This is a genomic window from Aureimonas sp. Leaf427, from assembly GCF_001425485.1.
Lineage (GTDB): Bacteria > Pseudomonadota > Alphaproteobacteria > Rhizobiales > Rhizobiaceae > Plantimonas.
In genome coordinates, this window is sequence record NZ_LMQW01000010.1 from 1 (window position 1) to 56255 (window position 56255).

Consider the following 56255-nt stretch of genomic DNA (forward strand, 5'->3'; position numbering starts at 1 on the left):
TCGCTACTCGTTACGACCGCCGCACCATCCACTTCAAAGGCTTCGTCCACTTGGCCGGCGCCATGCTCTGGTTGGGCTGAATGTCGATCCGGCCTAGCCAGCGGGTTTCCTCCAGCGGGTCGGCCGGATTTCGGCCATTTTGGATATGCACGGCCTTGACGATGCCGAGGCTTGTCACGTCGCGCCGATAGTCGGCCGGACGATAGGTTCGGCGGATCGGCGAGAGGTCGCCCTCCAGCGGCTCGGGCCGGCCTGGCTCCAGCCAGGGATAGCTCGACCCTTCGAGGTCCTGGAAGTGCTGGTGCGCATCGACGATGCGCCAGTCCTCGTCGTCGGGACTTGGAACGCTCATCGGCGCTTGCGGGTCCATTGATCGGCGAAGACGGCGAGGATGACGACGAGACCGGAGGCGACATACTGCCAGAAGGAGGGGACGTTCATCAGCGTCAGCCCGTTCTGCAATCCGCCGAGCGTCAGAGCGCCGACGAGCGAGCCGAGCGGATTTCCGACGCCGCCGAAGAGGCTGGCGCCGCCGATCACAGCCGAGCCGATAGCCTGGAGCTCGAAGCCATTACCGCCGATCGGCTCGGCTGCACCGATGCGTGCGATCAGGATGAAGCCGGCGATGCTGGAGAGAACGCCGGACAGCGTGTAGACCGTGATCTTCACCTGCTCGATCTTGACGCCAGAGAGCTTGGCGGCTTCCTCGTTGCCGCCGATGGCGACGATCTGTTCGCCGAGCGCGGTGTATCGGATCAGGAAAAAGGCCAGTGCCGCGATGACGATCGCGAAGATCACCGGCGTCGGCACGTCGAGGACGCGGCCGGCGAAGATCGAACGAAACGCCCGAGGTAGGCCGTAGATCGGCTGGCCGTCGACGTAGATCAGCGCCATGCCGCGATAGATGCTGAGCGTGCCGAGCGTGACGATGAAGTCGGGCAGGCGCAGCTTGGCGATGAGAATGCCGTTGACGAGGCCGCAGACGAGACCGACCAGCAGCCCTGCCCCAATGCCGGCCGCGACGCCGTGGGACATCATGTCGGCGGCCACCATCGAGGACAGGCCGACCACCGAACCGACCGAGAGGTCGATGCCACGCGTCATGATGACGAGTGTCATGCCGACCGCAATCACCGCGTTGATCGAGGACTGCAGCATGATGTCGACGAGGTTTGACACCTGGTAGAAGGTGCTGTTGAGGACGGAGAACACTAGGAAGAGCGCGACGCAGCCGATCGCCACGCTCGCCTTGCGCAAAGTGTCGCCGCGGTTCGAGGCTCGTGCGATGCGGTCGCTGTCCGCCGCGGGGGTTTCGATCGACGGTGTCACGGGCTATCCTTCCCCGCGGCCAGCGCCATCAGCTGCGCCTCGGTCAGTTTGTTGTCGTTTTCGACCAGATGCTCGAGACGCCCCTCGCGAACGACGCCGATGCGGTGGCAGATGAGAAGAAGTTCCGGCAACTCGGACGAGACGACGAGAAGCGCTGCCCCATCGCCCGCCAGCCGGCGCATCAGCGCATAGATCTCGGCCTTGGCGCCGACGTCGATGCCGCGCGTCGGCTCATCGAAGAGGAAAACGCGGGCGCCCGTGGCAAGCCAGCGGGCGATCACGACCTTCTGCTGATTGCCGCCGGACAGATTGCGCATCTCGGCCGTCGTGGATCCAGGACGAATACGCATGTCTGCAATGTAGCCTCGGATAGCGTTTCGGCGCTCGCTTGCGCGCAGAACGCCGGTGGGCGCGTAGCGCCTGTGGTTTCCGAGGCCGAAATTCTGCTCGACGCTCATCATCGAAACGATGGCCTGCCCGCGCCGATCCTCGGGAATCAGCGCGATTCCGGCCGCCATGGCATCGCGTGGGCTCCTCGGCATCGCAGCGTCGGCCCCGACGCACATGGCTCCGCCCGTCGGCGGATCGACGCCGAAGACGGCGCGCAGGATCGCCGAGCGACCGGAGCCGACGAGCCCGGACAGCCCGACGATCTCGCCCGCCTTCACGGCGAGATCGACATCCCGAACCCGCGATGTCGAGAGCTTGTCGAGCGTCAGAAGCGCGGGAGCCTGGATCTGCGCAGGCTTGTCTGCGCCGAGTTCGCGGGAGAGTTCGCGCCCGGCGATCAGTTCGTTCAACTGTGCCTCGGAGTAATCGCCGATCGGTCCAGACGCTACGACATCGCCGTCCCGCAGGACGGTGACCCGGTCGGCGATCGCCCGGATTTCCGCCATGCGGTGGGAAATGTAGACGATCGCCTTTCCCGCCACCTTCAGCCGGCGGATAACGGAGAAGAGATTGTCCTGTTCGAGCGGGGTCAGGCTGGATGTCGGCTCGTCGAAGGCGATGATCCGGCCGCCGCGCGAGAGCGTCCGACTGATTTCCACGAGCTGCCGGTCGGCCATGCCGAGGCGCTCCACCAGCGTGTCCACATCGAGATGGGGTGCAAGGTCGTCGAGGATCGCGCGCGCCTGTCGGCGCAGCGCCTCGCGCGGTACGATACGAAGACCCCTGGTGCGGCCGAGGAAGATGTTCTGCGCGACGTCGAGCTGAGGAACGAGGCTCAGTTCTTGACTGACGAGGCCGATGCCCATGGCGAGCGCCGAGCGCGGACCGTCGATGCGCACGGGTCCGACAAAGTCGAGCGCGATGCGCCCGGCATCGGGCTGGACGATGCCGAACATGACCTTCATCAGCGTCGACTTGCCCGCGCCGTTCTCGCCGAGAAGAGCGTGGACCTCACCGGTTCTCAGCGTGAGATCGACACCCTTCAAGGCTCGCACGCCCGCAAAGCTTTTCGCGATGCCCGTCATAACGAGGGCCGGAGGTCGGGCGCCTCTGCCCTCCGGGCTCGAAGCAAGGCTCGTCATGGAGCCTCACTTCACCTTCGGATCGGGAAAGTCCGCGACGTTGTCCTTCGTCAACGTGGCCTGCGGCGACACGATCCAGGCCGGGATCGCCTGGCAGTCGAGCAGACGAAGCGCCATCTGGACGCCGATCTGACCTTCCTCGTAGGGGAATTCGGCGACCGTAGCCCGCATCTCGCCGGCGCCGACGGAGCGCTTGGCCTCGCGGATGCCGTCGGTTCCGACGACCGCGACCTTGTCGAGCCCGCTCGACTGAGAGACGGCCTCGACCACGCCGAGCGCCATGCCATCGTTGTTGGCGTAGACGCCGACGAGATCGGGGGTCTGGCGCAGGATGTTGGCCGTGGCATTCATCGCGGTCAGCCGGTCCCAGTTGCCCGGCTGACTGGCGACGAGCTCGAACTTCGGATTTTTGGCGAGCTCTTCCTTGAAGCCCTGGATGCGCATCCGCGCATTCGGCGAACCGGCCGCGCCTTCGATCTGGGCGACCTTGCCGCCGTCCGGATAAAGTGTCGAGAACAGCGCCGCGGCCTTAGCGCCGATGGCGACCTGATCGGTGCCAACATAGGTGCTGGCACCCTCGGTCCGCGCGTCGTCGACGATGATGGTCGGAATGTTGGCGACCCGCGCGGCCTCGATCACCGGCACGAGGTTGGAATCCGACTGCGGCGACAGCAACAGCGCGTCGGGGTTTTGCGAGAGGACGGTCTGCGCAAGGTTCAGTTGCTCGATCATCGAGGACTCGTCCTTGGCAGCCTGGACGTCCACGGTGATCCCATACTTGGCGCCCTCGTCCTTGATGCCAGCGGCGACGTCCTGCCAGAATTCGTTGATCAGCGTTTTCGTCACATAGGCAAAGCGCAGATCCTTCTTCTTCGGCGCCGGTACCGTGCCAAATTCCGCCTCGACGGCGGCGGATTCGATCCGGTCTGCCTTTGCCGTCGGATAGGCCGAGCAGCTTTCCTGCGCATGGGTCACCGAAGGGCCCATCGATAGCGCGAGCGCCGTCGTGGCAACGAGACCGTTGCGAATTCGTCCGAGCATGTCATCCTCCCATCGTGGCGCGGACCTCCATCCGACGCCGGTCGCTCTGCCCTATCGGGATTTCGGGTCCGTTGAACTGCCTCGAAGGCCGTTTCGCCAACCGCAAACGTTGGCGGATACGGCAGAACGTCTTTCGGCAGTGCCGGACCTCGTTTTATACCGACCTCGTCGCCATCGATCGCGATCAACGGGTCGGCGACGAGAGGTTAGGACAGGCTATTCGTTAGAAGCAATTTAGAAGCTTTGCTCGATCTGTTAGTTTGGCTAAATGGTTTTATCCCTCGCGCGATCGGTCTGGTCGCAACTGTCTCCTGCCCATTCACGAGCTGATGATGCAGTTACCCGTTAAAGCGATCTGGGTGTTTCATGCCGTCGCGAAAGCGGGGAGCGTTTCGCGCGCGGCCGAAGAATTGGGCGTCACGCCTTCAGCTGTCAGCCAGCAGATCCAAGCACTCGAAGTGCAACTCGGTCTTTCCCTGATGCATAAGGCGGGCCGTCGCGTCGTCCTCACGGAGGCCGGCGAGCGCTACTTCGCGACGATCGACGACGAGATCGGCCGGATCGTTGAGGCGACCTCGGCGATCAGGGGTTATCGCTCTGTGACATCCCTTACAGTTCGGGCGACGCCGACACTGTCCAACAAATGGCTCTTGCCGCGGCTCCAGACGTTCCTCGATCTCTATCCCGACATCGAGATCCGGATCGACGGGACGAACGAACCGACCGACTTCAATCGCGAGATCGTCGATCTCGAGATCCGCCACGGAGACGGGCGGTGGCCCGGCCTCTTCGTCGAGGGGATGGGGGAGGAAACCTTCGTGCCCGCCTGCGCGCCGAGCCTTGCCGCATCCGGCAGCCTTTCGCCCGAGGATCTCCCGAGCTACCGGCTTATCCATTCCGTGAAGTCGCAGGCGCAGTGGGGCCGGTGGTTTGCCGAAGCCGGCGTCCGGCCAACGCAACGCTGGCGCCGCCTCCTCTTCGATCGCAGCCATATGGCCATCGACGCTGCCTCCGGCGGCATGGGCATCGCCCTTGAAAGCACGACGATGATGGAGCGGGAATTTGCGAACGGCACCCTCCTCTGTCCCGTCGCGAAACCACCCCGGATCGGCATCGTGACACAGTGGATCGTCTGCCCGCGCGACCACCTTCGCCACAAGAAAGTTCAGGCCTTCCTCGAATGGCTTCGAACGAACCGCGAGTTTTCGAGAACGGTGCAGTCCAAGTGATTCGATCGGGTTCTCGTTACATGAACGCTCGGAAGCCGTAAATTTTATTATCATATTCTAGTACAAGCAATCAATTTTACAAGAAAAATCGTTGATGACCTTCTCAATTTGAATTGACATTCCTTCAAAAGGACAGAAGTTAGTACTTCAAGTCTCAGAAATTTTTCTTCCATCGAGGAGCTGTTCGTCTAGCTTGGAGCTATCTCTGGCGAAATTGTTTTGGATAGGGCGCTGCTACCTTATCCTGATCTCGGGCAGCTTTCAGCTCTATTATAGGGGTGAGCCCAGCGGACGGTTGCCGTACGGCGATAACCCGGCGCAGGGCTGAAAACGCCAGTTCCTGACCCGACGGCTCAACGCCACCTTCGCCTTGAAGGTGAGGCTGTGATTGCGCCTGGGTCTCTTCGTCATCGTTTCTTCTGATCGCAGCCATCCTGGCCGCCTTGAGGCAGACAATCCACTCAGCCCACTGTGCAGATTCGCGGAGCCACCTCTTTCGACCCTGACGGGGCGCAAGTTAGGAAACTGGAAAGTTTCCTCGTTGATCGGCGCGGCTGGTTCGGGTGAAGGCCATTCAGCCCAACACATCGGCGGCACACTCGCATTCCCCGGAATGAAACTGCACTTCAGCCTCGCAAATTGGAACTTTTGTCCTCGATAATGTCTATTATCATTATAGATTATATATACCAGCAACGTGCGCTGGTCAGCGAGCCGTTGCATCGGAAAGTGCGCCCAATTTTCGCGCGTGCGGATCGAGAAAGGCGGCCAGACGAACGCCCTCAATATTCTACGAATCCGCTCCGGAGTCGCTTTTCGCCAACCGGTTACACCCACTTTCCTCATCTAAGCAGGCATCCATGGCATCCCGCTCCCGGTTTCCCGTCTTCCCCGATTTTTCGAACAAAGCGATGATCGACCGCCATCTCGATCGCCTGGATACGACCGGCGTTTCGCGGCGCGACTTCCTAGCGCTCGCCTCGGCCGGCGCCGCAGCGTCCGCCTTCGCCGCGACGATGGGCCTGCCCTCGGTCGCCGTCGCAGCGCCGACCGGCAAGATCGCCTATCTCGCCTGGAGTGCCAGCACAGAGTACAACCAACTCGTCAGCAAGGGCGCGGCGGCGGCGGCCAAGGATCTGGGCTTTAACTATGCGCTGCTCGACGGCCAGATCGATGCCGGCCGCCAGTTGAACCAGTTCGAAGAACTGACAACCACGCAGGCGACCGGCGGTTTCTTCAACATTCTCGACGGCAGTGCCCTCAAGCGCGCCTCCCAATTTGCGGAAACTTCCAGGGTCTATTTCGGCGCTGTCTGGGACAGCCTTCCCTGGTTCACGCCCTTCGACGGCGGCGACTATTACACGCTCTACGCCAATCCCGAGGAAGACGCCGCCCATCGCGGCGTGACGGAGGCTCTCCTGACGGCCGTGACCGAAAAGTTCGGCGGCGGCAAGGTGGTCGCTCTCACCGGAACGCCGGGCAACTGGTGCGAGACCGCGCGCAATCGCGGGCGCGACGAGGCCTTCGCCAAGCATCCGGGGACGCAGCTCGTCGATCAGTTGCCGGGCAAATGGCTGCGCGAGGAATCGCTGCGCGCCACCGAGGATCTTCTGACACGCAACCACGACATCGTCGGCATCATCACCCAGAACGACGACGAAGCGCAGGGCGCCATCGCCGCCCTGCGCAATGCCGGCCTGCGGGCGGGCGAGGACGTTCTCGTCGCAGGCGCCGACGGCACGTCGCTGGGCGCGGAGGCGATCCGCAAGGGTCAGCAGGTCGCAACCAGCGGCAACAGCCCGGTCTTCACCGGAGCGCTCTTCGTCTCGCGCATCTACGACGTTACCCATGGCTGGGTGCCGAGTGTGCCGGAGCGCCAGCTCTACTGGCGGCCGACGATCGTCACCAAGGACAATGTCGATGCCTATGTCGCCCGTTACGTGAACGACGACGGGGTCGAGCCCTTCGATTACAGGCGCATGTCGAAGGTGCTGCATCCCGACGACTGGGACCCGCAGGCCGACGTCTATCCCATCGACATCGAGCAGCACTGGCGCGGCTACGAGAAGCCCGCCGGCTGGGCGCCGCCCGCAGCCTATGCCGAGGCGAAGGCTGCGGGCGAGTTCGAACGAGTGAAGGCCGAATACGCCGACCACTACAAAATCAAGTTCGACGGCCCCGGTCCGAACGCCCGGAGCTGAACGTTCGCGGCCGTTGGCAGAATGCGACGGCCGCGTCGCTCGACAGGCAAGGCCGCAGGCTTTGCCAAGGCTGTCGCTCAGCCTGCCGATCTCTGCCTGGCTCCAGAAAAGGTCCGATTCGATCATGACCGTCCACGCGACGACGATCGCCGCAGTCGGCGCCCCCGCGACAAGTCCGCCTCTGTTTCAGGCCGAGGGCCTGAGGAAGGCCTATAGCGACACCGTCGTGCTCGACGGCGTCGGCTTCGAGGTTCCCGCCCATTCCGTCGTCACCTTTGTCGGCGAGAACGGGGCGGGGAAATCGACGCTCTTCAACATTCTCAGCGGCATCACCGGCGCCGATGCGGGCACGATGCGGCTCGCCGGCGAGGACTATCGCCCGAAGACCTATGGCTCAGCCGTCAGAAGCGGTGTCTCGCGGGTGTTCCAGGAACAGTCGCTGATCGCCAATGTGCCGGTCTACGAGAATCTCCTTCTCGGCGAGGAGCACCGCTTCACGCGCGCCGGGCAACTTCTTGACAAGCGCTCGATGATCGCAGCGGCCGAACGGATCGTCGAGGAGGCCGGCATCGACATCGACGTGCGCCGGCGCACCGGCGACTACGACTTCTCCAAGCGCCAGTCGATCGAGATCGCCCGCGCCTGCCTTGCACCCACGCATCTCCTCGGCATGGAGCGTCCCTTCATCCTGCTCGACGAGCCGACTTCGGCCCTGGACCGCCGCGATGAGGAGGCCTTCTTCCGTCTTGTCGCCAAGATCAAGCGGCGCGGCTCGCTGCTCTTCGTCTCGCACCGGCTGAGCGAAGTGCTGGCTTTGTCCGACCTGATTTACGTCCTGAAGGACGGCCAGCTCGTGGCAAAGCTCGACCCTGCCACCGCTGACGAGCGTACGCTCCATGGACTAATGGTCGGGCGCCAGCGTGCCACCGACTATTATCATGAAAAGCGCCAGCGTGCCGTTGCGCAGGAACCTGTCCGCCTCGACGTGCGCGGCCTCGCAGAGCCCGGCGCCTTCGCCGACATCTCCCTTTCGGTCCGAGCGGGCGAGATCGTCGGCATCGGCGGCCTCCTCGATTCCGGCAAGAGCGCGCTCGGCAAGGCCATTGCCGGCGTGGAGCGCCCGGCTTCCGGCACGGTGGCCCTGGCGGGTGGCGAGCACCGCGCGCCCGCCATCGGCCGCTTCGTGAAGCGGGGCCTTGGCTACGTGCCGGCAGAGCGGCTGGCGGAGGGCATGATCGCCGCCTTCAGCGTGGCCTGGAACATCTCGCTGGCCAGCGGCGGCGACCGCCAGACGAACCGCTTCGGACTCTGGAAACGACGCCGGGAGACCGAGACCGCGGAACGCTACGGGCGCGAACTCGCCATCCGGTCCGCGACGCCCGGCCTTCGCTGCTCCCGCCTGTCGGGCGGCAACCAGCAGAAGGTCGTTCTGGCGCGCTGGCTCAGCCGCGACCCCGAAGTCCTGGTGCTGGACAATCCGACGCGCGGCGTCGATGCCGGCGCGAAGGAGGAGATCTATCGGTTGATCCGCGACCTCGCCGATCGCGGCGTCGCCGTTCTTCTGATCACCGACGAGCTTCTCGAACTGATCGGCCTCTCCAACCGTATTCTCATCCTGCAGCGCGGGCACATCGTGGCGGAGATTCCCTCCCCCTCGACGGCCAAGCCAGGCGAGCGCGAACTCGTGGCCTGGATGCTGCCGCAGAGCGGCGACCCTTCCGCAGTGTCACCCCACCTGGAAACGAACCCATGACCCTCGCCGCGCCCACGCGACCGGCATCGGCCCCGCCGCGCCTCGACCTTACCTCGATCGACAAGAGCCTGTGGTTTCCGGTCGGGGTCGTTCTCTTTCTCTTCGTCTTCTTCTCGCTTGCCACCGATTCCTTCGCCACGCTGCGCAACTTCACCGCCGTCAGCGGGCAAGCCGGAACGCTGCTCATCGCCTGCCTCGGCGGCACCTTCGTCGTTCTCATGGGCAGCATCGATCTCTCCATCGGCGCCATGGTGCTTCTGGCGGGCGCGACGAGCGTGACGCTCCTCAACGGGACCTCGCTCGGCTTTGCGGTCCTGCCGGCGGTGGCGCTGATCGGCGGGCTGCTCGGCCTCGTCAACGGCACGATCTACACGCTCGGCCGCATCCCCTCCTTCATCGTGACGCTCGGCACGCTCTCGGTCTTCAGCGGCCTTGCGCTGATGGTGCTCGACGGACGCGCCATCCAGTTCGATCTGGCGGGCTTCGAGAGCATCGCCATCGGGCAGTTGATCCCGCGCCTTCCCAACATCGCCCTCTGTGCCCTCGCTGCCTGGGCTGTGGTGGTGTTCATCGCGGTCCGCACGCGCTTCGGCCGCTATATGTACCTGATCGGCGGCGGAGAGACCGTGGCGCGCACCGCCGGCATCCCGGTCGAGCGCTACAAGATCTACGCCTTCGTCCTGTCGGGGGTTTTGGCCGGCATCGGGGCGGTTCTGTCGGTTGCCCGGCTCGGCGCGGCGGGGCCCTCGCTTGGCTCCGACCTCCTCCTCAACAGCCTTGCCGCCATCGTCGTCGGCGGAACCTCGCTGTCGGGTGGCATCGGCGGCCCGCACCGAACGCTGATCGGCGTCCTCATCATCGCGATCCTCGACAACGGGCTGAACCTGATGGGCGTCTCGCAATACTCGCAGATGATCGTGAAGGGGCTCGTCGTCATCGCCGCCGTCCTCGTCAGCCGCGACCCCTCCCGCACCGCCGTCGTCAAATAGGCAGGAGCCCATGACCAAGCGATTGATCTTCAACGGCTTCTCGATGAATGCCGTCTCCCATGTCTATCACGGTCTGTGGCGCCATCCGCAGACGCTGCAGACGAAATTCAACGATCTCGATACCTGGGTCTCCCTGGTGAAGCTTCTCGAGAAGGGCAAGTTCGACACGTTCTTCGTCGCCGACATCCTCGGCGTCGACGCCGCCTACAAGGGAAGCTGGGACACCTACGTCAAAGAGGCCGTGCAAATCCCGATCAACGATTCCGGCGTTCTCGTCGGCGCGCTGATCCAGTCGAGCGAGCATATCGGCCTGACGCTGACGAGCTCGATCCTGCAGGAGCACCCCTTCAACTTCGCCCGCAAGCTCTCGACGCTGGACCACCTCAGCAAGGGGCGCGTCGGCTGGAACATCGTCACCAGCGTCAGCCACAACGCCGCGCAGAACTTCGGCTTCGACCGTATCGTGCCGCATGACGAGCGCTACCGCTGGGCGGAGGAATATGTCGACGTCGTCTACAAGCTCTGGGAAGGCTCCTGGGACGAGGATGCGGTGATCGACGACAAGGCAGGCAACATCTACGCCGACCCGGCCAAGATCCACCGAATCCATCACCACGGCCAGCGCTACAAGGTGCTGGGTCCGCATCTCAGCCAGCCCTCGCCGCAGCGTACGCCCGTTCTCTTCCAGGCCGGGTCCTCGACGGCGGGGCGGGGCTTCGCCGCCCGGCACGCCGAAGGCACGTTCATCGCCGCCGTCAATCCGCAAGGCGCCAGACGGCAGATCGACGAGACGCGCGCCCTGGTGCGCGCCGCAGGGCGCAATGCCGACGACCTCCTCTTCGTGCAGGGCATGTCCTTCGTCGTCGGCGGCACGGAGGAAGAGGCGGCCGCCAAGGCCCGGGATCTTGCCGCCGACATCAGCGTCGACGGGCTGCTTGCCCATATCAGCCGCGATCTCGGCATCGATCTCGGCCTTCTCGATCCCGATCGGCCGGTGGACGAGCTGTCGATCGAAGGCGTCCAGGGCATCGTGCGCGCCTTCGAGGAGGGCAATCCCGGCCGGCGCGCCACCGTTGCCGATCTCGGCCGGGCCTATGCGCTGAGCAGCCAGGTGGTGGGAACGCCCGAGACGATCGCCGACCAGCTCGAGATCTGGCAGTCGGCCGGGATCGACGGCATCAACCTCATCTACCACACGACCCCCGGCTCCTTCGTCGATTTCATCGAAAACGTCACGCCGGTGCTCCAAGCCCGCGGTCTCGCGCAGACCGACTATGCGGAAGGGACCTTCCGCGAAAAGCTCTTCGCCGGCCGGGGCGCACGCCTGCTCGAGCGCCATCCGGCCGCATCCTATCGTGGCGCCTTCGTCGGCAACCTCGCCGATCGGCTTCCGGCGGCCTGACGCTGGTCTCCCTCACACCGCCCCAGATCGCCAGAAGAGCCGTTGCACGGCTGCCGAGGAGTTACCCCGCATCATGGTCAGCATCGATCCCCGCCGCTTCGGCGATCTTACTGCGCGTAGCACCATAGACGAGCATCTCGGCCGCATGGACACGACCGGCGTTTCGCGCCGCGACTTCCTCGCCTTCGCCTCGGCCAGCCTCGCGGCGACCGCGGCGGCCGGGGTTCTCGGCCGCACTTCGGTCGCCGTCGCCGCGCCGTCCGGCAAGCTTGCCTACCTTGCCTGGACGAGCCGGGTCGAGTTCATGGCGCAGGCGAGCCGTGCGACGGCGGATGCCGCCAAGAGCTTCGGCCTCGGCTACAGCTATCTCGACGGGCAGGTGGACAGCGCGCGCCAGCTCAACCAGGCAGAGGAGCAGATCAATTCAGGCTCGGGCGCCATCATCCTGCACGCGCCGGACGGCAGCGCGGTGCGCCGCATCGCCGAATATGCCGAACAGAACAAGGTCTATTTCTCCAACGTCTGGGCGACGTTGCCCTGGTACACCCCGTTCGACGCCAGTGAATACTACACGCTCTATGCGGTGCCGGAGGAGTTCACCGCCCATCGCGGCGTGACGACGGAGCTGCTCAAGGCGGTGACCGAGCGCTTCGGCGGCGGCAAGATCCTGGGCGTCACCGGCGTTCCCGGCTTCTCAACCGACAATGTGCGCAGCCGCGGGCGCGACGCCGCCTTCGCCGACTTTCCCAAGACCGAACTCGTCGGACAGCTTCCCGGCCTCTTCAACCGGGAGGATTCGCTGAAGGCGACGCAGGACCTCCTCAGCCGCTATCCCGACATCGTCGGCATCGTGGCCCAGAACGACGACGTGGCGCAGGGTGTCGTCGCGGCCCTGCGCGCGGCCGGGCTGAAGCCGGGCGAGGACGTTCTCGTCGTGGGCGCGGACGGAACCAGCGAAGGCGCTCGGGCGATCAAGAGCGGCCAGCAGCTCGCCACCAGCGCCAATTCGCCGGCGTTCCAGGCAGGACTCTTCACGGCGCGCCTCTACGACGTCCTAAACGGCTGGAAGCCCCGCGCCGCCGAGCGCATGCTGCACTGGCGCTCGATCATCACGACCTCGGCCAATGTCGACACCTATCTCCAACGCTATGTCGACAATGGCGACGTCCCCCCCTTCGACTATCGCCGGATGTCGAAGGTCGCCCATCCGGATGACTGGGACCCGCAGGGCGAAGTCTTCCCGCTCGACATCGATCTTGAATGGGAGGGGCTGCCCAAGCCGAGCGGCTGGACTTATCCGGAGGCCTATCTCAAGGCGAAGACAGGGGGCGAATGGGAGGCAGTCCGCGAGGAGTATCGGGCCCACTACAAGGTGCCCTTCTTCGGCCCTTCACCTTTCCGCAGCCTTTGAAAGACGCACCCCAATGACCATTGCAGGACCCATCATCGCCACCCGGCCGAAGACGCAGGTCGATCGCGCCTGGGGGTCGGGCCCAAGTGCGCGCTATGAGGAGATCGCGGCGCGCTTTCGCCCGCTTTTCGCCCGCATCCAGGAAGGAGTCATCGACCGGGAGGTCCACCGGCGCCTTCCGCACGAGGAGATCGGCTGGCTGAAACAGGCCGGCTTCGGCGCGCTGCGCGTGCCGCAGGCGCTAGGCGGCCTCGGCGTCACGCTGCCTGAGCTTTTCAACCTTCTGATCGAGCTGGCGGAGGCCGACTCCAATCTCGTTCAGGCGCTTCGAGCCCATTTCGGCTTTACCGAAGACGTGCTGAACACCAAGATTCCGGGACGCCGCGAACTGTGGGCGAGCCGGATCGCGGCCGGCGAGACGGTCGGCAGCGCCTGGACGGAACTCGATTCGACGCTCGTCGCTTTTTCCACCACCGTCACGCCCAATGACGGTGGATGGCGGCTGACGGGTTCGAAATTCTACACGACCGGCTCGCTCTTCGCCGATTGGGTTCAAGTCGGCTGCGTCGATGCGGCGGGAGAGCCAGTCTCGGCCATTGTCTCGCGCCATGCACCCGGCGTCGAAGTCGTCGACGACTGGGACGGAATGGGACAGCGGCTGACGGCGAGCGGTACGACGCGTTTTGCCGAGGCGCCGGTCGCGAGCGCGGACGTCTACCCGGAGGAGGACGGCTTTACGTATTCCGCGGCCTTCTACCAACTCGTTCAACTTGCGACGATCGCCGGCATCGGGCGGGCGGCGGCGAACGACGTCGCGGCCGCCGTGGCCAAGCGCCAGCGAACCTACACACATGCCGCCGCCACGCGATCGAGTCAGGACCCGCAGGTGCTGCAGGTGGTCGGGCGAATCCGCGCCGCAGCCTACGCCTCCGGCGCGATCGTGCTGAGAGCGGCCGAGGCGCTCCAGCGGGTTCACGATGCGAGGCTGGCCGACGACGCCGAGGCTGAGGAGCAGGCGAACGCGATCGCCGAGTTGGAAGCCGCACAAGCGCAGACCGTCGTGACCGATCTCATCCTCAATGCCACCACGATCCTCTTCGATGCGCTCGGCGCCTCGGCGACGCTGCGCACCGTCGGTCTCGACCGTCATTGGCGCAACGCCCGCACCCTCTCGTCACACAATCCTCGCATCTACAAGGATCGGATCGTCGGCGACTTCGCGGTGAACGGCACCCTGCCACCCTATCAGTGGCGCGTAGGAACAAACTGATTGTAGCATAGATCGGCAAAGCGGAAAGGAGGCTCTTCTGTCGAGAATGAAAGAAAACCGTATGGAATTCAGATTGGCATCGGTCTTGGTTGCTTAGGGTCAGGACTCATTGGTCAGAGCTAGAACAGAACGGTAGCTGCGAGGGTGATGGCGGAGAAGAAGACCGTCGGACACCGGTCGTAATGGGTGGCGACGCGTCGCCAGTCCTTCAGACGTCCGGACATGATCTCGATGCGGCTACGGCGCCTGTAGCGGCGCTTGTTGTATGCGACGGGGTCAATCCGCGATTTACGACCGGGAAGGCAAGCTTGGATGCCTCTCGTCTGCAAGGTATCTCTGAATCAGTCGGCGTCATAACCACGATCGCCGAGCAGTGTTTGATCCCAGGGTTTGATGGTGAGATCCTTTCCTCTAAATGGAAGGAGGCTCTATGGGACAGGTTCGTCATGGCAAGCGGATGTCTCACCTGGCTGTTCCACCATGCGAAACCTACGACTAAGTGCTTGATCTAAATACAGGTGGTGGAGCTGAGCGGGATCGAACCGCTGACCTCGTCATTGCGAACGACGCGCTCTCCCAACTGAGCTACAGCCCCGTCCACCTGTGAGGCGGCTTTTACGGGGCGGGTCGGCCTTCTGTCAAGCGCGGCGATGCAAGGCGCCTTGCGCGGCGGCAGGGGGCTCGTTACATCACGGGCTCCGAAGATCCGGGGCCCCGCCACGCCATGCTCGCCGTCGTTCAAGTCGTCCTCATCGTGCTCGACCTTCTCTGGTGGCTGGTCATCGCTTCGGCGGTGCTCTCCTGGCTCTATGCGTTCAACATCGTGAACGCCGGCAACCAGTTCGTCGATGCGATCGGCAGCTTCCTCTACCGCACGACCGAGCCGCTCTACAGGCCGATCCGCCGCGTGCTGCCCAATCTCGGCGGCCTCGATCTCTCCCCGCTCGTCCTTCTGCTCGGCATCATCTTCCTGCAGTCGCTGATCCAGCTCTATGTCGTGCCTGCGATCTATCGCGCCGGCATCTGATCGAAGATCCGAGGGCCCGGTCGATCGCGCCGTGAGCTTTCGCGCCCTTTCGGGCCTTAAGTTTCCTCTTGCCGTCCGCCGGCCTTGGCGCGAGCGGCGGTCGAGCCTTGCCGTGGGTCGGCCCGATCCTGGTCGGGCCCGGAATCGGCCGATGCGTCGGAGTGTTCCTTGAGCCGCGCCGATTTCGCCGAGACGGTGGCGGGCACCCTTCGCCTCCATGTCCGCCTGACGCCAAGGGGCGGGGCGGACCGGATCGACGGCGTCGGCGAGGTCGGCGCCAGCGGCGTCGTGCTTCTGGCGCGGGTGCGCGCGATTCCCGAGAAGGGCCGGGCCAACGCGGCGCTGATCGAGCTGATCGCGGAGGCCGGAGGCTGGCCGAAATCGGCGCTGACCCTCGATGCCGGATCGAAGAGCCGGGTCAAGGTGGTGGAGGTCTCGGGCGATGCGTCCGGGCGGGCCGAAGGACTGGCGCGGCTTCGGGCTCTAATCCATCAGGTGTAGCGCGAAGCGGACCGACGCTCGTCTGTAGAGCTGGAAGGTCAGCACCGACCGTCAGGTGCGCGCCGCCGGACCCGCACGGCGGCCGATGGCCGGCGGTCCTTGCCGAAATTACAAGATATCGGCCACTTTCGCCTCCTCGCGAGACCCGAAAATCCCTCGCCGATCCTCGACCGCCGATTTCGGCTTGGGCTCTCAGAAGTCCGAGACCTTGCCCCAGGCCGCCGCGGCCAGACGCGCGGGGTCGTAGGGGCGGGGGTCGACGATCGGTCGGTCGCCGGTGACGAGATCGGCGACGAGATGGCCGGCGCCCGTACCGATGCCGAAGCCGTGGCCGCTGAAGCCGGCGGCGAGGATGAAGCCCGGCAGCGCCTCGATCCCTCCGATCGCGGGCACGCCATCGGGCGTGGAGTCGATGAAGCCTGCCCAGCTTGCCTCGATCCTCGTGTCGCGAAGGGCCGGGAACAGGGCCTGCGCACGCCGGTGGGTTTCCCGAACGAGACGCGCGTCCGGCCGCGGATCGAGGGTCCGGCAGCGCTCCATCGGCGTCTCGGCGTCGAGACGCCAGCGCGCCGTCGTCTCGAAGCCCGAACGCCAGGCCGCGGCGCCGCCCGGCCGAAGCGAGCGCCAGCGGCGGGCGAACATCGGCACGAACTCGCGGGAGAAGAGAAGCTTCTGCGGGCTCGGATCGACGCTCGCCCGGCCGCTGATGGCCAGTGTATGCCCGCCGCGCGAGCCCCGCCGCGTCACGGAGATGTCCGCCGTGTGCAAGGCGTCGGGAAGGCCCGCGATGCCGGGCGAGACCGAGAGGATGGAGGAACGCACTGCCGATTGCGGAAAGCGGATGCCGAGCTGGCGGCAGAAGGAGGAGGCCCAGGCGCCGCCCGCCATGACGACGGTCTGCGTGCGGATCGTGCCGCGTTCGGTGACGACGCCGCTGACCCGCCCGCCCGCCGTCTCCAGCCCGCGCGCCGCGCAGTTCTGGAGCACGGTGGCGCCCTGCCTCATGATGCCGAGGGCGATGACCGGGGCCGCGCGCGAGGGGTCTGCGACGCCGTCATGGGGCGAGAAGACGCCGCCCTTCCAGTCGCGCCCCGTGGCGGCACCGCGTGTCCGCGCCTCCTCTGCGCTCAGCATATGCGTCTCGACGCCGACGCTGCGGGAGAAATCGCGCCATTTCGCCCATCCCGCGATTTCGACCTCGTTCTGGCTGAGATAGAGGAGACCGCAGCGGCGGAACCCGACATCCTCGCCGATGTCCTCGGACAGCTTATCCCAGAGATCGAGGCTGCGCGTGGCGAGCGGCAGTTCGCGTGCATCGCGGTTCTGCTGGCGGCACCAGCCCCAGTTCCGGCTGGACTGCTCGGCGCCGATCCGGCCCTTTTCCAGAAGCGTGACCGACACGCCGCGACGGGCGAGATAATAGGCCGTGGACACGCCGACGATGCCCCCGCCGATGACCACGACGTCCGAGGCCTCCGGCAGGATGGCGGAGGTTTCGATGGCGAGAAGGGGCGCAGGCATGGCGATCTCCGGCTGACGGGTCATCCTATCCGGCCGGCGAAGAGAGCACCTGCCGCAATGCGTCCGGCGGCAGCATAATCTGCCGGCCCGGGACTTCGTTCGCATCGCATCGTATCGCCGACCAGCGCGGGAGGCGCGGCATGATCCGATGCCCGAGGAGCTTTGCCCCGCACGAGCATTCGGCATAAGCTGCCGGTCGGAACGGGATCGGCCCCGTTCGTTCGATGAGGCCCGGATGAAACTCGATCGTATCGACGTGAAGATTCTCTACGAATTGCAGAAGAACGGTCGGATCACCAACGTGGAGCTCGCCGAACTCGTCAGCCTGTCGCCCAGCCCCTGTCTCATGCGCGTGAAGAAGCTGCAGGAGGCGGGGTTCATCACGGGCTATTCGGCGCAGATCAACGTCGCCAAGCTCGGGCAGACCTTCACGGTCTTCACGGAGGTGACGCTGAAGAACCATCGCCAGATCGATTTCGCCCGCTTTCTCGCCGTGGCGCAGAAGGAGGATTCCGTCATGGAATGCCACCTCGTTTCCGGCGGCTACGATTATCTCATCAAGTTCGTGACGAGCGGCATCACCGAGTATCAGGAGACGATGGAGCGGCTCATCGACATGGAGATCGGCATCGACAAGTATTTCAGCTTCGTCGTCCTCAAGACGCCGATCGCCAAGACGCATATGCCGCTGACGAGCCTCTTCCCGATGTGATGCCGGCGAGCCCCGGCCGGGGACCCGCCCGCGGGAGCCGCTCTCGCCTGCGGAAGGAGCGAGGGGCTTCGAGGGTTCAGAACTTCGACCTGCCGAGGAAGCTCGCGGCTTCGGGATCGAGCTGCAGGCGGTCGAGCCAGGTCGCGTCGAGCTTGGGCGTCGATTGATGCAGAAGCCGCGAATAGGGATGGCCCTCGCGCGCTCCGAAGGCATCCGGCCCCAGCTCCTCGATCTTCTCGCCGGCATACATGACCGCGATCCGGTCGCAGATCGAGCGCACCATCGACAGATCGTGGCTGATGAAGATGTAGGACAGGCCGAGATCGCGCTGCAGCTGCTTCAACAGGTCCATGATCGCGGCGGCGACCACGGTGTCGAGCGCCGAGGTGATCTCGTCGCAGATGATGAGGTCGGGCTCGGCGGCCAGCGCCCGCGCCAGGTTGACCCGCTGCTTCTGCCCGCCGGATAGCTCGGCCGGCAGCCGGTGCTTGAGCGCGCGGGGAAGGCGGACCATGTCGAGAAGCTCCTCGACGCGGGCCTCGCGCGTCCGGCCGCGCTTGCCGTGATAGAAGGTCAGCGGCCGGCCGAGGATGTCGCCGACGGACTTGGCCGGGTTGAGGGCGGTGTCGGCGAGCTGGAAGACGATCTGAAGCCGGCGCATGTCCTCGCGCGACCGCGAGGCGAGGCCCTTGCCGAGTTGGCGCCCGTTCATGATCACGCTGCCGGCGACGGGCGGGACGATGCCGGCGATGACGCGGGCGAGCGTGGACTTTCCGCATCCGGACTCGCCGACAATGCCGAAATTGGTGCCGCGCGCGATGGCCATGTTCACCGAATGAAGCGCCATGACCTTCGGCCGCCCGTTCGGCTGGATGGGGCCGAAGCCGGCCGAGATGTCGCAGACTTCGAGAATGTTCGTCTGCAGGCCGAGCGGCTCGGCGGGCCGCTCGACGCGCGGCGCATGCTCGAAAGCGGCGAGAAGCTCGCGCGTGTAGGGATGTTCGGGCGCGGCGATGATGCGCGTCGTCGCGCCGCTTTCCTGAACCGTGCCCTCGCGCAGGACGACGATGCGCTCGGCGATCTGGGCGACGACGGCAAGGTCGTGGCTGACATAGACGCCGGCCATGCCTTTGGCCTTCATCACGGACTTGAAGGCGCGCAGGACCTCGATCTGGGTCGTCACGTCGAGGGCCGTCGTCGGCTCGTCGAAGATGACGAGCTTGGGATCGCCGATCAGCGCCATGGCGGCGGCGAGCCGCTGCAGCTGGCCGCCGGAGACCTCGTGCGGATAGCGCGCGCCGATCGTCTCGGGATTGGGCAGGGCGAGGGCGCGGAAAAGCTCCACCGCCTTCCGCCGGGCCTCGGCATCCGGCATCAGATCGTGGATGCGCGCGACTTCGACGACCTGGTCCATGATGGTGCGCGCGGGATTGAAGGCGGCCGCCGCGCTCTGCGGAATATAGGCGACCTCGCGGCCTCGCATCCGCGCCCGGGCGCTTTCTGGAACCGCCGCCATGTCGATTCCATCGACTTGGACGGTGCCGCCCGAGATGCGGCAGCCCGGCCGGCAATAGCCCATCAGCGTCAGCGCGATCGTCGTCTTGCCCGATCCGCTCTCGCCGATCAGCGCGACGATCTCGCCGTCGGCGATGTCGAGATCGACGCCCCGGATGATGTCGACGGTCCTGCCGGAATCGGTCTTCGCTTCGACCGTGAGGCCGCGGATCTCGACGAGGTTCGCCATCATGCGCTCCGATCGCGGATCTTGCGGGGAAGGTTGTCGATCAGGAGGTTGACGCTGATCGTGAGGCTCGCGATCGCGAGCGAGGGGAAGATCACGGCCGGCGCGCCGAAGGGCAGCCCGCCGATGTTCTCGCGCACGAGGGCACCCCAGTCCGCATAGGGCGGCTGCACGCCGAGGCCGAGAAAGGAAAGGCCGGACAGGAGCAGGACGACGAAGACGAAGCGCAGGCCGAGATCGGCGAGAACCGGGCCGACGATGTTCGGCAGGATTTCCGAGCCGATGAGGTAGAGCGTGCGCTCGCCCCGCGCCTTGGCGACTGTGACGAAGTCCATCGTGTTGACGTTGACCGCGAGCGCCCGCGCGAAGCGGTAGGCGCCGGGCGTGTAGATGACGGCGAGCGTTCCGATGAGGACCGGGATGGAGGAGCCGATGCCGGACACGACGACGAGGCCGAAGAGCTTGCTCGGGATCGAGTTCAGCGCGTCGAGGAACCGGCTGAGGCAGGCGTCGAGCCAGCCGCCCGTGACGGCCGCCGCCATGCCGAGCGCGACGCCGGTGAAGCAGGCGATGGAGACGGCGGCGAGCGAGATTCCGACCGTGTAGCGGGCGCCCATCAGGATGCGCGAGAGCATGTCGCGGCCGAGATAGTCGGTGCCGAGCCGGAAGGCGGCGCTCATCGGGCCGAAATAGTCGTAATCGACGATCTCGCCGGCGGGATAGGGCACGAGGAGCGGCGCCAGGACCGCGACGAGCGCCCAGGCCAGGATGACGCCGAGCCCGAGCAGCCCGACCAGCGGAAAACGGTGTCCGGGGCTCTTGCGGGGAAGCCGCGGTGCGGTGACGACGGTCATCGGCGGAGCCTCGGGTTGGCGACGATCGCGATGAGATCGGCCGTCGTGATGAGCGTGAGATAGCCGATGCAGAAGATCATCGCGCAGGTCTGGATCAGCGGCAGGTCGCGCGTCGCCACGGCATCCACCATCAGCTTGGCGATGCCGGGATAGTTGAAGATCGTCTCGACGATGATGACCCCGCCCAGGAGGTAGGACAGAGACAGCGCCACCGCGTTGACGACGGGGCCGAGCGCGTTCGGCAAAGCGTGGCGCAGAACCATGCGCGAGCGGGACGCGCCCTTCAGAAGCGCCATTTCCACATAGGGCGCCTTCAGCGTCTCGATGACGGCGGCGCGCGTCATGCGGATCATCTGGGCCGAGATGACGAAGGCGAGCGTGATCACGGGCATGGCGAAGACGCGCAGGAGTTCGCCGAAGGAATGGACCTCGTTGGCGAAGGCGAGCGCGGGCAGCCATTTCAGGTAGACCGCGAAGACGAGGACGGCGGAGGTCGCCACCATGAATTCGGGGATGGAAATGAGGCCGACGACGAGCGTCGTCACGATCCGGTCGTAGAGCGAGCCGCGCAGCACCGCCGTCGTGATGCCGAGCGCGAGCGCGATCGGCACGGAGACGAGGCTGGTCACGGCGGCCAGCTTCAGCGTGTTGGCCAGACGCCCGCCGATCAGCTGGGCGACGGGCATGTTCGAGGAATAGGACATGCCGAGATCGCCGGACAGAAGCCCGAGCAGCCAGCGCCCGAAGCGCAGGATGGCGGGGTCGTCGAGATGCATGGCGGTGCGAAGGCCGGCGACCGCTTCGGGCGTCGCGGACTGGCCGAGCAGTATCTCCGCGACGTCTCCGGGCAGGAGTTCGGTCGCGAAGAAGATGGTGAAGGCGACCACGAGGAGCGTGATCAGCGCGGTGCCGATCCGGCCGGCCACGAGGGGCAAAATCCTGGACGTCATGCAGACCCCTTCCCTGGCGGCCTTCGCCCCGCCACCTCCGGCTATCCCGACGAACCGCCGGGACGGACCCGGCGGTTCGAGACCTCTCCTCAGGCTTCGAGCCAGACGTGCTCGGCGAAGGCGTAGCCCATCATGCCGCCGAGCGGGTTCGGCTGGAGCCCCTTCAGCTTGGCCGAGGTCGCATCGACATTCGACAGGAAGGCCGGGATGATCGTGCCCGCTTCCTCGGCGATCATGCCCTGCATGACGCCGTACATCTCCTTGCGCTTGGCCTGGTCGAGCGATCCGCGGGCCTCGACCAGCATCTTGTCGAACGTCGGCGAGGCGTACTTGCTCTCGTTCCAGGGGGCGTCGGAGGCGTAGAGCAGCGAGAACAGGATGTCCGGCGTCGGGCGCGGGTTGATGTTGCCGAAATGGACCGGCGCCTTCAGCCAGTAGTTCGACCAGTAGCCGTCGGACGGCACGCGCTGCACGTCGAGCTTCATGCCGATCTCGGCGCCCGAGGCCTGCACGATCATGGCCATGTCGATGGAGGAGGCCGCCGCCTCGGAAGTGATGATCGGGATCGACTGGCCGAGGAGACCGGCCTTCTCGAAAAGGAACTTCGCCTTTTCCGGGTCGAAGGCCTTCGCCTTGACCTCGGCGTTGTAGTAGGCGGAGGCCGGCGATATCGGCTGGTCGTTGCCGATTTCGGCAAGGCCGCGCATGACCGATTTCTGGATCTGCTCGCGGTTGACGAGATACTTCATGCCTTCGATGAAGCCGGCCTTCTCGCCGGGGCTCATGTCGAGGCGCATGTTGAGATTGGTGTAGTTGCCGGAGGTCGTCTTGGACAGCGCGACGCCCGGCTGGCTTTCCACGAGGCGGATCGATCGCGGGTTGATCGAGGCGGCGAACTGGATGTCGCCGGACAGAAGCGCGTTGACGCGGGCCGTGTCGTCGGGGATCGCGAAGAACTCGAAGGAGTCGAGATAGGGGCCGGTCTCCTTCCAGTAGTTCGCGTTCTTCACCGCGACCGAGCGCACGCCGGGCTCGAAGACCTCGCAGATGAAGGCGCCGGTGCCGTTGGCCTTCGTGAAGTCGGTCGTGCCCTCCGCGATGATCATGAAGTGGTTCATGGCCAGGATGGTCGGCAGGTCGGCGTTCGGAGCCGCCAGCGTGATCTCGACGATCGAGGCGTCCAGCGCCTTGATGCCGGTCATCTGCTTGGCGATCGAATTCACCTTGGAGCCGACGGCCGGGTCGAGATGGCGGTTCAGCGAATAGACCACGTCGGCCGCTTCCAGCGTCTTGCCGTTGTGGAAGGCGACGTTCTTGCGAAGCTTGACGGTCCAGACCTTGGCGTCGGTGCTCTCGACGCTTTCCGCCAGTTCCATTTCCAGGACGTCGCCGTCTTTGAGGAAGGTCAGGCGGTTGTAGAAGGCGCAGCAGCGGACGTAGTCGGTGGAGAGCGAGGCCTTGGCGGGATCGAGCGTGTCGGCCGTCGAGGCGGAATAGCCGGCCGCCTTCAGCGAGCCGCCGAAAACGGGGGCCGCGGCCAGCGCCGTCTCGGCGCGGCCGAGGATCAGCCCGCCGGCCGCGATGCCGATGCCGCCCAGCATCATCATCTGCAGGAGCTCGCGGCGGTTGGCGCCGCGCTTGATGGCGGTCTCGACCATGGCGTCGTCGCGACGGGTCCAGTTGGTGAAGCGGCTGTCGGTCATCTCGTTCCCCTTGCGTTGACGTCTTGATGGCGAAATCCGGAGCGACGTCCGGATCGAGGTGCCGCGGTTGGGAGCCCTCCGGTCTTTGCGTCCGAGGTCTCGTCTGAAACGGAGTGTGGCAGAGTGCCGCCGTCCGAATATTCGTTAGAAGGACGTCCAGCAGCACAAAATTGCGAAAACGAGTGGCAAGGCGATACGTGCATAACCTTTGGGCATCGCTTCGTAGGATCGCCTTCGCGCGCCGGCTTCGCCTCGGATCACGCCATCGCGGCGCGCACGTCGGGATCGTCCAGCGTCTCGTCCAGCGTCAGGCGCGTGCGCTCCACAATCGCGTCGATCTCCTCGTCCGTGCAGCAGAGCGGCGGGGCGTAGCCGATGATGCCGTTGCCGAAGGCGCGGATGACGAGGCCATGATTCCAGGCGCGGTCGAAGATGCGGCGGGACGTATCGGCAGCGGCCGGCAGGGGCGTCTTCGTCGCCTTGTCGGTGACGAGTTCCACCGCAGCCAGCAGACCGCGCCCGCGGACCTCGCCGACCAGCGGATGGTCGCGAAGGCCGTTCAGACCCGCCATCAGGCGCGCCCCGGCACGACGGCCGTTGTCGAGAAGCCCGTCCTCGTAGAGCCGCAGGACCTCCAGGCCGACGGCCGCGCTGACGGGATGGGCGGAATAGGTCGTGCCGTGGCCGACGGCGGCGTTTCCGGCGCCGTCCGCGATCGTGTCGTAGACCTGGTCGGACAGGAAGACGGCGCCCATCGGCACGTAGCCGGAGGTCAGGCCCTTGGCGACCGTCATCAGGTCCGGCACGATCTCGTCCTCGGTGCAGGCGAAGAGCGGCCCGGTTCGGCCGAAGCCGGTGATCACCTCGTCGGCGACGAAGAGGATGTCGAGCTCGGCGCAGAGATCGCGCATGGCCTTCATCCAGCCCTTGGGCGGCATGATGACGCCACCGGACCCCTGGATCGGCTCGGCATAGAAGGCCGCGACGCGCCCGGGGCCGCCGACCGCCTCGACCTTAGCCTTCAGCGCGTCCAGCGAGGCCGCGATGATCGCGGCATCGTCCATGCCGACCGGGTTGCGATAGGGATAGGGGGAGGCGATCTTGTGCTGCCAGTCGAAGGGCGCACCGAAATGGGCGTGGAAGATCGGGATGGCGGTGAGGCCGGCGCCGACCGTCGAGGAGCCGTGATAGCCCTGCTCGAGGGAGATGAACTGGTCCTTCTCCGGCTTGCCGCGAACGGTCTGGTAGTAGCGGATGAGGCGAACGGTCGAGTCCACGGCGTCGGAGCCGCTCAGCGTGAAATAGACATGGTTCAGATCGCCCGGCGCGCGTTCGGCAAGCTCGGCGGCGAGCCGGATGGCGGATTCCGAGCCGAGGCCGAAATAGGCGGTCGCATAGGGCAGCTCGCGCATCTGCTGGGCGGCGGCTTCCACGATGCTCTCGTGGCCGTAGCCGGCATTCACGCACCAGAGGCCGGCGAAGCCGTCGAGCAGCGGGCGCCCGGCCGCGTCGAACACCGTCGCGCCCTTGGCGGAGGTGATGACGCGCACGCCATGCTTCTCGTGCTGGCGGTAGGAGGCGACGGGATGGACGAGATGGGCGCGGTCGAGCGCCACCAGGGAATTGTTCAGCATCGTGGTCTCCGAGATCAGCCGAGGGCCTGGCTGGCGAGGGCGAAGGTTTGGACAGGGCGTGAGGGCTCTACGGCCACGCCGCCGCGCTGCATGGCGATGCCGCCGCCGACGGGGAGAAGGCCGTGTTCCACGAGGAACGGGCCGAGGCCCCGGCCGACCGCGACGTCGACCCGCAGGAAGGCGCCGGCTCGGTCGGCGAAGAGGAAGCCGAGCAGCGCCTTGGCCTCATCCGCCGTGCGCGCGACGACGGGACCTGCCACCTCGCCCCGGCCGAAGGGGCGCAGAACGGCAAAACCCTCGATGCGTCCGGCCTCCCGCAGGACCGCGAAGCGGCCTTCCCGGGCGAGGCGGGCAAAGAGCGCGCTCCGGTCGAGCCCCGTCGCCTGCGCGTCGAGGGCCGCGAGTTCGGCCGCGACGGTCTCGTCGGCGAAATCGATGTCGGCCGACAGGGCCGGCCGGGCGGGCGCCGAGACAGGCCCCTGGTGCTGGCGGATCTCTCCGGTGGCGGCAAAGCCGAGCTTCTCGTAGAGCGGCCGGCCGTCCTCGGTGGCGACGAGGCGGCAGGATCGCCCGCCCGCGGCCTCGATGGCGAAGGCCATCAGCCTGCGGCCGAGGCCGCGCCCGCGCATGGATTTGTCGACGATCACCATGTTCACCGTCGCGCCCGCCTCGCCGAAGGGCGTCGCCAGGGCCGTGCCGACGACGCGGCCGCCCTCCAAGGCCACGGTGCCGCGGCTCAAGGAAAGGACGAGGGCCCAGTCCTCGCGCCGGTGCGGCCAGCCTTCGGCCCTGGAGAGGTCCACCGCCGCGTCGAGATGGCCATCCTGGAACTCGATGAGTTCGATCTCGGTCGCCTGCATGCGTCCGGTCCCCTGTTCGCTTCGCTGTCGACAGGATTAGACCGGGGCCGGGAGCGGAAGTCGCCGAGCTTGGGGCGGGCGCGCAATCTTCCGCCGTCTCCCCTCCGCCTCGCCGCATCTTATACCGGCGACAGGCCGAGCCGGCGAAGCGAGCCTGCCGCAAACTCTGCGGCGCGCCGGGTCGGATACACAACAATCTGCTTCGAAGGCGCCGTTTGCGGCGATTGGCGCTGGCCGGGGCGATCTAGGATCGCTGCGTCACCAGAGCCCGCGGGAAGCGACGGGCGCCGGAATGAAGATCGAGGCCGCCATGACCCTATTTCGTCCGAAATACATCACCTTCGACTGCTACGGCACGCTGACCCATTTCCAGATGGCCGAAGGCGCGCGCGAGACCTTCGCAAAAGGGCTCGAGGAGCCCGTCCTCGGCGACGTCGTCCGCAGCTTCGCGGCCTTTCGCCTCGACGAGATCCTCGGCGCCTGGAAGCCCTATGCCGATGTGATCCACAATGCGGTCGAGCGCACCTGCAAGCGTCACGGCATCGCCTTCGAGCCCGAGGACGCCCGCGCGATCTACGAGCGCGTGCCGAGCTGGGGGCCGCATCCCGACGTGCCGGCCGGGCTCGCCAAGGTCGCCAAAGAAATCCCGCTGGTCATCCTCTCGAACGCCATGAACAGCCAGATCCACGCCAATGTGGAAAAGCTCGGCGCGCCCTTCCATGCCGTCTACACGGCCGAGCAGGCGAACGCCTACAAGCCGCGCTTCCAGGCCTTCGAGTATATGTTCGACATGCTGGGCTGCGGGCCGGAGGACGTGCTCCACTGCTCCTCCTCCTTCCGCTACGACCTCATGTCGGCGCACGACCTGCGCATCACGAACAAGGTCTGGGTCAATCGCGGACACGAGCCGGCCAATCCCCATTACGGCTATGTGGAAATCCCCGACATTTCCGGCCTTCCCGGCGTCGTCGGGCTCTGAAGGACCGTCCCATGCGCCTTGCATCCTACTGGCACGAGACGGCGACGCCCTTTTCGGGCGCGCGGGCCGGGCCGGCGGAGGGCCATTACGACGTGGCCATCGTCGGCGGCGGCTTCACCGGCCTTGCCGCCGGACGGCGGCTGGCGAAGGAGGGCTCGCGCGTCGTCGTCCTGGAGGCGAAGACGATCGGGGCGGGCGCATCCGGCCGGAACGGCGGGCACGTCAACAACGGGCTCGCCCATTCCTATCTCGCCGCCAAGGCCGACCTCGGCCCCGAGCGCGCCAAGATGCTCTATCGCGCCTTCGACGCGGCGGTGGACACGGTGGAGCGCATCGCGGCCGAGGAGGGCATCGACTGCGCCTTCCGCCGCTCGGGCAAGCTGAAGCTCGCCTCCAAGCCGCGGCATTTCGAGGCGCTCGCCCGCAATTTCGAGGCGCTTCACGCGGAGGTCGATCCCGACACCGCGCTTTTGTCGGCGAGCGAACTCGGCGACGAGATCGGCTCGTCCGACTTTTACGGCGGCATGCTGTCGAAGAAGAGCGCCATGATGCACATGGGCCGCTTCATCGCGGGGCTCGCCGATGCCGCCATCCGGCAGGGCGCCGACATCTTCGAGAGCGCGCCCGTCACGGCGCGCTCGCGTTCGAACGGGCGGCACGAGCTGACGACGCCGAAGGGCACGGTCACGGCGGATGCGGTTCTGGTGGCGACCGGCGCCTACACGCAAGGCCCGTTCGACTATTTCCGGCGCCGCATCGTGCCGGTCGGCAGCTACATCCTCGCGACCCGGCCCCTGACCCCGCCGGAAATCGCCGCGACCGTTCCGGGCGATCGGACCTTTGTCACCTCGCTCAATCTCGGCAACTACTTCCGCCTGACCCATGACGACCGTCTGATCTTCGGCGGCCGCGCCCGCTTTTCCGCGCGCTCCGACCCGAAGGCGGACGAGACCAGCGGCGAGATCCTGAAGCGCCGCCTGGCGGAGATGTTTCCGCATCTGGCCGGCGCGGCCATCGACTATTGCTGGGGCGGCCTCGTCGACATGACCAAGGACCGCTTCCCCCGCGCCGGCGAGGCGGACGGCGTCTTCTTCGCCATGGGCTATTCGGGCCACGGCACGCAGATGTCGGTCCATATGGGCGAGGTCATGGCCGAGGTGATGCTCGGCCGCGCCGACCGCAATCCGGTCTCCGGCCTCGAATGGCCGGCGATCCCCGGCCATAGCGGCAAGCCCTGGTTCCTGCCGATGGTGGGCCTCTACTACAGGATGCTGGACCGGTTTCAGTAGACCGGACGCATCGCTTCGAACGGGACGAGGGCGGGCGCCGGATGGCGCGCCGCCCTTTTTCGTGGGGGAAGGCCGGGCCGGCCCGTCAGCCGAGCCCGCCGATGTGGAAGCTCTTCGTTTCCAGATATTCCTCGATGCCGCATTCGGCGCCTTCGCGGCCGAGGCCGGACTGCTTGACGCCGCCGAAGGGCGCGACCTCCGTGGAGATCAGACCGGTGTTGAGGCCGACCATGCCGACCTCCAGCGCCTCCGCGATGCGCCAGGAGCGCTTGAGGTTCTCGGTGTAGAAATAGGCGGCGAGGCCGAAGGGCGTGCCGTTGGCGAGCGCGATCGCCTCCGCCTCCGTCTCGAAGCGGAAGAGCGGCGCGACCGGCCCGAACGTCTCCTCGCCGGCCAGATCCATCTCGGCCGTCGCCCCGCCGAGAACGACGGGCGCGACGTACTGCCCGCCCTCGGGCATGCCGGCCGGGCGCTGCGACAGGACGCGCGCGCCCTTGGCGAGGGCGTCCGCGACGTGGCGCTCGATCTTGTCCAGCGCGGCCGGGTTGATCATCGGCCCGATATCGACGCCCTCCATCGTGCCGGGGCCGACCCGCATGGCCGAGACGCGCGCCGAGAGCTTCTCGGCGAAGGCGTCGTAGATACCGGCCTGGACGAGGATGCGGTTGGCGCAGACGCAGGTCTGGCCGCCGTTGCGGAACTTCGAGACGATGGCCCCTTCCACCGCGAGGTCGAGATCGGCGTCCTCGAAGACGATGAAGGCCGCGTTCCCGCCGAGCTCCAGGCTGAGCCGCTTGATCGTGTCCGAGCACTGCCGCATCAGGAGCGCGCCGACCTTGGTCGAGCCGGTGAAGGACAGCTTGCGCACGGTCGGATTGGCCGTCAGCTCGGCCCCGATGGCCGCGGGCATGCCGGTGACGATGTTGACGACGCCGGCCGGAATCCCCGCGCGCTCCGCGAGGACGCCGAGCGCGAGCGCGGAGTAGGGCGTGAGGTCGGACGGCTTGACCACCACCGTGCAGCCGGCCGCGAGCGCGGGGGCGACCTTGCGCGTGATCATCGCGGTCGGGAAGTTCCAGGGCGTGATGACGGCGCAGACGCCGACGGGCTCCTTGAGGACGAGGATGCGCCGGTCGGCCGTGGGCGAGGGGACGGTCGAGCCGCCGATGCGCCGCGCGCCTTCCGCGAACCATTTCACGAAGGCCGCGCCGTAGCGGATCTCGCCGCGCGCCTCGGAGAGCGGCTTGCCCTGCTCGGCCGTGAGGATCAGCGCCAGGTCCTCCAGATGCTCCAGCATCAGGTCGTGCCAGCGCTCCAGGAGGGCCGCGCGCTCGGCATGGCTGCGCGCCCGCCAGGGCCGGAAGGCGGCGTCGGCGGCCTCGATGGCGCGGCGCGTATCGGCCGCGCTCGCATCCGGCACGGTGCCGACGGCGCGGCCCGTCGCGGGATCGGCGACCTCGATCGTCGCCCCGCCCGCCGCCGGGCCCCATTCGCCGCCGATCAGCTGGGCGTCCCGGAAGAGGCCCGCATCCGTCAGTCCTTCGATCATCTCGTCCTCTTTCCTCGTCAGTCGAGCGCGTCGAGCACGGCCGCCGCGATGGCATCCGTCCGGTCGCGGCCGGGCACGGTTCCGATGCCCCCCGCGGTCACGGCTTCCATCGCCGCCATGATGCGGGCGGCGGCGGCCCGCTCGCCCAGATGCTCCAGCATCATCGCGCCCGACCAGATGGTCGCCATCGGATTGGCGATGCCCAGATGCGCGATGTCCGGCGCGGAGCCGTGGACGGGCTCGAACATGGAGGGGCTCTTGCGCGTCGGGTCGATATTGGCGGAGGCCGCGAAGCCGAGGCCGCCCTGGATGGCGGCGCCGAGATCGGTCAGGATGTCGCCGAAGAGGTTGGAGGCGACGACCACGTCCAGCGTCCGCGGCGCCATGACCATGCGCGCGGCCATGGCGTCGATGTGGTAGCTCGTGACCTCGACATCGGGATAGTCGGCGGAGAGCTTGGCCGTGATCTCGTCCCAGAACACCATCGAGTGCTTCTGGGCGTTGGACTTGGTGACGGAGGCGAGCTTGCCGCGCCGCTTGCGGGCCTCCTCGAAGGCGAAGCGCAGGATGCGCTCGACGCCCGTCCGGGTGAAGATCGAGGTCTCGACCGCCACCTCGTCCGCCGTTCCCTGGTGAACTCTTCCGCCCGCGCCCGAATACTCGCCCTCGGTGTTCTCGCGGATGCAGAGGATGTCGAAGCCGCCCTCGCGCAAGGGGCCTTCGACGCCGGGCAGAAGCCGGTGCGGCCGCACGTTGGCATATTGCACGAAGGCCTTGCGGATCGGCAGCAGAAGCCCGTGGAGCGAGACGGAGTCCGGCACCTCGGCCGGCCAGCCGACGGCGCCGAGCAGGATCGCGTCGAAGCCGCGCAGCGTCTCGATGCCGTCCGCCGGCATCATCGCGCCGGTCTCCTTGTAGAAGGCGCAGGACCAGGGAAACGTCCGGTCCTCCAGCGCGAATCCGGCGCCCGCCGCCGCTCTGTCGAGAACGGCCCAGGCGGCGTCCACGACCGCGGTGCCGATGCCGTCGCCGGGAATGCGCGCGATGCGATAGGTCTTCATGGAATGGTCCTCATACGGTTTCCGGCCGGTCGCTTCGCGAGCCGGAAACAAGAACCATCGAAAATCTTCGGCCGGAAGGCCAGATGTTCGATGGACGGAATACGGTTTCCCGTCTGATCGGCCCGAAACCGGATCACAGGCCGATCAGGACGCTCTTGGTGCGCCGGTTCGCATGATAGGCCTCGCGGCCGAGATCCTTGCCGATTCCGCTCTGCTTGTAGCCGCCCGTCGGCAGGATGTGATCCCGCGAGCGCCCGAAGCGGTTGACCCAGACCGTGCCGGCCTGGAGCTTTCGCGTAATGCGCACGGCGCGCGAGAGGTCGCGGGTGAAGAGGCCGGCGGCGAGGCCGTAGGTCGGATGGTCGGCCAGCGCCAGGGCCTCCTCCTCGGTGCGGAAGGTCTGGAGCGTGAGAACCGGACCGAAGATTTCCTCGGTGAGGGCGGGCGAGGTTTCGCCGAGCCCGCCGAGCAGGGTCGGGGCGTAGAAATAGCCCGCGCGGTCGAGGCGCGCGCCGCCGGCGAGCCGCTCGGCTCCGGCCGCGACGGAGGCGTCCACGATGGCTTCGATCCGAGCGATCTGCCGTTCCGAGATGATGGGCGAGTACTGCGTTTCGGCATCCCAGGTCGGGCCCGGCCGGATCTGCGCCATGTGCCGGCCGATCTCGGCGACCAGCGCCTGCGCGATGCCCTCCTCCACGATCAGCCGCGTGCCGGCGACGCAGGCCTGGCCGGCATTGGAGAGGATGCTGCCCGCGACCGCCTGCGCGGCCTTGGCGAGGTCCGCATCGGCGAAGACGACCTGCGGGCTCTTGCCGCCGAGCTCCAGCACCATCGGCTTGACGCCGGTGCGCGCGACGTTCGCCATGATCGCCGAGCCGGCCGCCGTCGAGCCGGTGAAGCTCACCTTGCCGATGCCGGCATGGCCGGTGATGGCGTTGCCCGTGGTCGGCCCGTCGCCGAGGACGATGTTGACGAGCCCGGCGGGAAGGCCGGCCTCGACCGAAAGCTCGGCGAGGCGCAGCGTGGAGAAGGGCGTCATCTCGGAGGGCTTCAGCACCACGGCATTGCCGGCGGCGAGCGCCGGCCCGAGCTTCCAGCCCGCCATGGACAGCGGAAAGTTCCAGGGCGTGATCGCGCCGACGACGCCGTAGGGCTCGCTCATGACCATGCCGAGACTGTCGTCGCCGGTCGGCGCCAGCGCATCGCATTCCTTGTCCGCGAATTCCGCGAAGAAGCGGATCTGCTCGGCCGTCACCGCGATGTCGCCGGCCACGAGATGGCCGACAGGCCGCGTGGAGGACAGCGCCTCCAGCTGCGCGAGGGGCTCGGCATGGGCTTCGAGGAGGTCGGCCCAGCGCTGGAGCGCGCGCGTGCGCTCGCGCGGCCGAACCTCGCCCCATCCGCTGTCGCGGAGCGCCTTCGCGCCGGCCGCGACGGCCTCGTCCACCAGCGCGCCGTCCGCCACGGGGCAGTCGGCATAATGGACGCCGTCGGACGGGCGGTGCATGGGGAGCACGCCCCGCGCGGGCACGAAGCGGCCGCCGATGAAATGGCCCTTGGGCAGGTCGATCCGGTCGGGGTCGAAGGAGAGGGTCATGGAGGATCCTGCGAAAGGGTGGTGGCCGCGAGCGTTGAAGCCGCGCATTCGGCGCTCGGCGGAAGGGGACGGGGTGCCGCCCCGCCCGCCGTCTCCGAAGGGCGTTCATTAGACCGTGACGTAGATCTTCCGGACCGTCTCGATCGTGCGCCAGACGCCTGTGAAGCCGGGCTTCATCACGAAGATGTCGCCGGCCTTGAAGCGGCGGGGCTCGTGGCCGTCCTCGACGAGTTCGACGACGCCTTCCAGGATGTGGCAGTACTCGAAGCTCTCGCCCTTGATCGAGCGCGTCTCGCCCGGCGTCGCCTGCCAGACGCCGGTATGCGTGCGCTCGCCCTGCGAGACGTCCTGCGCCCAGGTTTTGAAGCGGGGGTTCCCCGAAATCAGGCGCTCGGGCATGGCCTCGGACTCGCGTGGCGTCGTCGTCGGATCGGTGTTGATGGCGAGAAGAAGCGACATGGGAGGGGTCCTTGGAAAGCTCGGCTTCAGTAGCCGCTGACGGGATCGACGAGGCCGACCGGGTCGAGCCCGGCCTCGTGGCGGCGGATGTTGTCGATGACGGCCCGCGCGGCCGTGACGGGCTGGGTGACGCTCGCGACATGCGGCGTCAGGATCACGCCGGGATGGCGCCAGAGCGGATGACCGGCCGGCAGCGGCTCGGGATCGGTGACGTCGAGCATGGCGGCCGAAAGCCGTCCCGCATCGAGGGCGGCCAGAAGCGCCGGAGTGTCGAGATGGCCGCCGCGCCCGACATGGACGAGGCCCGCGCCTTCGGGCAGCGCGGCGAAGAGCTCGGTGCCGAGGATGCCGCGTGTCTCAGGCGTCAGCGGCAGGAGGCAGACGAGAATGTCCGTCCGGGCGAGAAAGCCGGGCAGGCCGGCGGGACCTGCGAAGCAGTCGACGCCCTCGATCTCGCGCGGCGTTCGGCTCCAACCCGCCAGCGGGAAGCCGAAGGGCTTCAGCCGCTCGATGACGGCCAGCCCGAGCTGGCCGAGGCCGAGCAGCCCGACGCGCCGCTCTCCCGCTTGCCGGGCGGGCCTGGCCGCCCATTCGCCCCGGCTCTGCTGGCGGAGATAGGCCGGCAGATCGCGATGCAGGGCGAGGACGCCGAGGGTCGCGTATTCCTGCATCATGCGGACGATGCCGTCCTCGACCATGCGCACCAGCTTCACGCCCGGCGGCAGCGGCGCGTCGCGGAACTGCTCGACGCCGGCCCCGATGGAGAAGAGGATTTCGAGGTTCCGGTAGCGCGCGATGTCCTTCGGCGCCGTCCAGGTGAGGAGATAGCGCACCGCCTCCGGATCGACGGCGGCGACATCCTGCGCGAAGGGGAGATCCGGCAGCGCGCGGGCGAATTCGGCGGCGAAGATCGCGCCGCGCGCAGCGTCCGAGTTGAAGAGAAAGGTCATGCGGCGAGCCTTTCGCCGAGCGCCACGACGAGCCTCGTCGCGGCCGCGAGTTCGTCCGTCTCGATATACTCGTCGGCTCTATGCGCCCGGGCGATGTCGCCGGGGCCGCAGATGATCGAAGCGATGCCCGCCGCCTGATAGAGCCCGGCCTCCGTTCCGTAGCTGACGGCGGGGAGCGGGACCTCGCCCGTCAGCTCTTCCAGGAGACGGGCGAGCGGCGCGTCCTCGCCGAGCGACAGGGCCGGGTAGTGGCTGAGCACATCCCAGGCGACCGCGAAGCCGCGTGACGACAGCGCTTCGGCCACCTCGCGCACGGGCTGGAGCAGAGCCAGCGGATCGACGCCCGCCACCGCCCTCGCCTCGATCTCGGCGGTGCAGGTCTCGGGGATGACGTTCAGCGCCTGTCCCCCGGCGATCGTGCCGATCTGGAGCGAGGAGTAGGGCGGGGCGAAGCGCGGATCGAAGGGGCCGGCCGCAAGCGCCTCCGCTTGGCGCGCCGCCGCCGCCAGGACCTCGGCCATGGCGTGGATGGCGTTGAGGCCGAGATCGGGCCGCGAGGAATGGCCCGAGCGCCCGCCGATCCCGATCCGCGCGGCGGCCTTGCCTTTGTGGGCCCGGATGGCCTTCAGTCCGCTCGGCTCGCCGACGATGCAGCCTTCCGGCGGTGCGCAGAGGCCGGGCAGCGCGGCGATGAGATGGGGCACGCCCCGGCAGCCGGCCTCTTCGTCATAGGAGAAGGCGAGATGTATCGGCCTCTTCAGCTTCATGGCGCGAAGGCGGGGCAGGGCGGCCAGCACTGCGGCGAGAAAGCCCTTCATGTCGCTGGTGCCGCGCCCGTAGAGCCGGTCGCCGTCCCGCCGGAGCGTGAAGGGATCGGCGGACCAGTCCGCTTCGCCGGCGGGCACGACGTCCATGTGCCCGGACAGAACGACGCCCGGCACGTCGCGCGGGCCGATCGTGGCGAAGAGATTGGCGCGGTCGCCTTCCGGCCCCGGCAGGACCGCAACCTCGGCCCCCGCCGCCTCGCAGACCTCGCGCACGAAGGCCACGATCTCGGCGTTCGGGCGTCCGACGACGGAAGGGAAGCCGACGAGGCGGGCGAGGATCTCTTCCGGTGTCATGGCTGTGCCTCCTGTCCCGCGCCGGCCGGCCACCGGAGGCCGCACGTATCTCGTTGCGCACAGACTAGCGGCCTCACCGACGCGCGATTGCCGAAGGCGGGTCCCGCTCCGGTGGAAAGTTTCGAAAGACCGTCATCTTGAGCAGACTGTACGGCGTGCGATGCGGCAGACTATCGCCGGATGCGTCATAGAGGCCGTCTGACAGGTCCCTCGGGTCGGCCCTGCCGTGCTTTTCCGGCGTCACTTCGTTGCCGATCCTCGCCGATGCCCCCGGCATCGACTGCGTTCGGCGCCTCGTGAGCGCCGAAGAATCCCTCGACGGTCCTCCGCCGGGGACGTCTCAGACGGCCTCCGAGACGCGCTCTCGCGCGGGACGGAAGGGCTCCATGGAAGGGGAGATCGTGACGGCGCCGACCACCATTCATCTGGACAGTTTCGAGCTGACCGCGACCGACATCGCCGAGGTGCCGGTCGAGGTGCTCCATGCCCATTCGATCGGCGTTCGCTGGCCGCACCGGGCGGAGGACTGGCAGTTCCTGCGCAAGGTCGGGCGCGGCATCGTCATGCAGGACGAGATCGGCCGACCCGTCGGCTCGGCCATGTGGTTTCCCTACGAGCGCGACTTCGCCACGATCGGCATGGTCATCACCTCGCCGCGCCTTCAGACCTTCGGCACCGCGCGCTGGATGATGGACCATGTGATGCGCGACGCCGGTCCTCGCACCTTCGGGCTGAACGCCACCAGCGCGGCGCGCCGGCTCTACCTCTCCATGGGGTTCCAGGCGGAGGCGACCCTCTACCAGTGCAACGCCGTTTCCCGGCGCCCGCCGGACGGTCCCCTTCCGCCGGGCGCGACGCTGCGGGGCATCGAGGCGAGCGATCTCCCGGCTCTGGCCGCCCTCGATGCGCAAGCCTTCGGCGCCGGGCGCGCGGCCCTGCTCGCCAAGCTTTTCGAGGTCTCCAAGGGCGTCGCTCTCGTCCGGGACGGGCGCATCGAGGCCTTCGCGCTCTGCCGCCGCTTCGGGCGCGGTCACGTCATCGGGCCGGTCGTGGCGGCAACGGACGAGGACGCGATCGCGGTCGTGCGCCCGCATGCCGCCGATCAGGCCGGCCGCTTCCTGCGCCTCGACACGCGCGAGCGTGACGGCGCCTTCTTCGCCTTCCTCGCCGAATGCGGTCTTTCCGTCTACGACACGGTCACCACCATGGCGCTCGGCGGAACCTGGGTCGGCGCGCCGCGACCGGGGTCGCCGCGAACCTACGCGGTCGCGGCGCAGGCGCTCGGCTGAGGACGGGGACGGGGCGGCGGCTCGAACAGGCTTTCGCGCAGGCCGCGGCGGACGTGAAAAAGCCGCCGGGCTTTTTCGCGGAAGCGTCCGGCGGCTCTGGATCGGTCGTGCATCGGGGCGGAGGGGCCGAGAGCGCAGCTCCCGGCCGTCGATGGTCCCTCGGGCTTTACGCCTTGGCCTTGTCCGCGTCGGCGCGCACGACGGCCTCGTTGATCAGGCGCTTGGCCATGGCGCTGTCGCCCCAGTCGCCGATCTTCACCCACTTGCCGGGCTCCAGATCCTTATAGTGCTCGAAGAAATGCGCGATCTGGTCGAGCGTGATCTTCGGAAGCTGGTCGTATTCCGTCACGGCCTCGTAGCGCAGCGTCAGGTGCGGGGAGGGAACGGCGATGACCTTCTCGTCCTGGCCCTTGTTGTCCTCCATGACGAGGACGCCGATCGGGCGGCAGTTGATGACGCAGCCGGGAAAGAGCGGGCGCGTGTTCATCACGAGAACGTCGATCGGGTCGCCGTCGTCCGACAGCGTGTGCGGAACGAAGCCGTAATTGCCGGGATAGGTCATCGGCGTGTAGAGAAAGCGGTCGACGAAGAGCGCTCCGGCTTCCTTGTCCATCTCGTACTTGATGGGATGGCCGCCGATCGGGCATTCGATGATGACGTTGATGTCTTCGGGCGGGTTGTTGCCGCGGGGGATCGCGTCGATGCGCATGGAATATCCTCGGGGGTGCCGTTTCGACCGGGCTTCTAGCCTTTCGAAGCTTCCCGTGCAATCGAGCGGGCAAAACCGCTTGCCTCCTCGGTTAATCCCGGTCGCCGCGATGTCGCGAATGGACATGAGGCGCCTTCGCCCGGCCGCGTAGCATCCGGGCCTTGGCGAGCCCGCCGCCGCGGCGGGGCGCGGGAGGCTTTCTCGGCATGATCAGCATCTTCGAGCTCTTCAAGGTCGGCATCGGCCCGTCCTCCTCGCACACGGTCGGGCCGATGAAGGCCGCGCTCGCCTTCGCCGGGGCGCTGGGCGCGGCGGGGCTCGCCGCGCGGACGGCGCGCGTGCGGGTCGACCTCTTCGGCTCGCTCGCCTGGACGGGCAAGGGTCACGGGACGGACAAGGCCGTGATGCTGGGGCTGGCGGGCGAGGCGCCGGAGACGGTCGATCCCGACCGGGCGGACGCGCTGGTGGAGAGCCTCTCGCGAGACCGGCGCCTGCCGCTCGGGGGCGGGGCGGCCATCGGCTTCGATCCCGCCGAGGACATCGTCTTCGACGGCCTCAGCGAGACGCCGCGCCATCCGAACACGATGGCGCTCACCGCCTTCGACGCCTCCGGGGCCGTGCTGCACGACGAGCGCTGGTGCTCGGTCGGTGGCGGCTTCATCGTGCCGGAGGCGGCGGTGGGCGAGGCCTCGTCGGAGGCGCGCGACGTGCCCTATCCGTTCCGGTCGGGGCGCCATCTTCTCGCCATGGCCGGCACGAGCGGTCTCTCCATCGCCGAAATGGTCTTTGCCAACGAATGCGCGCTTCGCCCGGCGGCCGACGTCGAGGCGCATGTCGTTCGGGTGCACGAGACGATGATGGCCTGCATCGACCGCGGCCTGTCGCGCGGCGGCCGGCTGCCGGGCGGGCTCGACGTCGCGCGCCGGGCCTCCGCCCTGCGCCAGAGGCTGGAGGCGGAGCGCGAGGCGGGCGCGAACGACCGGGCGCCGCACGAGATCATGGACTGGGTCAGCCTCTACGCCATCGCGGTCAACGAGGAGAACGCGGCGGGCGGGCGCGTGGTGACGGCCCCGACCAACGGGGCGGCGGGCGTGGTGCCGGCGGTGCTGCGCTACTACCGCGAACATTGTCCCGGCGGCTGCGAGGACGGGGCGCGGACCTTTCTCCTGACGGCGACGGCGGTCGGCGGGCTCTTCAAGATGAACGCCTCGATCTCGGGCGCGGAGGTCGGCTGCCAGGGCGAGGTGGGCGTCGCCTGCTCCATGGCGGCCGCGGGCCTCTGCGCCGCGCTCGGCGGCACGGTCGCGCAGATCGAGAACGCGGCCGAGATCGGCATGGAGCACCATCTCGGTCTCACCTGCGACCCGATCGGCGGGCTGGTGCAGATCCCCTGCATCGAGCGCAACGCCTTCGGCGCCGTCAGCGCTATCCAGGCGGCCTCGCTCGCGCTGCGGGGGGACGGCACGCATGTCGTCTCGCTCGACAAGGTCATCCACACCATGCGCGAGACCGGCCGCGACATGCAGTCGAAGTACAAGGAGACCTCGCAGGGCGGGCTCGCGGTGAACTTTCCCGAATGCTGACCGGGGAGCCGTGTCCCCGATCCGTGAGATATCCTGATCAGATGGCCGGCGCGCTCTTGGCGGCGGCGAGCAGCGGGGCGCCGCCGGGCACGAGGCGGACGACCTTGAACCCGCGCGCCTGAAGCGATGCGAGAAGGTCCGGCAGCATGTCGACCGTGCGCTCGTGGATGTCGTGGAAGAGGATGATGCCGCGCCCGTGCTTCTCCAGATCGAGGATCGTGCGCTCCTTCACCGTCGAGGGCGCGCCGTGGAAATAGTCCTTGGAGTCGATGTCGACGTCGATGGCGACGACGCCCTGGTTGGCGATGCGCTGGCGCAGCGAGGGGCGGTCGGCGAGATAGGGGAAGCGGAAGAAGGGCGCGGGCTCCCGGCCGATCGGCTGGAGCGCCTCGGCCACGCTGATCTGCCCCGCGCGGATCTCGGCCATCGCGGCCTCGTCGTCGAGCGAGCGCAGGTTGGCGTGGCTCTCGGTGTGCGTGCCGATCGTGTGGCCGCGCTCGGCGACGGCCTGCGCGATCTTCGGATAGGCGTCGGCCATGCGCCCGACCATGAGAAAGGTCGCGCCGACGCCGTAATCGTCGAGCGCCTTCAGGATGCGCAGCGTCTTGCCCGGCATCGGGCCGTCGTCGAAGGTGAGGACGACCTCCTTGTCCGCCAGCTGGATGTCGGAGATGCGCGAGACCGCGATGGTGCGCCCCGCGAGCTTCGAGGTGAAGCTCGGGCGGAAGGACTGGCGCAGCGGAAAGGCATCCGCCCCGGATGCATCCGGCTGGAAGCCGAGAAGCGCCACCTTCTCTCCCTCGATTGCCTCGGAGCCCTTGGTCTCGGCCAGGGCCGAGGGCCTTGGAGCATAGAGGCCGGCCATGCGCGTCGCCTCGTTCCGGGCGCAGCCGGCAAGCGAGAGCGCGAGGGCGCCGAGAAGGAGAAGCGGTGCGGCGCGGACCATGGGATGAACTCGTCGAGAAAGGGCTCAACGAGAGGTAAAGAAACGTGGTTAACGAAGGGTTGAGAGGGCGCTTTCGAGCCGAGGCCTCACCGGATGATACTTCTAGATTTTCCTCGGCCGCGGCGTGTAGTATTGTTTCCATCGTTGATGCTACATGAGGAGGTCGCCATGGGTGTCGTCAGCCGGATCTATTCGTCCCGGGACTTCAACCAGGATGTCGCCGGCGCCAAGCGCGCGGCGCGGGAGGGGCCCGTGATCGTCACCGATCGCGGCGAGCCGGCCTTCGTCCTGATGACGCATGCGGACTACACGTCGATGGCGGGAAAGCGCAAAACCCTGCTCGACATCATCGCCGATCCCAGTCCCGAGGCGGATTTCGAGTTCGAGATCGAGCGTTCGGACTATCCTGAGTCGAAGTTCGTCGATTTCGATACGGACTGATGGGGTTCCTGCTCGACACCAACGTCCTCTCGGCGCTTCGGCGTCCGGATCGGATGGACAAAGGCCTTCGCGAGAGGCTCCAGGCTCTCGATCGATCGCAATGCTTCATCTCCGTCGTCACGCTCATGGAGCTGAAGATGGGTGTCCTGTCCAAGGGGCGACACGACGCGCCTCAGGGCTCTTTGCTCGACCGCTGGGTCCTGGCCGTCAGGGCCGATTTCGCCGACGGGCGCATCATTGAGATCGATTCCGACATCGCCTTGCGATGTGCCGAGCTGCACGTTCCCGATCGCCGGCCCTACAACGATGCGCTGATCGCCGCGACGGCGCTCGCCCGCGGTCATATCCTCGTCACGAGAAACGTTCTCGACTTTCAGGGTCTGGGCCTCTCGATCCTTAATCCATGGGAGGCTCCATGAGCGCTGCAGCGCCTGTTTCGACGGGTCCGAAACGTTCGGGTCCAGGCACCCGCATCGCACGCTGGCACATCGCCCTCGCGATCGCCCTCGTCGCGGGGACGGCGGGCATTCTCCTCGCCATGGGGCGCGTGCCGATCTGCACCTGCGGGACGGTCAAGCTCTGGCACGGCGTGGTCGTCAGTTCGGAGAACTCGCAGCACCTCTCCGACTGGTACTCGCCCTCCCACCTCATCCACGGCTTCCTGTTCTTCTTCGCGACATGGTTCCTCATGCGCCGCCAGCCGATGGGCCTCCGGCTCTGCGTCGCCATCGTCGTGGAGGCGGCCTGGGAGATCGTGGAGAACACGGACATGGTGATCCAGCGCTACCGCGAGGCGACGATCGCGCTCGACTATTACGGCGACAGCGTCATTAACTCCGTCAGCGACATCCTTTTCATGGTGCTCGGCTTCTTCCTCGCCGCGCGCCTGCCGATCTGGCTCACCATCGCCATCGCGGTTGGCTTCGAGCTCTTCACGGGGTGGATGATCCGGGACAACTTGACCCTGAACGTCCTGATGCTGGTCTGGCCGCTCGACGCGGTGAAGGCATGGCAGGGCGGGGCGTAGGGGCGATTCCGGATAAGGTTCTTCCCCACCGTGGGGAGACGTGGCCGGCAGGGCGATGAAGGGCGCCGGCGCTTCGGTTGGCGGGCTTTGCACTAAGGACCCCTCATCCCGCTGCCGCGACCTTCTCCCCGGAGGGGAGAAGAAGCAGCTCGGCGGCCGCGTTTCAGGATAAAGTTCTTCTCCCCCTCGTGGGGAGAAGTGCCCGGCAGGGCGATGAGGGGGCAGTTGGCGCCGACATATGCCGGATGTCGCGCCAAGCCCCCGTCTCTCCCGAGCCTGCCGAGGGGCCGCCGCCCTCCGCTCCCGGTAAAGCAGCTCAGGCCGCCATGCGCTTCAGGATTTCGACGGGGATCGACTTGGCGGCGGGGGTGTGGGCCTCCTTGTCGTGGTGCCAGAGGGGCATGAGCGGGTTCAGTTCGGGGTAGTAGCCGGCGACGGCGCCCGCCGGCAGGCTGTAGGCATGGACGCGGAAGCCCTCGACGCGGCGGTCGATCTCGTCGTCGGCATGGGTGCGGATGTCGACCAGTTCCTGATCGACGAAGCCGAGACGCCGCATGTCGCCCTCGTTCATCAGGACCACGCGCCGGGAGCCGGATATGCCGCGCAGGCGGTCGTCGTAGCCGTAGATCGTCGTGTTGAACTGGTCGTTCGAGCGGATGGTGATGAGCGTCAGGATCGTCTTGCCGTCGACCTCGATATCGGGGTTCACGTCGAAGCCGGTCGGGGTGAAGAAGCCGGCCTTCTTCGTCTCGGTCTCCCATTCGCGGCGGCAGGCGGGCAGGTCGCGGTGGAAGCCGCCGGGCTGCAGGAAGCGCTGGTTGAAGTCCTTGAAATATTGCGGATAGGTCCGCTCGATTGCGTCGCGCACCTTGGAATAGTCGCCGACCCATTCGTCCCAGGGCACGGTGGAGCGGCCGGGGACGGTGGCCTTGGCCAGTTCCGCGACGATCTTGGGCTCGGAGAGAAGCTCCGGGCTCGCGGGCGGGCGCCAGCCGATGGACCCGTGGATGCAGGCGGTGGAATCCTCGATCGAGACGTGCTGCTTGCCGGTCGCCTGCACGTCCTCCTCGATGCGGCCGAGGCAGGGCAGGAGGTAGGTCACCTCCGCAGGCAGGAGATGGTTGCGGTTGAGCTTCGTCGCGATCTGCACGGAGAGACGGAGCTTCGTCCAGGCCGCCTCCATCAGATCCGTTTCCGGGATGGCGCGCACGAAATTGCCGCCGAGCGCCAGAAAGGCCTTCACCGAGCCGTCGAGAATGCCCTCGCAGGCCTCGACCGTGTCGAGACCCTTCTCGCGCGGCGGCTCGAAGCCGTAGAACTCGGCGAATGTGTCGAGGGGCGCCAGCTCCGGCTTTTCCGTGATGCCGACGGTGCGCTGCCCCTGCACGTTGGAATGGCCGCGGATCGGCGAGATGCCGGCGCCGGGACGGCCGATATTGCCGCGCATGAGGAGGAGATTGCAGAGCATCTGGACGTTCTGCGTGCCGTGCCGGTGCTGGGTGAGGCCCATGCCGTAATTGGCGATGACGGCCTTCGCCCGCGCATAGGTGCGCCCGACGCCTTCGAGATCGATGCGCGACAGGCCCGAGCAGCGCTCGATCTCGCTCCAGTCATGGGCGCGCACGAAGGCTTCGAACGCCTCGAACCCGTGGCCATGCTCTTCGATGAAGGCGACGTCGAGGACGCGCGCCTTTCCGGCCTCGCGCGCTGCGTCGTCCAGCGCGAAGACGGCCTTGGCGATGCCGGTCATGGCCGCGAGATCGCCGCCGACCTTCACCTGGAAATAGTCGCTCGACATCTTCACGCCCTCGTCGGGCGAGATCATCTCGGTCGGCGACTGCGGGTCCTTGAAGCGCACGAGGCCGCGCTCCTGGATGGGATTGAAGGTCACGACCGGCACGCCGCGCAGCCGCGCGTCGTGGACCTGGTGGAGCAGGCGCGGCGCGTTCGTCCCGGTGTTGTGGCCGAAGAAGAACATCATGTCGCAGGCGTCGTAGTCTTCGATCTGCACGGTGCCGACGGGCGAGCCGATCGACTTCTTGAGGCCGACGGAGGTCGGCTCGTGGCACATGTTGGAACTGTCGGGGAGGTTCTGCGAGCCGTAGATCCGCGCGTAGAGCTGCCACATATGCGAGGTTTCGAGCGAGGCGCGGCCGGACGTGTAGAAGACGACGCTTTTGGGATCGAGCGCGTTCAGCTCGCGGCCGATCTCGGCGAAGGCATCGGCCCAGGACACGGGAACATACTGGTCGAGCGTGCGGTCGTAGCGCAGGGGCGTCGTTAGTCGCCCTTCCTTCTCGAGGTCGTGGTCGTTCCAGGTGCGCAGCTCGCTCAGTCTGTGCCGGGCGAAGAAGGCGCGGTCGCAGCGCTTCTTCGTCACCTCCCAGACGGTGGCCTTCGCACCGTTCTCGCAGAATTCCGCGATATGCGACTTCGCCGGCTTGGCCCAGGAGCAGGAGACGCAGGCAAAGCCGTCCGGCTTGTTCTGCTTGGTCATCATCTGCAGCATCGTGTTGACGGCGAGCCCCTCGGCGAGGGTCTTCTCCGTCACCGATTTCAGCGAGCCCCAGCCGCCGCTCGGGTGGTCGTAGGGCTCGACCGTGACGGGCGGTTCGGATGAGCTGCGGTCCATGGCGGTTCTCCTGCGGCCCCGTCTCGGGCGGCCCTGTCTTGCGCGGTCCTGTCTCGGGCGGCCGTTCTTTGGAACCGCTCCAGGCATGCTCCCCCAACGGACGGAGGAAGGTGCCCGTTCCGGGCGTTCAGCGCAGAACGGTGAGGCGAGACGACGCTGCGAGGTACGGCGCCAGACGGCGGAAGTCGCGGGCCGAGACCGCGACGCAGCCCTCGGTCGGGGCGTAGCCGGGCTTGGCGACATGCAGGAAGATCGCGCTGCCCTTGCCGCGGGCCCGCGACGAGACGTTCCAGTCGAGAACCACGACGGCGTCGTAGAGCCGGTCCGACCGGCAGAGGGTCTCGTGGCTGGCGGCGAAGGGCAGGCGGACGGGCCGGTTGTAGGCGGCGTGGCCCGGCGCGTCGCACCAGCCGAGATCGGCCCGCGGGCGGCGGACGGGAAGCGGCAGGACGAGGCCCGCGATGCGCCGGGCGGGCTGGTAGGCGAAGAGCAGCCGCATCGAGGCGACCGGCGTCGCGCCGTCGCCCTCCCGCTTGAAGATGCTGGTGCCCGATCGCCCGAGCGCGCAAGGAAAGCGCAAGGAGCCGGCCTGGAGAAGGCCCTTGCGAGGGTCGCGCGGCGAGCGGCGGACGATGATCTGGACGTTCGGCACGAGGATTCCCGACGCGGAGGTTGACCTGGGGCATGACGGACACGAAATCGGACCTATCTTGAGTCACGAATTGTTACACGCCCTTCCCGCGCGAGGCCTTAGAACCACGCTCGCAGGGCCCAGGAAAGCCGAGCCATGAGCGCACGCAGCATCCTCATCGTCGATGACGACGTCGATCTCCGGCAGACCCTTGCCGAGCAGCTCTCGCTGCACGAGGAGTTCACCGTGTTCCAGGAGCCGACGGCGACGAAGGGGATCGCGGCGGCCCGCGCCGGGCTGATCGATCTCGTCGTCATGGATGTCGGCCTGCCCGACATGGACGGGCGCGAGGGCGTGAAGATCCTGCGCAAGTCCGGCTTCAAGGCCCCGATCATCATCCTGACCGGCCAGGACACCGATGCCGACACGATTCTCGGCCTCGAGGCGGGGGCGAACGACTACGTCGTGAAGCCCTTCCGCTTCGCCGTGCTGCTCGCGCGCATCCGCGCGCAGCTGCGCCAGCACGAGCAGAGCGAGGACGCGACCTTCCAGGTCGGCCCCTATATCTTCAAGCCGAGCCAGAAGATCCTGCTCGACGATCGCGGGGCCAAGATCCGGCTGACCGAGAAGGAGACGGCGATCATCCGCTATCTCTACAGGGCGGACCGCAAGGTCATCACCCGCGACGTGCTTCTGGAGGAGGTCTGGGGCTACAATTCGGGCGTGACGACGCACACGCTGGAAACCCATGTCTACCGCCTGCGCCAGAAGATCGAGCCGGACCCGTCCAACGCCCGGCTGATCGTCACCGAATCAGGCGGGTACAAGCTCGTGCCCTGACACGCTTTTCGACCGCCGGGCGCGTGCATTGCCCGGTCCTCGTCATTCCGCGGGCGGAGGATTTCGTACTATTGCGCACGCCTCGGTATCCGTTGCGGGGAAAAGGGGGCATGCCCGGTTTTCTCCGTCCGCCTGCGCCGCTATAGCTGGCGTCACGGACGTGTGACCGGCCCAGGGGGCCGCCAAGGGAGCTGGGCTTTTCGCGATGAGCCTTGAAAGCGACATCGCGGTTCTGGCGGAGATTCCGCTCCTCTCCGGCCTGTCCGGCGATCAACTGCGCCTGCTCGCCTTCGGGGCCGAACATCGGCGCCTGCGCGCGGGCGAGATCCTGTTTCGCGAGGGCGCGCGGGCCGATGCCGGATTCGTCCTCGTGCAGGGCAGCGTCGTGCTCGTCGCGGGCCGGTCGGGGCACGAGAAGGAGGTCGCGCGCGTCGGGCAGGGCGCCCTGCTCGGCGAGATCGCGCTCCTCACCGACACGCGCCGCCCGGCGACGGCGACCGCCGAGACCGATTGCGACGTCATCCGCATCACCCGCACGCTCTTCCGGCGCATGCTCGAGGAATATCCCGAGATCGCCTTCGCCCTCCACTGCAAGTTCGCCGAGGACCTCGCCCGGATGACGGACGACATCCTGGCGCTGGAGAACCGGTTCGGCGACCCGGCCTGAGCGGGCCCTTCGCAAAGCCCAAGGACATGAGCGCATGACGATCCTCGTGACCGGAGCCGCCGGCTTCATCGGCTATCACGTCGCGGAGGCTCTTCTGGCGCGCGGCGAGCGCGTCCTCGGCATCGACAATCTCAACGCCTATTACGACGTGCGCCTCAAGGAGGCGCGGCTGGCGCGTCTCGTGGATCGGCCGGGCTTCACCTTCCGCCGCTGCGACATCGCGGACCGGGCGGCGGTGGCGGAGGCCTTCGCCGAGGCCGGGGAGGTGACGGGCATCGTCCATCTCGCGGCGCAGGCGGGCGTGCGCTACTCGCTGGAAAACCCCTATGCCTATGTCGAGGCCAACGTGATGGGGCAGGTCGTGATGCTGGAGGCCGCGCGCGGGGCGGCCGGGCTGAAGCACTTCGTCTACGCCTCGTCCTCCTCGGTCTATGGGCTGAACGCGCAGACGCCCTTCTCCGAAGAGCACCGGGCGGACCAGCCCGTCTCGCTCTATGCCGCGACGAAGAAGGCCGGCGAGATGATCGCCCACACCTACAGCCATCTCTACGCGATCCCGACGACGGGCCTGCGCTTCTTCACGGTCTACGGCCCCTGGGGCCGGCCGGACATGGCGCCGATCCTCTTCGCCGACGCCATTCTCGACGGACGGCCGATCCAGGTCTTCAACCAAGGGAAGATGCGGCGGGACTTCACCTATATCGACGACATCGTGGCCGGCGTGATCGCCGCGCTCGACTGGCCGCCGGTGGTGGAGCCGGGCGCCGTTCCCTTCCGCCTCTACAATCTCGGCAACAACCGCACCGAGCCTCTCGGCCGCTTCATCGAGGTTCTGGAACGGGCCTTCGGCGCAACGGCCGAGAAGACCTACCTGCCCATGCAGCCGGGCGACGTCGTGGAAACGGCCGCCGACATCTCCGCCAGCCGCCGCGATCTCGGTTTCGACCCGAAGACCTCGCTCGACGAGGGCCTGCCGAAGTTCGCGGCGTGGTATCGCGCCTATCGGGGGGCGAGCCCATCGTTTAACTGAGCTGGCTTATGGTCCGGTGAGCCGGATTCGTATCGGCTCCGGTCCGGATGTTTCCGTCGGTCCGACGGTAAGCCGAAGCTTGGACGGCCCTCAGAAATCCAGCGTCACGAGGACCGGGACGTGGTCGGAGGGGCGGTCCCAGTCGCGGGCGTCCTTCAGGACCTTGAGGCCGGCCAAGTGGGGCAGGAGGTCGGGGGAGCCCCAGACGTGGTCGAGGCGGCGGCCCTTGTCGGCGGCGCGCCAGTCCTTCGCCCGGTAGCTCCACCAGGTGTAAAGCTTCTCGGTGTCGCCGATCTGCGCGCGCATGAGATCGGCCCAGCCGCCGTCGGTCATCGCGCGGACGAGGCCTTCGGTCTCGACCGGCGTGTGGGAGACGATCTTCAGAAGCTGCTTGTGCGACCAGACGTCGGATTCCAGCGGCGCGATGTTGAGATCGCCGACGAGGATGGCGGAAACGCCCGGCTCGGCCGCCGCGAGCACGCCGCGCAGCTCCTCGATGAAGTCGAGCTTGTGCGCGAATTTCGGGTTGATCGCGCGGTCGGGCTCGTCGCCGCCGGCCGGGACGTAGAAATTGTGCAGCCGAATGCGCCGCTCGCCGACATGGAGCCGGACCGACTGGTGGCGGGCATGGCCGACATTGCCGAAGTCGCGCATCTCCTCGTCCTCGAAGGGATGGCGCGAGAGGATGGCGACGCCGTGATAGCCCTTCTGCCCGTGGACCGCCTGATGCCCGTAGCCGAGAGCGCGCAGCGCTTCGCCCGGGAAGAGATCGTTCGGGCACTTGGTTTCCTGCAGGCAGAGAACGTCCGGCGCGTGGTCGCGCAGGAAGCTCTCCACGATCGGCAGGCGCAGGCGCACCGAGTTGATGTTCCAGGTGGCGACGGTGAAGGGCATGGGGGCATCCGGCGGGCGAAGCGAAGAGAGACGCCGCCCTTATGCGAGCGCCTCCCCGCCGGCGCAAGCAAGGCCGGCGCCGCGAGGGACGGCGACGCCGGTCGTCCCCTCGTTTCGAGCTTGGGCTCTTCGGAAGGTCGACGCCTATTTCTTGCCGGTCTGGCCGAGCGAGATCGCGGTGTAAGGGATCTTGAACATGCTCTGGTCGAAGGCGACGCCGGCGCGCAGGCCGTCCACGATCACCGTCGTGTCGCGGCCGTCATTGTCCTTGATCGTCCATTGGCGCAGATCGAAGCTCGCGGTGTCGAAAAGCATGGTGATCTCGGAATTGCCGAAGACCGACTTGTCGCCCATCACGATCGTGGTGACGTCGGGCTCCTCCTTCACCGAGCGGATGTTGGCGGAGGAAAGGTCGATCCGCTCGCCGAGCAGGAGCTTCAGCGGCGTCTTCGACAGGGGGTAGAGGTCCCAGGTGTTGAGCTTGCGGTTGTTGATCGCGACCTGATCGCCGTCGGCGATGACGCGCAGCGGCGTGCCGGAATAGTCGAAGCGGATGTTGCCGGGCCGCTCGATGTAGAACTTGCCCTCCGTCGTCTTCCCGTTCGGATCGAACTGGATGAAGTTTCCGGTCATCGTCTTGATGTCGGAGAAATGCGCCGCGATCTCGCGCGCCTTGTTGCTGGCCTGGGCGCTGGCGGGCGTCGACGCGAGGCCGGCAACGGACGCCGCGAGGGGCATGGCCAGCGCCGCGCCGAGAAGCGCGCGGCGGAGGATCTGAAGGCTGCGGGCGGAACGGCCGGCGGTGGCGGTCATGAAGGTCCTCTTGAAATGACGCGATGGTCCGCTCGCGGGCGGCGGGCCATCCTGGGCGGGCGCTGCCCGTCGTGTGCGGCCGGGCTGTCCGGCCGCCTGTCTCGTTTCATGCCAACATCCGAAGATGCTGACGCATCCGGCCGTTGCAGAATCGCGAATGTCCCAAATGCCTCCGAGGCTCGGGACATCCGCGAACGGAATACCGAGGGGTCATGATCAATGGCCCTCGGTATCACATCGTGACGTCCCGGTTTGTCGGCAATGGGGCGCCGGCCTTCGTGATCGCGCGGGATCAGGCCCGCTCTTCCTCCAGCGGCACGAGGATCTCGCGCTTGCCCGCATGGTTGGCGGGGCCGACGATGCCCTCCTTCTCCATGCGCTCGATGATCGAGGCCGCTCGGTTGTAGCCGATCTGCAGGCGGCGCTGGACGTAGGAGGTGGAGGCCTTGCCGTCGCGAAGGACGACCGCGACCGCCTGGTCGTAGAGATCGGCCGATTCCTCCATGCCGGAGAGGTCGTCGCCGCCGGAGGCGGCGGCCCCGCCCTTGCCCGCCGGGGCGGAGCTGCCCTCCTCGTCCTCTTCTTCCAGGATCGCGTCGAGATAGTCGGGCGTGCCCTGCGCCTTCAGGTGCTTCACGATCTCCTCGACCTCGGAATCGTCGACGAAGGGGCCGTGGACGCGCTGGATGCGCCCGCCGCCGGCCATGAAGAGCATGTCGCCCATGCCGAGCAGCTGCTCGGCGCCCTGCTCCTGGAGAATGGTGCGGCTGTCGATCTTCGACGTCACCTGGAAGGAGATGCGGGTCGGGAAGTTCGCCTTGATCGTGCCGGTGATGACGTCGACCGACGGACGCTGGGTGGCCATGACGACGTGGATGCCGGCGGCGCGCGCCATCTGGGCGAGGCGCTGGACCGTGCCTTCGATCTCCTTGCCCGCGACCATCATGAGGTCGGCCATCTCGTCGATGATGACGACGATGTAGGGGAGCGGGGCGAGGTCGAACTCCTCGGACTCGAAGATCGGCTCGCCGGTCTCGCGGTCGAAGCCGGTCTGCACGGTGCGCGAGATCGACTCGCCCTTCTCGATGGCGCTGGCGACGCGGGCGTTGAAGCCGTCGATGTTGCGTACGCCCACCTTCGACATCTTGCGATAGCGGTCCTCCATCTCGCGGACCGTCCATTTCAGCGCGACGACGGCCTTCTTCGGATCGGTGACGACGGGGGAGAGAAGGTGCGGGATGCCGTCGTAGATCGAGAGCTCCAGCATCTTCGGATCGATCATGATCATCCGGCATTCGGCCGGCGTCATGCGGAAGAGGAGCGAGAGGATCATCGTGTTGATCGAGACCGACTTGCCCGAGCCGGTCGTGCCGGCGACGAGAAGATGCGGCATCTTGGCGAGATCGGCGATGACGGGCTCGCCGCCGATCGTCTTGCCGAGCGCGAGCGCCAGCTTGCTCTTGTTCTGCGTGAAGGCGTCGGAGGCGATCATCTCGCGGAAGTAGACGGTCTCGCGGCGCTGGTTCGGCAGCTCGATGCCGATCGCGTTCTTCCCGGGAATGACGGCGACGCGGGCGGCGATCGCCGACATCGAGCGGGCGATGTCGTCGGCAAGGCCGATGACGCGCGAGGACTTGATGCCGGGCGCCGGCTCCAGCTCGTAGAGCGTGACGACGGGTCCGGGGCGGACTTCGATGATCTCGCCCTTCACGCCGAAATCGTCGAGCACGCCTTCCAGGAGCCGCGCGTTCTCCTGAAGAATCTCGGGCGACAGCATGGAGTCCTTCGCCCGAGGCTTCGGAGGCGACAGGAGCTCGACGGGCGGCAACTCGAAGGGCACGGGGCCGAGGGCGCGCGACGGCGCGGCGGCGGAGCCGCGAGCGGCGCGGCCGGGCGCCGTGGGCTGCGCGGCCGCGACGACGCGGGCCTCGCCGACGCGGGTTTGGGCGGCGCTACGTTCGGGGGCGCGGGCTGCCGGCCGCGTGTCGGCGCGCGGCTCGACCCGGGCGGCGGGCGCGGAGCGCGGGGTCTCGGCCGCCTCGCTCTTGCCGCGCTTCTTGCCGGGGAAGGCGACGATGTTGGCGGCAAGGCCGCGCCAGCCGCCCGCGGCCTCCTCGGCCGGCGCGCGCGCGGGATCGAGCGGCTCGGCCGGGCCGATCTCGTCGTCGTCGGCGAAGGGCCGCTCGAAGCCGTGCGGGTCCTCGTAGGGCGGCTCGTCGTAGCCGCGATCGTCATAGGGCGGCTCGTCGTGGCCGCGCTCGTCGAAGGCGGCGGTATCGCGGGAGGGCCGGCCGGCGGCGGGCGTGCGATCGCCGAACTCATCCTCGTCGTTCTTCATGGACGCGGCGCGGCGCGCGGTCGCGTCGAAGCGGAACGTGTCGGGGCGGTCGCGGCGGGGGCGGCCGACGTCGATCTCGTCCTCGTTCTCGGCCAGCGGATCGACGAAGCCCTGCGCCTCGTAGGGCGCGGTCACGCGGATCTGGCGCTGGGCTGTCTCGCGGGGACGGGGCGCGACCTCGGCGACCTCGTCCTCCTCGCTCCAGGTGTCGAAACGGTCGCCGAACTCGCCGGGCTCGCGGCGCGTTTCGGCCTTGGCCGCGCGGTGGCGGTCGAGGGCGGCCCGCACGGAATAGACGCCGTGCTGGACGGCGCCGAAGAGGAGCGCGAAACGGCCCTCGCCGGGCTCCTCGTCCTCGTCCTCCACCATCGGCTGCGAGCGGGCGCCGGATTTCGTCTGCGCGGAGCCTTGGGCGGGCATGGCGCGATCCTTGGAAAGCATCGGCGCGGAGCCGCGATCGAGGATGGCGGCGCCGGAGAGGAAGAGCCAGGCGGCGGGCAGGGCGATCATGGCGCCGAGGACGAGGGCGGTGAAGCCCTCCGGAAAGCTGCCGGTGGCGAGCGCGGGGAACTTCAGGACGAGGTCGCCCGCGACGCCGCCGAGGCCGATCGGCAGCGGCCAGCCGGCGGGGGCGGCGATGCAGCCGATGGCGCCCGAGGCCAGAACGATGCCCGCGACGGCGAACCAGGCGCGCCGGCCGATCCGGTCGACCGGGCGCCCGGCGGCGAGAAGACCGCCCCAGATGGCGGGAAGCGCGACGAGCAGCGCCGCGCCGAGCCCGAAGACCTGCATCGCGAGATCCGCCACGACCGCGCCGGCCGCGCCGCCGAGATTGGCGACGGTATTGCCGTTGGACTGGCTGAGCGAGGGATCGGTGACGGTCCAGGAAGCGAAGGCGAGGCCGAGCCAGGCAGCGAGGCCGATCAGGCCGACGGCGCCGCCGATCTGCGCCTGCCGGGAGAGAAAGGTCTGCTCGGGCGCCGGCGCGGGGGCGCCCGCCTTGCCGCGCGTTTCGCCGCGCGGGTCCGTCCGCCTGCCGCCGTCCGTTCCGATCGTCGTCGAAGCCATGGTGTCTGCCCTGCTCTTTCGCCCGTCCGGCCCACGCCGCACGTCGACGTCCGCCGGACTGTAAGTCGCGCGGGTTAAAGGTCGTTTAACCCTAACCAAGTCTTTCGCCTCCCGGCCTTTTCCGCCGGTTCCGCGAAGGGGCCCCTCGAACGCAAACGGGGGACGGCGATCGCTCGCCGTCCCCCGTTTGCGTGGTTGAAAATCCCGTCCGACGTCTCCGGCGCCGGGGCGCCGGAGGGCTCGATCAGGAGTGGTAGGCGGCTTCGCCGTGGTAGGAGATGTCGAGGCCTTCGCGCTCGGCTTCCACGGTCGGGCGCAGGCCGACGACGAGATCGACGATCTTGTAGAGGATCGCCGAGACGACGCCGCCCCAGACGAGCGTGATGAGGACCGCGATGATCTGCGAGTAGACCTGCGGGCCCATCGTGACGCCCTCGACATAGCCGATGCCGCCGAACGAGGTGCTGGTGAGCACGCCCGTGCCGATGGCGCCGATGATGCCGCCGACGCCGTGGATGCCGAAGACGTCCAGGCTGTCGTCGTAGCCGAACTTCGGCTTCACGACGGAGACGAAGAAGTAGCAGACGATGCTGGCCAGCGCGCCGAGCGCGATGGCGGCGACCGGGCCGATGAGGCCGGCGGCCGGGGTGACGGCGACGAGGCCGGCGACCAGACCCGAGGCCGCACCGAGGCCGGACGCCTTGCCGCGGGCGAAGGTCTCGACGAGGGCCCAGGCGACGATGGCGCCGGCGGTCGCGGTGAACGTGTTGATCATGGCGAGCGTGGTGCCGCCATTGGCCTCGAGGTTGGAGCCAGCGTTGAAGCCGAACCAGCCGACCCAGAGGATCGCGGCGCCGACCATGGTCAGCGTCATCGAGTGGGGCGCCATCATGTCACGGCCGAGGCCGGTCCGCTTGCCGATCATCAGGCAGCCGACGAGGCCCGCGATGCCGGCATTGATGTGCACGACCGTGCCGCCGGCGAAGTCCAGCGCCGCGACGCCGCCCGCATGAGCGCCCGAGAAGATCAGGCCGTTCGCATCCCAGACCATGTGCGCGATCGGGAAGTAGACGAGCGTGACCCAGAGGATCGAGAAGAGCACGACCGCCGAGAACTTCACGCGCTCGGCGAAGGCGCCGACGATGAGGGCCGGGGTGATCGCGGCGAAGGTCATCTGGAAGCAGATGAAGACGTATTCCGGGATGACCTCGGAGGAGAAGGTCGCCGAGACCGAGTCCGGCGTGACGCCGGCCAGGAACATCTTCGCGGTGCCGCCCCAATAGGGGCTGGTGGAGCCGCCGAAGGCGAAGGAATAGCCGTAGACGACCCAGATGATCATGACGATCGCGGCGATCATCGTGACCTGCATGAGGACCGAGAGCATGTTCTTGGCGCGCACGAGGCCGCCGTAGAAGAGGGCGAGGCCCGGGATCGTCATGAAGAGGACGAGGATGGTGGAGAGCATCATCCAGGTCGTGTTGCCGGGATTGGGAACGGCGGCAGCGGCCGCCGGGGCGGCCGGAGCCACGTCCGTCGCGGCGCCGGCGACGCCGGGCACGGCTTCCTGTGCGAAGGCCGCGGTGGCGGCGAGGCCCGCCAGGATCGCGGCAGAGGTGAGAATTTTGCCGAAGCGCATCGTGAAGGGGTCCTTTTCTTTAAAGGGCGTTCGTGTCGACTTCGCCGGTGCGGATGCGCACGGCGGAATCGATGCCGAAGACGAAGATCTTGCCGTCGCCGATCTGGCCGGTCTTGGCCGCCTGCGTGATCGCCTCGACCGCCCGGTCGACCAGATCGGCCGGCACCGCGACCTCGATCTTCAGCTTGGGCAGGAAGCTCACGGCATATTCGGTGCCGCGGTAGATTTCGGTGTGGCCCTTCTGCCGGCCGTAACCCTTCACCTCGGTGACGGTCAGGCCCTGGATGCCGACGGCCGTCAGGGCTTCGCGAACCTCGTCCAGCTTGAAGGGCTTGATGATGGCCATCACGATTTTCATGTGCACCTCGAATCTTAGAGCGGCGCGAGGCGAAAAGACGCCGATCTGCCGAGCCAGGGTTCCGCGCCGGCCGAATGCCGATGCGGTGACTGGTCTCTCCTATTCAAGCTCTGTGCCAATTGCGGGCAGAGGCCGAGATTTTGCCGCAATGCCGCCAGCCCTTGGGCGAATTGAGTCTTTCGAAGGCGTCCCGCCCCGCTCAATTCTCCGGCAAATGCCGAAATGTGCGGCACATGCCTCTTTTTTAGATCACGTTTTGCTGCGGCGCGGTCGGATCAGGCCTTCCTGCGCGACGGAGGCGACGAGCCGGCCGGAGAGATCGAAGAGCGAACCGCGCGTCAGCCCGCGCGCGCCGGAGGAGCTCGGGCTGTCCTGCTCGTAGAGCAGCCAGTCGGAGACGCGGGCCGGGCGATGGAACCACATGGAGTGATCGAGGCTCGCGGCCTGGATGCGCGGATCGAAGACCGAGAGCCCGTGGGCGAAGAGCGAGGTGTCGAGCAGCGTCATGTCGGAGAGATAGGCGAGCACGGCCGCGTTCAGCGCGGGGTCTTCGCCGATCTCGGAGACGACGCGCACCCAGATCTCCTGGCGCGGCGGCAGCTTGTCGGTGGTTAGGTAGTGGTCGAAGGCGATCGGGCGGAACTCGACCGGGCGCGGCCGGTCCCAGTAGCGCTTCACCGCATCGGGCGCGTTGGCGAGGATCGTCTCGCGCAGCTCGGCCGCGCCGGGCAGCTGGTCCGGCCGCGGCACGTCGGGCATGGCGACCTGATGGGAGAGACCCTCCTCGCTCACCTGGAAGGAGGCCGAGAGGGTGAAGATCGCCTGCCCGTGCTGCAGGGCGACGACGCGGCGGGTGGCGAAGGAGCCGCCGTCGCGGATGCGGTCGACCTCGTAGACGATCGGCACCTTCGGATCGCCCGCGACGAGAAAGTAGGCGTGGAGCGAATGGACGGCTCGGTCGGCCGGCACGGTGCGCTGGGCGGCGACGAGCGCCTGCGCCACGACCTGCCCGCCGAAGACGCGCTGCCAGCTCGTGTCCGGGCTCCTGCCCCGGAAGAGGTTCTCCTCGATGCGCTCGAGATCGAGGATCTCCAGAAGCTTGGCCACGCTGTCGTCCATGAGGAACCTCACTCTATCGCCGCCGCGGCCTTTTCGCGCGGGATGCGCCGACCGGACCTCCGCGTCGGACCGGACGGGCGCGACCACATAGGAAAGTCGCTCATGCGGCAAGCTCGGCCGTGCGGGCGAGACGTTGCCCGGCCGGCCGCAAGGGCCTATCTCCTCGGCATCCGCCGGCGCCCCACGCGCCGCCGGCCCGCCGAGGAGACCGAGCCATGCCCGATCATGCCGCAGACGCCAGCCGGCGCATCGACATTCTCGTCGCGGGCGCGGGCTATGTCGGCCTCAGCGTGGCGGTGGCGATCAAGGATGCCGCGCCCTCGCTCTCGATCCTCGTCGTGGACGCCGCGCCGGAGGGCGTCTGGCGCCGCGACCAGCGCGCCTCCGCCATCGCGGCGGCGGCGAGCCGCATGCTCCTGCGCCTCGGCGTCTGGCCTTCGATCGAGCCGGAGGCCCAGCCGATCGAGGAGATGATCGTAACGGATTCCAAAACGTCCGACGTCGTGCGGCCGGTCTTTCTGACCTTCGGCGGCGGCGGCGGCGGACGGGCGGGCTCGGAGCCTTTCGCACATATGGTGGCGAACACGGTGCTGAATGGCGCCCTTCGCGAGCGGGCCGAGGCGCTCGGCATCGAGATCCGGCCGTCCACGGCCGTGACGGCGATCGACGAGCTGCCCGGCGCGATGCGCGTGCGGCTCGGAGGCGGCGACACGGTGGAGGCGCGCCTCCTCGTCGCCTGCGACGGCGTCAAGTCCGCGATCCGCCAGATGGCCGGCATCCGCACCGTGCACAAGGATTACGGGCAGATGGGGATCGTCGCGACGGTGGCGCACGAGCGCCCGCATGGCGGACGCGCCGAGGAGCATTTCCTGCCGGGCGGCCCCTTCGCCATACTGCCGCTGAAGGGCAACCGCTCCTCGCTCGTCTGGACGGAGCCCAAACGCGAGGCGGACCGGCTGATGGCGGCCGACGAGATGCTGTTCGAGCTGGAGCTGGAGCAGCGTTTCGGCCACAAGCTGGGCGCGCTGACGCTGGAGGGCGGCCGACGCGCCTTTCCGCTGGGCCTGACGATCGCGCGCGATTTCGTGAAGCCGCGTCTGGCGCTCGCCGGAGACGCCGCGCACGGCATCCATCCGATCGCGGGCCAGGGCCTCAATCTCGGCTTCAAGGACGCGGCGGCGCTGGCGGAGACCGTGGTCGAGGCCGCGCGGCTCGGCCAGGACATCGGCGCGCTCGACGTTCTCCAGACCTATCAGCGCTGGCGCCGGTTCGACACGGTGCAGATGGGCGTGACGACGGACGTTCTGAACCGGCTCTTCTCCAACGACAGCGCGCTCCTGCGCGGCGTGCGGTCCTTCGGACTGTCGCTGGTCGACCGGATGCCGCCGGTCAAGGATATGTTCATCGCGCAGGCCGCCGGAACAGCGCGCGGGCCGCAGCCGAGGCTGCTGGCGGGCGAGGCGATCTAGCTGTTTGATCCCAGGCTTTGATGGTGCAGTCTTCACTCACGAGTGGAAGGAGGCACTATGGGCCAAGTTCACCACGGGAGCGCCACGACGACTGCGGCAG

Annotated in this window: 48 protein-coding genes, 1 tRNA gene and 1 pseudogene; 21 read left to right on the plus strand and 29 right to left on the minus strand. The window is 67.6% G+C overall.

The annotated features are described in order from the left end of the window. Positions 1 to 10 precede the first annotated feature (10 nt). The 4 genes from ASG62_RS07700 to ASG62_RS07715 form a co-directional block, all read right to left on the minus strand. Entirely contained in the window at positions 11 to 352 is a 342-nt protein-coding gene (locus ASG62_RS07700) for a hypothetical protein (protein ID WP_057180357.1), read from the minus strand. Then, the gene (locus ASG62_RS07705) at positions 349 to 1329 is read right to left on the minus strand and encodes an ABC transporter permease (protein WP_244487688.1); all 981 of its coding nucleotides are present in this window, start codon (positions 1327 to 1329) and stop codon (positions 349 to 351) included. Before ASG62_RS07705 ends, ASG62_RS07700 begins: the two co-directional genes overlap by 4 nt. After that, the gene (locus ASG62_RS07710; RefSeq protein WP_162246061.1) at positions 1326 to 2774 is read right to left on the minus strand and encodes a sugar ABC transporter ATP-binding protein; all 1449 of its coding nucleotides are present in this window, start codon (positions 2772 to 2774) and stop codon (positions 1326 to 1328) included. The genes ASG62_RS07705 and ASG62_RS07710 overlap by 4 nt, the downstream gene beginning before the upstream one ends. 93 nt (positions 2775 to 2867) lie before the next feature. Beyond that, positions 2868 to 3902 (minus strand): substrate-binding domain-containing protein, encoded by a 1035-nt coding sequence (locus tag ASG62_RS07715; RefSeq protein ID WP_056699381.1) that lies wholly within the window; start codon positions 3900 to 3902, stop codon positions 2868 to 2870. Between the two features lie 332 nt (positions 3903 to 4234). On the opposite strand from ASG62_RS07715, the gene ASG62_RS07720 reads away from it, so the two are divergent. The 7 genes from ASG62_RS07720 to ASG62_RS07750 all read left to right on the plus strand — a co-directional run bounded on the left by ASG62_RS07720 (position 4235) and on the right by ASG62_RS07750 (position 14157). Further along, positions 4235 to 5131, plus strand: a complete 897-nt coding sequence (locus ASG62_RS07720) for a LysR substrate-binding domain-containing protein (protein WP_056699495.1) — start codon at positions 4235 to 4237, stop codon at positions 5129 to 5131. Positions 5132 to 5991: 860 nt separating this feature from the next. Next, on the plus strand, positions 5992 to 7332 hold the full coding sequence (locus ASG62_RS07725) for a sugar ABC transporter substrate-binding protein (RefSeq protein WP_082537496.1): 1341 nt from the start codon (positions 5992 to 5994) through the stop codon (positions 7330 to 7332). 124 nt (positions 7333 to 7456) lie between these two features. Next, on the plus strand, positions 7457 to 9085 hold the full coding sequence (locus ASG62_RS07730; protein WP_156382024.1) for a sugar ABC transporter ATP-binding protein: 1629 nt from the start codon (positions 7457 to 7459) through the stop codon (positions 9083 to 9085). Next, the gene (locus ASG62_RS07735) at positions 9082 to 10074 is read left to right on the plus strand and encodes an ABC transporter permease (protein WP_056699390.1); all 993 of its coding nucleotides are present in this window, start codon (positions 9082 to 9084) and stop codon (positions 10072 to 10074) included. Before ASG62_RS07730 ends, ASG62_RS07735 begins: the two co-directional genes overlap by 4 nt. Before the next feature lie 10 nt (positions 10075 to 10084). After that, complete coding sequence (locus tag ASG62_RS07740) at positions 10085 to 11476, plus strand: LLM class flavin-dependent oxidoreductase (RefSeq protein WP_056699393.1); 1392 nt, start codon at positions 10085 to 10087, stop codon at positions 11474 to 11476. 73 nt (positions 11477 to 11549) lie between these two features. Next, complete coding sequence (locus ASG62_RS07745) at positions 11550 to 12887, plus strand: sugar ABC transporter substrate-binding protein (protein ID WP_056699397.1); 1338 nt, start codon at positions 11550 to 11552, stop codon at positions 12885 to 12887. 13 nt (positions 12888 to 12900) lie between these two features. Continuing rightward, a complete protein-coding gene (locus tag ASG62_RS07750; protein WP_056699400.1) occupies positions 12901 to 14157 on the plus strand; it encodes a monooxygenase in 1257 nt (418 codons plus the stop codon). A gap of 119 nt (positions 14158 to 14276) precedes the next feature. Here the strand turns inward: ASG62_RS07750 and ASG62_RS25440 are convergent. Both ASG62_RS25440 and ASG62_RS07755 read right to left on the minus strand, forming a co-directional pair. Then, positions 14277 to 14531, minus strand: a pseudogene (locus ASG62_RS25440) (transposase); the annotation flags it as partial. Positions 14532 to 14676: 145 nt separating this feature from the next. Further along, positions 14677 to 14752, minus strand: a tRNA-Ala gene (locus tag ASG62_RS07755). Between the two features lie 129 nt (positions 14753 to 14881). Between ASG62_RS07755 and ASG62_RS07760 the strand changes: the two genes are divergently transcribed. Together ASG62_RS07760 and ASG62_RS07765 are read left to right on the plus strand one after the other, a co-directional pair. After that, complete coding sequence (locus ASG62_RS07760; protein WP_056699404.1) at positions 14882 to 15184, plus strand: YggT family protein; 303 nt, start codon at positions 14882 to 14884, stop codon at positions 15182 to 15184. Between the two features lie 168 nt (positions 15185 to 15352). Further along, the gene (locus ASG62_RS07765) at positions 15353 to 15685 is read left to right on the plus strand and encodes a DUF167 family protein (protein WP_056699407.1); all 333 of its coding nucleotides are present in this window, start codon (positions 15353 to 15355) and stop codon (positions 15683 to 15685) included. Positions 15686 to 15877: 192 nt separating this feature from the next. Here ASG62_RS07765 and ASG62_RS07770 read toward each other — a convergent pair whose 3' ends face one another. Continuing rightward, entirely contained in the window at positions 15878 to 17206 is a 1329-nt protein-coding gene (locus tag ASG62_RS07770) for an NAD(P)/FAD-dependent oxidoreductase (protein ID WP_056699500.1), read from the minus strand. Between the two features lie 235 nt (positions 17207 to 17441). Here ASG62_RS07770 and ASG62_RS07775 point away from each other — a divergent pair, with 235 nt between their 5' ends. Beyond that, complete coding sequence (locus ASG62_RS07775) at positions 17442 to 17918, plus strand: Lrp/AsnC family transcriptional regulator (RefSeq protein WP_056699410.1); 477 nt, start codon at positions 17442 to 17444, stop codon at positions 17916 to 17918. A 76-nt stretch (positions 17919 to 17994) separates the two neighbouring features. Here the strand turns inward: ASG62_RS07775 and ASG62_RS07780 are convergent, their stop codons facing one another. The 6 genes from ASG62_RS07780 to ASG62_RS07805 all read right to left on the minus strand — a co-directional run bounded on the left by ASG62_RS07780 (position 17995) and on the right by ASG62_RS07805 (position 25660). Continuing rightward, positions 17995 to 19662 carry an ABC transporter ATP-binding protein gene (locus tag ASG62_RS07780; RefSeq protein WP_056699505.1) on the minus strand — a complete coding sequence of 556 codons (1668 nt, stop codon included), beginning with the start codon at positions 19660 to 19662 and terminating at the stop codon, positions 17995 to 17997. Then, positions 19662 to 20513: an ABC transporter permease gene (locus tag ASG62_RS07785; RefSeq protein ID WP_056699414.1), complete on the minus strand. Its 852-nt coding sequence runs from the start codon at positions 20511 to 20513 to the stop codon at positions 19662 to 19664. The genes ASG62_RS07780 and ASG62_RS07785 overlap by 1 nt, the downstream gene beginning before the upstream one ends. After that, the gene (locus ASG62_RS07790; RefSeq protein WP_056699416.1) at positions 20510 to 21463 is read right to left on the minus strand and encodes an ABC transporter permease; all 954 of its coding nucleotides are present in this window, start codon (positions 21461 to 21463) and stop codon (positions 20510 to 20512) included. Before ASG62_RS07790 ends, ASG62_RS07785 begins: the two co-directional genes overlap by 4 nt. Positions 21464 to 21552: 89 nt before the next feature. After that, positions 21553 to 23166: an ABC transporter substrate-binding protein gene (locus ASG62_RS07795; protein ID WP_056699420.1), complete on the minus strand. Its 1614-nt coding sequence runs from the start codon at positions 23164 to 23166 to the stop codon at positions 21553 to 21555. A gap of 257 nt (positions 23167 to 23423) precedes the next feature. Then, positions 23424 to 24800, minus strand: a complete 1377-nt coding sequence (locus tag ASG62_RS07800) for an aspartate aminotransferase family protein (protein ID WP_056699423.1) — start codon at positions 24798 to 24800, stop codon at positions 23424 to 23426. Between the two features lie 14 nt (positions 24801 to 24814). Next, the gene (locus ASG62_RS07805) at positions 24815 to 25660 is read right to left on the minus strand and encodes a GNAT family N-acetyltransferase (RefSeq protein WP_056699427.1); all 846 of its coding nucleotides are present in this window, start codon (positions 25658 to 25660) and stop codon (positions 24815 to 24817) included. A gap of 310 nt (positions 25661 to 25970) precedes the next feature. On the opposite strand from ASG62_RS07805, the gene ASG62_RS07810 reads away from it, so the two are divergent. Together ASG62_RS07810 and ASG62_RS07815 are read left to right on the plus strand one after the other, a co-directional pair. Next, a complete protein-coding gene (locus ASG62_RS07810) occupies positions 25971 to 26639 on the plus strand; it encodes a haloacid dehalogenase type II (protein WP_056699508.1) in 669 nt (222 codons plus the stop codon). Between the two features lie 11 nt (positions 26640 to 26650). Then, positions 26651 to 27928 (plus strand): NAD(P)/FAD-dependent oxidoreductase, encoded by a 1278-nt coding sequence (locus ASG62_RS07815; protein WP_056699429.1) that lies wholly within the window; start codon positions 26651 to 26653, stop codon positions 27926 to 27928. Positions 27929 to 28013: 85 nt separating this feature from the next. On the opposite strand, the gene ASG62_RS07820 is transcribed toward ASG62_RS07815, so the two are convergent. The 6 genes from ASG62_RS07820 to argE all read right to left on the minus strand — a co-directional run bounded on the left by ASG62_RS07820 (position 28014) and on the right by argE (position 34665). Then, entirely contained in the window at positions 28014 to 29477 is a 1464-nt protein-coding gene (locus ASG62_RS07820) for an NAD-dependent succinate-semialdehyde dehydrogenase (RefSeq protein ID WP_056699432.1), read from the minus strand. A 17-nt stretch (positions 29478 to 29494) separates the two neighbouring features. Beyond that, positions 29495 to 30538 carry a tartrate dehydrogenase gene (locus ASG62_RS07825; protein ID WP_056699435.1) on the minus strand — a complete coding sequence of 348 codons (1044 nt, stop codon included), beginning with the start codon at positions 30536 to 30538 and terminating at the stop codon, positions 29495 to 29497. Positions 30539 to 30671: 133 nt separating this feature from the next. Next, complete coding sequence (locus ASG62_RS07830; protein ID WP_056699512.1) at positions 30672 to 32135, minus strand: aldehyde dehydrogenase family protein; 1464 nt, start codon at positions 32133 to 32135, stop codon at positions 30672 to 30674. A gap of 108 nt (positions 32136 to 32243) precedes the next feature. After that, positions 32244 to 32594, minus strand: a complete 351-nt coding sequence (locus ASG62_RS07835) for a cupin domain-containing protein (RefSeq protein ID WP_056699438.1) — start codon at positions 32592 to 32594, stop codon at positions 32244 to 32246. Positions 32595 to 32620: 26 nt separating this feature from the next. Then, entirely contained in the window at positions 32621 to 33544 is a 924-nt protein-coding gene (locus tag ASG62_RS07840) for a 2-hydroxyacid dehydrogenase (protein ID WP_056699440.1), read from the minus strand. Further along, positions 33541 to 34665 (minus strand): acetylornithine deacetylase, encoded by a 1125-nt coding sequence (argE, locus tag ASG62_RS07845; protein WP_056699444.1) that lies wholly within the window; start codon positions 34663 to 34665, stop codon positions 33541 to 33543. The genes ASG62_RS07840 and argE overlap by 4 nt, the downstream gene beginning before the upstream one ends. Positions 34666 to 35051: 386 nt before the next feature. Here argE and ASG62_RS07850 point away from each other — a divergent pair, with 386 nt between their 5' ends. Continuing rightward, positions 35052 to 35954 (plus strand): GNAT family N-acetyltransferase, encoded by a 903-nt coding sequence (locus tag ASG62_RS07850; protein WP_056699447.1) that lies wholly within the window; start codon positions 35052 to 35054, stop codon positions 35952 to 35954. 166 nt (positions 35955 to 36120) lie between these two features. Here the strand turns inward: ASG62_RS07850 and ppa are convergent, their stop codons facing one another. Continuing rightward, positions 36121 to 36663 carry an inorganic diphosphatase gene (ppa, locus tag ASG62_RS07855; protein WP_056699450.1) on the minus strand — a complete coding sequence of 181 codons (543 nt, stop codon included), beginning with the start codon at positions 36661 to 36663 and terminating at the stop codon, positions 36121 to 36123. A gap of 206 nt (positions 36664 to 36869) precedes the next feature. Between ppa and ASG62_RS07860 the strand changes: the two genes are divergently transcribed. Further along, positions 36870 to 38246, plus strand: coding sequence for an L-serine ammonia-lyase (locus tag ASG62_RS07860; protein WP_056699454.1), 1377 nt, complete (start codon positions 36870 to 36872; stop codon positions 38244 to 38246). Between the two features lie 37 nt (positions 38247 to 38283). On the opposite strand, the gene ASG62_RS07865 is transcribed toward ASG62_RS07860, so the two are convergent. After that, on the minus strand, positions 38284 to 39192 hold the full coding sequence (locus ASG62_RS07865; protein WP_056699458.1) for a polysaccharide deacetylase family protein: 909 nt from the start codon (positions 39190 to 39192) through the stop codon (positions 38284 to 38286). Positions 39193 to 39360: 168 nt separating this feature from the next. Between ASG62_RS07865 and ASG62_RS07870 the strand changes: the two genes are divergently transcribed. Genes ASG62_RS07870 through ASG62_RS07880 form a run of 3 tightly spaced genes read left to right on the plus strand, consistent with a single transcriptional unit; the run spans position 39361 to position 40660 of the window. After that, the gene (locus ASG62_RS07870; protein WP_056699461.1) at positions 39361 to 39633 is read left to right on the plus strand and encodes a type II toxin-antitoxin system prevent-host-death family antitoxin; all 273 of its coding nucleotides are present in this window, start codon (positions 39361 to 39363) and stop codon (positions 39631 to 39633) included. Beyond that, positions 39633 to 40052 carry a type II toxin-antitoxin system VapC family toxin gene (locus ASG62_RS07875; protein WP_056699464.1) on the plus strand — a complete coding sequence of 140 codons (420 nt, stop codon included), beginning with the start codon at positions 39633 to 39635 and terminating at the stop codon, positions 40050 to 40052. The genes ASG62_RS07870 and ASG62_RS07875 overlap by 1 nt, the downstream gene beginning before the upstream one ends. Further along, on the plus strand, positions 40049 to 40660 hold the full coding sequence (locus tag ASG62_RS07880) for a DUF2585 domain-containing protein (RefSeq protein WP_056699516.1): 612 nt from the start codon (positions 40049 to 40051) through the stop codon (positions 40658 to 40660). Before ASG62_RS07875 ends, ASG62_RS07880 begins: the two co-directional genes overlap by 4 nt. A gap of 316 nt (positions 40661 to 40976) precedes the next feature. Here ASG62_RS07880 and ASG62_RS07885 read toward each other — a convergent pair whose 3' ends face one another. Then, a complete protein-coding gene (locus ASG62_RS07885; RefSeq protein WP_056699467.1) occupies positions 40977 to 43292 on the minus strand; it encodes an FdhF/YdeP family oxidoreductase in 2316 nt (771 codons plus the stop codon). 127 nt (positions 43293 to 43419) lie between these two features. Next, the gene (locus tag ASG62_RS07890; protein ID WP_082537497.1) at positions 43420 to 43944 is read right to left on the minus strand and encodes a L,D-transpeptidase family protein; all 525 of its coding nucleotides are present in this window, start codon (positions 43942 to 43944) and stop codon (positions 43420 to 43422) included. 135 nt (positions 43945 to 44079) lie between these two features. Here ASG62_RS07890 and ASG62_RS07895 point away from each other — a divergent pair, with 135 nt between their 5' ends. From ASG62_RS07895 to ASG62_RS07905, 3 genes are all read left to right on the plus strand, one after another. Continuing rightward, on the plus strand, positions 44080 to 44763 hold the full coding sequence (locus tag ASG62_RS07895) for a response regulator transcription factor (RefSeq protein ID WP_056699473.1): 684 nt from the start codon (positions 44080 to 44082) through the stop codon (positions 44761 to 44763). 205 nt (positions 44764 to 44968) lie between these two features. Further along, the gene (locus ASG62_RS07900; RefSeq protein ID WP_056699476.1) at positions 44969 to 45430 is read left to right on the plus strand and encodes a cyclic nucleotide-binding domain-containing protein; all 462 of its coding nucleotides are present in this window, start codon (positions 44969 to 44971) and stop codon (positions 45428 to 45430) included. Positions 45431 to 45464: 34 nt separating this feature from the next. Beyond that, positions 45465 to 46460, plus strand: coding sequence for an SDR family NAD(P)-dependent oxidoreductase (locus ASG62_RS07905; RefSeq protein WP_056699478.1), 996 nt, complete (start codon positions 45465 to 45467; stop codon positions 46458 to 46460). A 90-nt stretch (positions 46461 to 46550) separates the two neighbouring features. On the opposite strand, the gene ASG62_RS07910 is transcribed toward ASG62_RS07905, so the two are convergent. The 6 genes from ASG62_RS07910 to tesB form a co-directional block, all read right to left on the minus strand. Then, positions 46551 to 47354 (minus strand): exodeoxyribonuclease III, encoded by an 804-nt coding sequence (locus ASG62_RS07910; RefSeq protein ID WP_056699481.1) that lies wholly within the window; start codon positions 47352 to 47354, stop codon positions 46551 to 46553. A gap of 144 nt (positions 47355 to 47498) precedes the next feature. Then, on the minus strand, positions 47499 to 48167 hold the full coding sequence (locus ASG62_RS07915) for an outer-membrane lipoprotein carrier protein LolA (protein ID WP_056699483.1): 669 nt from the start codon (positions 48165 to 48167) through the stop codon (positions 47499 to 47501). Between the two features lie 292 nt (positions 48168 to 48459). Beyond that, positions 48460 to 51573, minus strand: a complete 3114-nt coding sequence (locus tag ASG62_RS07920; protein WP_082537498.1) for a DNA translocase FtsK — start codon at positions 51571 to 51573, stop codon at positions 48460 to 48462. A 244-nt stretch (positions 51574 to 51817) separates the two neighbouring features. Then, positions 51818 to 53209 (minus strand): ammonium transporter, encoded by a 1392-nt coding sequence (locus tag ASG62_RS07925; protein WP_082537499.1) that lies wholly within the window; start codon positions 53207 to 53209, stop codon positions 51818 to 51820. Positions 53210 to 53228: 19 nt separating this feature from the next. Next, the gene (locus ASG62_RS07930; protein ID WP_056699486.1) at positions 53229 to 53567 is read right to left on the minus strand and encodes a P-II family nitrogen regulator; all 339 of its coding nucleotides are present in this window, start codon (positions 53565 to 53567) and stop codon (positions 53229 to 53231) included. Positions 53568 to 53816: 249 nt separating this feature from the next. Further along, entirely contained in the window at positions 53817 to 54686 is an 870-nt protein-coding gene (gene tesB, locus ASG62_RS07935) for an acyl-CoA thioesterase II (protein WP_056699488.1), read from the minus strand. A 215-nt stretch (positions 54687 to 54901) separates the two neighbouring features. Here tesB and ASG62_RS07940 point away from each other — a divergent pair, with 215 nt between their 5' ends. Continuing rightward, positions 54902 to 56155 carry a ubiquinone biosynthesis hydroxylase gene (locus ASG62_RS07940; protein WP_056699491.1) on the plus strand — a complete coding sequence of 418 codons (1254 nt, stop codon included), beginning with the start codon at positions 54902 to 54904 and terminating at the stop codon, positions 56153 to 56155. Positions 56156 to 56255 lie beyond the last annotated feature (100 nt).

Bases quoted from the DNA above. Each gene is read 5' to 3' on its own strand.
- ASG62_RS07830 (WP_056699512.1), bottom strand. From the start codon at position 32,135: ATGACCCTCTCCTTCGACCCCGACCGGATCGACCTGCCCAAGGGCCAT.
- ASG62_RS07795 (WP_056699420.1), bottom strand. From the start codon at position 23,166: ATGACCGACAGCCGCTTCACCAACTGGACCCGTCGCGACGACGCCATG.
- ASG62_RS07715 (WP_056699381.1), bottom strand. From the start codon at position 3,902: ATGCTCGGACGAATTCGCAACGGTCTCGTTGCCACGACGGCGCTCGCG.
- ASG62_RS07940 (WP_056699491.1), top strand. From the start codon at position 54,902: ATGCCCGATCATGCCGCAGACGCCAGCCGGCGCATCGACATTCTCGTC.
- ppa (WP_056699450.1), bottom strand. From the start codon at position 36,663: ATGCGCATCGACGCGATCCCCCGCGGCAACAACCCGCCCGAAGACATC.
- ASG62_RS07725 (WP_082537496.1), top strand. From the start codon at position 5,992: ATGGCATCCCGCTCCCGGTTTCCCGTCTTCCCCGATTTTTCGAACAAA.
- ASG62_RS07700 (WP_057180357.1), bottom strand. From the start codon at position 352: ATGAGCGTTCCAAGTCCCGACGACGAGGACTGGCGCATCGTCGATGCG.
- ASG62_RS07815 (WP_056699429.1), top strand. From the start codon at position 26,651: ATGCGCCTTGCATCCTACTGGCACGAGACGGCGACGCCCTTTTCGGGC.
- ASG62_RS07790 (WP_056699416.1), bottom strand. From the start codon at position 21,463: ATGACGTCCAGGATTTTGCCCCTCGTGGCCGGCCGGATCGGCACCGCG.
- ASG62_RS07785 (WP_056699414.1), bottom strand. From the start codon at position 20,513: ATGACCGTCGTCACCGCACCGCGGCTTCCCCGCAAGAGCCCCGGACAC.
- ASG62_RS07895 (WP_056699473.1), top strand. From the start codon at position 44,080: ATGAGCGCACGCAGCATCCTCATCGTCGATGACGACGTCGATCTCCGG.
- ASG62_RS07865 (WP_056699458.1), bottom strand. From the start codon at position 39,192: ATGGTCCGCGCCGCACCGCTTCTCCTTCTCGGCGCCCTCGCGCTCTCG.
- ASG62_RS07860 (WP_056699454.1), top strand. From the start codon at position 36,870: ATGATCAGCATCTTCGAGCTCTTCAAGGTCGGCATCGGCCCGTCCTCC.
- ASG62_RS07775 (WP_056699410.1), top strand. From the start codon at position 17,442: ATGAAACTCGATCGTATCGACGTGAAGATTCTCTACGAATTGCAGAAG.
- ASG62_RS07835 (WP_056699438.1), bottom strand. From the start codon at position 32,594: ATGTCGCTTCTTCTCGCCATCAACACCGATCCGACGACGACGCCACGC.
- ASG62_RS07915 (WP_056699483.1), bottom strand. From the start codon at position 48,167: ATGACCGCCACCGCCGGCCGTTCCGCCCGCAGCCTTCAGATCCTCCGC.
- ASG62_RS07880 (WP_056699516.1), top strand. From the start codon at position 40,049: ATGAGCGCTGCAGCGCCTGTTTCGACGGGTCCGAAACGTTCGGGTCCA.
- ASG62_RS07900 (WP_056699476.1), top strand. From the start codon at position 44,969: ATGAGCCTTGAAAGCGACATCGCGGTTCTGGCGGAGATTCCGCTCCTC.
- ASG62_RS07800 (WP_056699423.1), bottom strand. From the start codon at position 24,800: ATGCTGAACAATTCCCTGGTGGCGCTCGACCGCGCCCATCTCGTCCAT.
- ASG62_RS07735 (WP_056699390.1), top strand. From the start codon at position 9,082: ATGACCCTCGCCGCGCCCACGCGACCGGCATCGGCCCCGCCGCGCCTC.
- tesB (WP_056699488.1), bottom strand. From the start codon at position 54,686: ATGGACGACAGCGTGGCCAAGCTTCTGGAGATCCTCGATCTCGAGCGC.
- ASG62_RS07760 (WP_056699404.1), top strand. From the start codon at position 14,882: ATGCTCGCCGTCGTTCAAGTCGTCCTCATCGTGCTCGACCTTCTCTGG.
- ASG62_RS07750 (WP_056699400.1), top strand. From the start codon at position 12,901: ATGACCATTGCAGGACCCATCATCGCCACCCGGCCGAAGACGCAGGTC.
- ASG62_RS07805 (WP_056699427.1), bottom strand. From the start codon at position 25,660: ATGCAGGCGACCGAGATCGAACTCATCGAGTTCCAGGATGGCCATCTC.
- ASG62_RS07850 (WP_056699447.1), top strand. From the start codon at position 35,052: ATGGAAGGGGAGATCGTGACGGCGCCGACCACCATTCATCTGGACAGT.
- ASG62_RS07920 (WP_082537498.1), bottom strand. From the start codon at position 51,573: ATGGCTTCGACGACGATCGGAACGGACGGCGGCAGGCGGACGGACCCG.
- ASG62_RS07820 (WP_056699432.1), bottom strand. From the start codon at position 29,477: ATGATCGAAGGACTGACGGATGCGGGCCTCTTCCGGGACGCCCAGCTG.
- ASG62_RS07870 (WP_056699461.1), top strand. From the start codon at position 39,361: ATGGGTGTCGTCAGCCGGATCTATTCGTCCCGGGACTTCAACCAGGAT.
- ASG62_RS07925 (WP_082537499.1), bottom strand. From the start codon at position 53,209: ATGCGCTTCGGCAAAATTCTCACCTCTGCCGCGATCCTGGCGGGCCTC.
- ASG62_RS07905 (WP_056699478.1), top strand. From the start codon at position 45,465: ATGACGATCCTCGTGACCGGAGCCGCCGGCTTCATCGGCTATCACGTC.
- ASG62_RS07825 (WP_056699435.1), bottom strand. From the start codon at position 30,538: ATGAAGACCTATCGCATCGCGCGCATTCCCGGCGACGGCATCGGCACC.
- ASG62_RS07810 (WP_056699508.1), top strand. From the start codon at position 25,971: ATGACCCTATTTCGTCCGAAATACATCACCTTCGACTGCTACGGCACG.
- ASG62_RS07740 (WP_056699393.1), top strand. From the start codon at position 10,085: ATGACCAAGCGATTGATCTTCAACGGCTTCTCGATGAATGCCGTCTCC.
- ASG62_RS07780 (WP_056699505.1), bottom strand. From the start codon at position 19,662: ATGGCGAACCTCGTCGAGATCCGCGGCCTCACGGTCGAAGCGAAGACC.
- ASG62_RS07745 (WP_056699397.1), top strand. From the start codon at position 11,550: ATGGTCAGCATCGATCCCCGCCGCTTCGGCGATCTTACTGCGCGTAGC.
- ASG62_RS07930 (WP_056699486.1), bottom strand. From the start codon at position 53,567: ATGAAAATCGTGATGGCCATCATCAAGCCCTTCAAGCTGGACGAGGTT.
- ASG62_RS07885 (WP_056699467.1), bottom strand. From the start codon at position 43,292: ATGGACCGCAGCTCATCCGAACCGCCCGTCACGGTCGAGCCCTACGAC.
- argE (WP_056699444.1), bottom strand. From the start codon at position 34,665: ATGACACCGGAAGAGATCCTCGCCCGCCTCGTCGGCTTCCCTTCCGTC.
- ASG62_RS07770 (WP_056699500.1), bottom strand. From the start codon at position 17,206: ATGCCTGCGCCCCTTCTCGCCATCGAAACCTCCGCCATCCTGCCGGAG.
- ASG62_RS07910 (WP_056699481.1), bottom strand. From the start codon at position 47,354: ATGCCCTTCACCGTCGCCACCTGGAACATCAACTCGGTGCGCCTGCGC.
- ASG62_RS07720 (WP_056699495.1), top strand. From the start codon at position 4,235: ATGCAGTTACCCGTTAAAGCGATCTGGGTGTTTCATGCCGTCGCGAAA.
- ASG62_RS07875 (WP_056699464.1), top strand. From the start codon at position 39,633: ATGGGGTTCCTGCTCGACACCAACGTCCTCTCGGCGCTTCGGCGTCCG.
- ASG62_RS07730 (WP_156382024.1), top strand. From the start codon at position 7,457: ATGACCGTCCACGCGACGACGATCGCCGCAGTCGGCGCCCCCGCGACA.
- ASG62_RS07840 (WP_056699440.1), bottom strand. From the start codon at position 33,544: ATGACCTTTCTCTTCAACTCGGACGCTGCGCGCGGCGCGATCTTCGCC.